The organism is Aeromonas sp. L_1B5_3 (assembly GCF_963866575.1).
GTDB classification, from domain to species: Bacteria; Pseudomonadota; Gammaproteobacteria; order Enterobacterales; family Aeromonadaceae; genus Aeromonas; species Aeromonas jandaei.
The window spans coordinates 1-57,098 of record NZ_CAWMDN010000172.1 but is presented as its reverse complement, the minus strand read 5'-3'; the positions used below and the strand labels follow the sequence as shown (position 1 = coordinate 57,098).

Annotated in this window: 55 protein-coding genes (1 of these 55 running past the window's edge); 32 read left to right on the top strand and 23 right to left on the bottom strand. The window is 60.6% G+C overall.

The features are described from left to right. On the top strand, positions 1–712 hold the final stretch of the coding sequence (locus tag AACR93_RS22730) for a glycoside hydrolase (RefSeq protein WP_043849869.1). The gene continues 1,490 nt to the left of window position 1, outside the view; 712 of the gene's 2,202 nt are visible here — the last part of the coding sequence; its start codon lies beyond the left edge, outside the window; the stop codon is at positions 710–712. Positions 713–807: 95 nt separating this feature from the next. Beyond that, positions 808–1,338: a GNAT family N-acetyltransferase gene (locus AACR93_RS22725; protein ID WP_043849868.1), complete on the top strand. Its 531-nt coding sequence runs from the start codon at positions 808–810 to the stop codon at positions 1,336–1,338. Between the two features lie 88 nt (positions 1,339–1,426). Here the strand turns inward: AACR93_RS22725 and glnE are convergent, their stop codons facing one another. From glnE to AACR93_RS22710, 3 genes are all read right to left on the bottom strand, one after another. After that, a complete protein-coding gene (glnE, locus tag AACR93_RS22720) occupies positions 1,427–4,300 on the bottom strand; it encodes a bifunctional [glutamate--ammonia ligase]-adenylyl-L-tyrosine phosphorylase/[glutamate--ammonia-ligase] adenylyltransferase (protein WP_043849867.1) in 2,874 nt (957 codons plus the stop codon). Between the two features lie 130 nt (positions 4,301–4,430). Beyond that, positions 4,431–4,877, bottom strand: coding sequence for a GNAT family N-acetyltransferase (locus AACR93_RS22715; RefSeq protein ID WP_043849866.1), 447 nt, complete (start codon positions 4,875–4,877; stop codon positions 4,431–4,433). Positions 4,878–4,956: 79 nt separating this feature from the next. Further along, positions 4,957–6,207 carry a methyl-accepting chemotaxis protein gene (locus AACR93_RS22710; RefSeq protein WP_043849865.1) on the bottom strand — a complete coding sequence of 417 codons (1,251 nt, stop codon included), beginning with the start codon at positions 6,205–6,207 and terminating at the stop codon, positions 4,957–4,959. Positions 6,208–6,239: 32 nt separating this feature from the next. Between AACR93_RS22710 and AACR93_RS22705 the strand changes: the two genes are divergently transcribed. The 11 genes from AACR93_RS22705 (at position 6,240) to AACR93_RS22655 (ending at position 20,383) form a co-directional block, all read left to right on the top strand. Then, a complete protein-coding gene (locus AACR93_RS22705) occupies positions 6,240–7,058 on the top strand; it encodes a potassium channel family protein (protein ID WP_043849864.1) in 819 nt (272 codons plus the stop codon). Positions 7,059–7,210: 152 nt separating this feature from the next. Further along, entirely contained in the window at positions 7,211–7,816 is a 606-nt protein-coding gene (locus AACR93_RS22700) for a TIGR04211 family SH3 domain-containing protein (RefSeq protein ID WP_042029683.1), read from the top strand. Between the two features lie 329 nt (positions 7,817–8,145). After that, on the top strand, positions 8,146–11,310 hold the full coding sequence (putA, locus tag AACR93_RS22695; protein ID WP_043849863.1) for a bifunctional proline dehydrogenase/L-glutamate gamma-semialdehyde dehydrogenase PutA: 3,165 nt from the start codon (positions 8,146–8,148) through the stop codon (positions 11,308–11,310). A 244-nt stretch (positions 11,311–11,554) separates the two neighbouring features. Continuing rightward, positions 11,555–12,334: an NAD(+) diphosphatase gene (nudC, locus tag AACR93_RS22690; RefSeq protein WP_043849862.1), complete on the top strand. Its 780-nt coding sequence runs from the start codon at positions 11,555–11,557 to the stop codon at positions 12,332–12,334. Positions 12,335–12,514: 180 nt separating this feature from the next. Next, the gene (hemE, locus tag AACR93_RS22685; RefSeq protein ID WP_005335440.1) at positions 12,515–13,582 is read left to right on the top strand and encodes a uroporphyrinogen decarboxylase; all 1,068 of its coding nucleotides are present in this window, start codon (positions 12,515–12,517) and stop codon (positions 13,580–13,582) included. A 112-nt stretch (positions 13,583–13,694) separates the two neighbouring features. Then, a complete protein-coding gene (locus AACR93_RS22680) occupies positions 13,695–14,624 on the top strand; it encodes an ROK family protein (RefSeq protein ID WP_043849861.1) in 930 nt (309 codons plus the stop codon). 80 nt (positions 14,625–14,704) lie between these two features. After that, entirely contained in the window at positions 14,705–15,715 is a 1,011-nt protein-coding gene (gene epd / locus AACR93_RS22675) for an erythrose-4-phosphate dehydrogenase (RefSeq protein WP_042029692.1), read from the top strand. 61 nt (positions 15,716–15,776) lie between these two features. Next, entirely contained in the window at positions 15,777–16,940 is a 1,164-nt protein-coding gene (locus tag AACR93_RS22670; RefSeq protein ID WP_043849860.1) for a phosphoglycerate kinase, read from the top strand. Positions 16,941–17,055: 115 nt separating this feature from the next. After that, a complete protein-coding gene (fbaA, locus tag AACR93_RS22665; protein WP_042029694.1) occupies positions 17,056–18,135 on the top strand; it encodes a class II fructose-bisphosphate aldolase in 1,080 nt (359 codons plus the stop codon). Between the two features lie 158 nt (positions 18,136–18,293). Further along, on the top strand, positions 18,294–19,598 hold the full coding sequence (locus AACR93_RS22660; RefSeq protein WP_156152884.1) for an NAD(P)/FAD-dependent oxidoreductase: 1,305 nt from the start codon (positions 18,294–18,296) through the stop codon (positions 19,596–19,598). 194 nt (positions 19,599–19,792) lie between these two features. Next, entirely contained in the window at positions 19,793–20,383 is a 591-nt protein-coding gene (locus AACR93_RS22655) for a hypothetical protein (RefSeq protein WP_043849858.1), read from the top strand. Positions 20,384–20,446: 63 nt separating this feature from the next. On the opposite strand, the gene AACR93_RS22650 is transcribed toward AACR93_RS22655, so the two are convergent. From AACR93_RS22650 to cutA, 4 genes are all read right to left on the bottom strand, one after another. After that, positions 20,447–20,860: a hypothetical protein gene (locus tag AACR93_RS22650; protein WP_042029699.1), complete on the bottom strand. Its 414-nt coding sequence runs from the start codon at positions 20,858–20,860 to the stop codon at positions 20,447–20,449. A 79-nt stretch (positions 20,861–20,939) separates the two neighbouring features. Further along, a complete protein-coding gene (locus tag AACR93_RS22645) occupies positions 20,940–21,431 on the bottom strand; it encodes a GNAT family N-acetyltransferase (RefSeq protein ID WP_043849857.1) in 492 nt (163 codons plus the stop codon). After that, the gene (locus AACR93_RS22640; protein ID WP_043849856.1) at positions 21,421–23,205 is read right to left on the bottom strand and encodes a protein-disulfide reductase DsbD; all 1,785 of its coding nucleotides are present in this window, start codon (positions 23,203–23,205) and stop codon (positions 21,421–21,423) included. Before AACR93_RS22640 ends, AACR93_RS22645 begins: the two co-directional genes overlap by 11 nt. Continuing rightward, positions 23,202–23,519 (bottom strand): divalent-cation tolerance protein CutA, encoded by a 318-nt coding sequence (cutA, locus tag AACR93_RS22635; protein WP_042029703.1) that lies wholly within the window; start codon positions 23,517–23,519, stop codon positions 23,202–23,204. The genes AACR93_RS22640 and cutA overlap by 4 nt, the downstream gene beginning before the upstream one ends. Positions 23,520–23,737: 218 nt before the next feature. Between cutA and AACR93_RS22630 the strand changes: the two genes are divergently transcribed. Next, entirely contained in the window at positions 23,738–24,088 is a 351-nt protein-coding gene (locus tag AACR93_RS22630) for a hypothetical protein (protein ID WP_041210630.1), read from the top strand. A 106-nt stretch (positions 24,089–24,194) separates the two neighbouring features. Here AACR93_RS22630 and AACR93_RS22625 read toward each other — a convergent pair whose 3' ends face one another. Continuing rightward, positions 24,195–24,644 carry a PACE efflux transporter gene (locus tag AACR93_RS22625; RefSeq protein WP_043849855.1) on the bottom strand — a complete coding sequence of 150 codons (450 nt, stop codon included), beginning with the start codon at positions 24,642–24,644 and terminating at the stop codon, positions 24,195–24,197. 134 nt (positions 24,645–24,778) lie between these two features. Here AACR93_RS22625 and AACR93_RS22620 point away from each other — a divergent pair, with 134 nt between their 5' ends. Further along, complete coding sequence (locus tag AACR93_RS22620) at positions 24,779–25,660, top strand: LysR family transcriptional regulator (RefSeq protein WP_033112784.1); 882 nt, start codon at positions 24,779–24,781, stop codon at positions 25,658–25,660. A 6-nt stretch (positions 25,661–25,666) separates the two neighbouring features. On the opposite strand, the gene ygfZ is transcribed toward AACR93_RS22620, so the two are convergent. Continuing rightward, a complete protein-coding gene (gene ygfZ / locus AACR93_RS22615) occupies positions 25,667–26,575 on the bottom strand; it encodes a tRNA-modifying protein YgfZ (protein WP_043849854.1) in 909 nt (302 codons plus the stop codon). Positions 26,576–26,686: 111 nt separating this feature from the next. On the opposite strand from ygfZ, the gene AACR93_RS22610 reads away from it, so the two are divergent. Further along, a complete protein-coding gene (locus AACR93_RS22610; protein WP_033112786.1) occupies positions 26,687–26,956 on the top strand; it encodes an FAD assembly factor SdhE in 270 nt (89 codons plus the stop codon). Positions 26,957–26,969: 13 nt separating this feature from the next. Continuing rightward, positions 26,970–27,353, top strand: a complete 384-nt coding sequence (locus AACR93_RS22605; protein WP_442853465.1) for a protein YgfX — start codon at positions 26,970–26,972, stop codon at positions 27,351–27,353. A gap of 123 nt (positions 27,354–27,476) precedes the next feature. Here the strand turns inward: AACR93_RS22605 and nadB are convergent, their stop codons facing one another. Beyond that, on the bottom strand, positions 27,477–29,084 hold the full coding sequence (gene nadB, locus AACR93_RS22600; protein WP_041210626.1) for an L-aspartate oxidase: 1,608 nt from the start codon (positions 29,082–29,084) through the stop codon (positions 27,477–27,479). 182 nt (positions 29,085–29,266) lie between these two features. On the opposite strand from nadB, the gene rpoE reads away from it, so the two are divergent. From rpoE to pdxJ, 10 genes are all read left to right on the top strand, one after another. Beyond that, positions 29,267–29,848 carry an RNA polymerase sigma factor RpoE gene (gene rpoE / locus AACR93_RS22595; protein WP_033112788.1) on the top strand — a complete coding sequence of 194 codons (582 nt, stop codon included), beginning with the start codon at positions 29,267–29,269 and terminating at the stop codon, positions 29,846–29,848. Positions 29,849–29,870: 22 nt separating this feature from the next. Next, positions 29,871–30,473: an RseA family anti-sigma factor gene (locus AACR93_RS22590; RefSeq protein ID WP_033112789.1), complete on the top strand. Its 603-nt coding sequence runs from the start codon at positions 29,871–29,873 to the stop codon at positions 30,471–30,473. Between the two features lie 21 nt (positions 30,474–30,494). Further along, positions 30,495–31,475 carry a MucB/RseB C-terminal domain-containing protein gene (locus AACR93_RS22585; RefSeq protein ID WP_043849853.1) on the top strand — a complete coding sequence of 327 codons (981 nt, stop codon included), beginning with the start codon at positions 30,495–30,497 and terminating at the stop codon, positions 31,473–31,475. Between the two features lie 100 nt (positions 31,476–31,575). Beyond that, positions 31,576–32,037 (top strand): SoxR reducing system RseC family protein, encoded by a 462-nt coding sequence (locus AACR93_RS22580; protein ID WP_043849852.1) that lies wholly within the window; start codon positions 31,576–31,578, stop codon positions 32,035–32,037. A 117-nt stretch (positions 32,038–32,154) separates the two neighbouring features. Further along, positions 32,155–33,948 carry a translation elongation factor 4 gene (lepA, locus tag AACR93_RS22575; RefSeq protein WP_033112792.1) on the top strand — a complete coding sequence of 598 codons (1,794 nt, stop codon included), beginning with the start codon at positions 32,155–32,157 and terminating at the stop codon, positions 33,946–33,948. A gap of 3 nt (positions 33,949–33,951) precedes the next feature. Then, entirely contained in the window at positions 33,952–34,875 is a 924-nt protein-coding gene (lepB, locus tag AACR93_RS22570) for a signal peptidase I (protein ID WP_033112793.1), read from the top strand. Then, positions 34,876–35,547: a ribonuclease III gene (rnc, locus tag AACR93_RS22565; RefSeq protein ID WP_033112794.1), complete on the top strand. Its 672-nt coding sequence runs from the start codon at positions 34,876–34,878 to the stop codon at positions 35,545–35,547. Beyond that, complete coding sequence (gene era / locus AACR93_RS22560) at positions 35,544–36,443, top strand: GTPase Era (protein WP_033112795.1); 900 nt, start codon at positions 35,544–35,546, stop codon at positions 36,441–36,443. The genes rnc and era overlap by 4 nt, the downstream gene beginning before the upstream one ends. Positions 36,444–36,601: 158 nt before the next feature. Next, positions 36,602–37,312, top strand: a complete 711-nt coding sequence (gene recO / locus AACR93_RS22555) for a DNA repair protein RecO (RefSeq protein WP_043849851.1) — start codon at positions 36,602–36,604, stop codon at positions 37,310–37,312. An 84-nt stretch (positions 37,313–37,396) separates the two neighbouring features. Then, a complete protein-coding gene (pdxJ, locus tag AACR93_RS22550) occupies positions 37,397–38,134 on the top strand; it encodes a pyridoxine 5'-phosphate synthase (RefSeq protein ID WP_005340919.1) in 738 nt (245 codons plus the stop codon). Positions 38,135–38,231: 97 nt separating this feature from the next. Here the strand turns inward: pdxJ and AACR93_RS22545 are convergent, their stop codons facing one another. The 10 genes from AACR93_RS22545 to kbaZ form a co-directional block, all read right to left on the bottom strand. Continuing rightward, positions 38,232–39,476, bottom strand: coding sequence for a MalY/PatB family protein (locus tag AACR93_RS22545; protein WP_082044048.1), 1,245 nt, complete (start codon positions 39,474–39,476; stop codon positions 38,232–38,234). Next, on the bottom strand, positions 39,463–40,932 hold the full coding sequence (gene malX, locus AACR93_RS22540; RefSeq protein WP_231556890.1) for a maltose/glucose-specific PTS transporter subunit IIBC: 1,470 nt from the start codon (positions 40,930–40,932) through the stop codon (positions 39,463–39,465). Before malX ends, AACR93_RS22545 begins: the two co-directional genes overlap by 14 nt. Positions 40,933–41,036: 104 nt before the next feature. Continuing rightward, on the bottom strand, positions 41,037–41,891 hold the full coding sequence (locus AACR93_RS22535; protein ID WP_043849849.1) for a tagatose bisphosphate family class II aldolase: 855 nt from the start codon (positions 41,889–41,891) through the stop codon (positions 41,037–41,039). Continuing rightward, positions 41,882–43,081: an N-acetylglucosamine-6-phosphate deacetylase gene (gene nagA / locus AACR93_RS22530; protein WP_043849848.1), complete on the bottom strand. Its 1,200-nt coding sequence runs from the start codon at positions 43,079–43,081 to the stop codon at positions 41,882–41,884. The genes AACR93_RS22535 and nagA overlap by 10 nt, the downstream gene beginning before the upstream one ends. Next, positions 43,081–43,521, bottom strand: coding sequence for a PTS galactosamine/N-acetylgalactosamine transporter subunit IIA (agaF, locus tag AACR93_RS22525; protein WP_043849847.1), 441 nt, complete (start codon positions 43,519–43,521; stop codon positions 43,081–43,083). Before agaF ends, nagA begins: the two co-directional genes overlap by 1 nt. 48 nt (positions 43,522–43,569) lie before the next feature. Beyond that, a complete protein-coding gene (gene agaE, locus AACR93_RS22520; RefSeq protein WP_005354370.1) occupies positions 43,570–44,448 on the bottom strand; it encodes a PTS N-acetylgalactosamine transporter subunit IID in 879 nt (292 codons plus the stop codon). Continuing rightward, complete coding sequence (gene agaW, locus AACR93_RS22515) at positions 44,438–45,211, bottom strand: PTS N-acetylgalactosamine transporter subunit IIC (RefSeq protein WP_005354369.1); 774 nt, start codon at positions 45,209–45,211, stop codon at positions 44,438–44,440. Before agaW ends, agaE begins: the two co-directional genes overlap by 11 nt. Positions 45,212–45,226: 15 nt before the next feature. After that, positions 45,227–45,700 carry a PTS N-acetylgalactosamine transporter subunit IIB gene (gene agaV, locus AACR93_RS22510; protein WP_005335358.1) on the bottom strand — a complete coding sequence of 158 codons (474 nt, stop codon included), beginning with the start codon at positions 45,698–45,700 and terminating at the stop codon, positions 45,227–45,229. After that, positions 45,700–46,869 carry an SIS domain-containing protein gene (locus AACR93_RS22505; RefSeq protein WP_043849846.1) on the bottom strand — a complete coding sequence of 390 codons (1,170 nt, stop codon included), beginning with the start codon at positions 46,867–46,869 and terminating at the stop codon, positions 45,700–45,702. Before AACR93_RS22505 ends, agaV begins: the two co-directional genes overlap by 1 nt. A gap of 12 nt (positions 46,870–46,881) precedes the next feature. After that, complete coding sequence (gene kbaZ / locus AACR93_RS22500; RefSeq protein ID WP_043849845.1) at positions 46,882–48,195, bottom strand: tagatose-bisphosphate aldolase subunit KbaZ; 1,314 nt, start codon at positions 48,193–48,195, stop codon at positions 46,882–46,884. A 274-nt stretch (positions 48,196–48,469) separates the two neighbouring features. On the opposite strand from kbaZ, the gene AACR93_RS22495 reads away from it, so the two are divergent. Together AACR93_RS22495 and cysQ are read left to right on the top strand one after the other, a co-directional pair. Then, positions 48,470–49,330: a DeoR family transcriptional regulator gene (locus tag AACR93_RS22495; protein WP_043849844.1), complete on the top strand. Its 861-nt coding sequence runs from the start codon at positions 48,470–48,472 to the stop codon at positions 49,328–49,330. Between the two features lie 47 nt (positions 49,331–49,377). Further along, a complete protein-coding gene (cysQ, locus tag AACR93_RS22490) occupies positions 49,378–50,133 on the top strand; it encodes a 3'(2'),5'-bisphosphate nucleotidase CysQ (RefSeq protein ID WP_043849843.1) in 756 nt (251 codons plus the stop codon). A gap of 87 nt (positions 50,134–50,220) precedes the next feature. Here the strand turns inward: cysQ and AACR93_RS22485 are convergent, their stop codons facing one another. The 3 genes from AACR93_RS22485 to AACR93_RS22475 form a co-directional block, all read right to left on the bottom strand. Continuing rightward, the gene (locus tag AACR93_RS22485; RefSeq protein WP_033112808.1) at positions 50,221–50,517 is read right to left on the bottom strand and encodes a YciI family protein; all 297 of its coding nucleotides are present in this window, start codon (positions 50,515–50,517) and stop codon (positions 50,221–50,223) included. Positions 50,518–50,541: 24 nt separating this feature from the next. Further along, positions 50,542–51,093, bottom strand: coding sequence for a septation protein A (locus AACR93_RS22480; RefSeq protein ID WP_043849842.1), 552 nt, complete (start codon positions 51,091–51,093; stop codon positions 50,542–50,544). 90 nt (positions 51,094–51,183) lie between these two features. After that, positions 51,184–52,707: an aminotransferase class V-fold PLP-dependent enzyme gene (locus AACR93_RS22475; protein ID WP_043849841.1), complete on the bottom strand. Its 1,524-nt coding sequence runs from the start codon at positions 52,705–52,707 to the stop codon at positions 51,184–51,186. Between the two features lie 174 nt (positions 52,708–52,881). Here AACR93_RS22475 and trhA point away from each other — a divergent pair, with 174 nt between their 5' ends. From trhA to AACR93_RS22460, 3 genes are all read left to right on the top strand, one after another. Beyond that, positions 52,882–53,517, top strand: coding sequence for a PAQR family membrane homeostasis protein TrhA (gene trhA / locus AACR93_RS22470; protein ID WP_033112811.1), 636 nt, complete (start codon positions 52,882–52,884; stop codon positions 53,515–53,517). Between the two features lie 118 nt (positions 53,518–53,635). Next, a complete protein-coding gene (locus AACR93_RS22465) occupies positions 53,636–55,297 on the top strand; it encodes a putative transporter (RefSeq protein WP_043849840.1) in 1,662 nt (553 codons plus the stop codon). Between the two features lie 232 nt (positions 55,298–55,529). Beyond that, positions 55,530–57,098 (top strand): retention module-containing protein (locus AACR93_RS22460; RefSeq protein WP_043849839.1); only part of this gene is annotated, 1,569 nt, incomplete at its 3' end.

Genomic DNA, 57,098 nt, shown 5'->3' with positions numbered 1-57,098 from the left:
GGCGCAGGATGCGCAAAACCGGATGGCCGGGATGGCGTGGATTGCCAAGAGTCAGGGTGTGCTGGTGGGCTCCGAGGAGGGCGGCGCGGTTGCCAACCGCACCGCGGCTTTTGCCCACGGCCCCCAGACCAGCGGCTTTGGCTGGCAGGATCCCGATATGCGCCGCAACAAGCGCTCTCCCTACTATCTGGGAGCCTGGTATCCCGATTATCAGCCCGCGTTCTTCTTTCGCCAGAGCCATCTAAAACCTGAGTATCAGGGGCTTTACTTCGATCCGGCGCTGCGGTTGCCGCTGTTCCAGAGCGTCTTTCACGACAGCATAGTGACCACCCACCACTGGACGATGGATAGCCTCAAGTTCAGGGAGAGCCGTCAGGTCACCGAACTGTTGCAGCAGCTCTACAACGTGCCGCCGCTGCTCAACCTCAGTCTGGATAGTGCCAGCGCGCGCATTCCCTATCTCAAGGGGCTCGATGCCTTCTTCCGCCCGCTGCATGAGCGGCTCTACAACCAGCCCCTCACCGGTTTTCGCTGGCTCGATAAAAGAGGAGTTGTGCAACAGAGCGAGTTTGCCGATGGCACTCGACTGATTGCCAACTTCGGTTCGGCCACCGAGCTGGCAGGGATAAAACTGGCCGCTCAAAGTGTGCTGGCGCTGCTGCCCGATGGCAGCCAGCAGCAGTTTGTCTCGCAACCGGATGGCGCCCGCTAATCGGGCGTTCTGGCTTCTATTTTATCAGAGGATGATGTGGCAGAACTTTTCATGTATAGATGAACGTTCTGCAAAATAAACGAGAGGCAGTTCTGATGATTGAGAGTGAAGTGATTAGAGAGGTAAACCATCCGGCGTGGCCGCTGGTCTGGCAGATCTATGGCGAGAGTTTTCCCCGCTACGAGCAGCGCCAGTCACAGCATCAGCCACAGAAGATGCGGGATCCTCGCTATCACTGCCAAATCTTTTATCAGGACGGCCTGTTGCTCGGTTTCATCTTCTGGTGGGCGTGCGGTGAGCAGATCTATATCGAACATCTGGCCATCAATCCGGCGCTGCGCGGCCGCAACTACGGCAGCCGCCTGCTGGCCGAATTTTGCGAGCGGGCAGGCAAAACCGTCATTCTCGAGATCGATCCGCCAGAGGATGAGATTGCCATTCGCCGTCTGCGCTTCTATCAGGGGCTGGGCTTTTGTCTCAACGATTATGCCCATCTCCACCCACCCTATCATCCTGACTACAAGGGTCATGAACTACGGGTGTTGAGCTATCCGGGGCTTCTTGAGGAAGAGGCCTATCAGCGTTTCAACAGCATGCTGGTGGAGACGGTGATGGATCACGGCTGAGCAGCCGTAAGAATGCTGTTTTACCGATAAGAGCTGGGCCCGCCTGAAGCAATTCAGGCGGGCCCTTTTTCATTGCCGCTGGCGGGAATTACTCCCCCAGCAGGGGGTGCCAGACGGCGAGCACATGGCTGCGCTCACTCTGCAGCTGATCGTCGCTCACCTTGCGGGAGATCTCCGAGAGGTTGAGGCGATGGCCGAGGTTGCGGATCTCCAGATAGGCCTGCTTCAGCCCCTCCGCCTGCTCCAGCGTCAGCACCCCCGCCATCACGCACTCGTCGAAGATGCGCACGTTATCGGACCAGCGGGTGAGGGCATCGGGCTCGCTGCAGGCGTGGGCCAGCACCAGATACTGGGCGATAAACTCGATATCTACCATGCCGCCGGGTGACTGCTTGAGGTCGAACTCGCCGGCACCCGCCTTGAGCAGGTGATCCCGCATCTTGTGGCGCATCTCGCGCACCTCGCGGGCCAGAGTCGGCAGATCCCGCTCCCTGGCCAGCACATCGCGGCGGATGCGGCCAAACTCGGCAACGATGGTGTCATCGCCATAGATGGGGCGGGCCCGCACCAGCGCCTGATGCTCCCAGGTCCACGCTTCGTTTTGCTGATACTGCTCGTAGGCCGACAGCGACGAGACCAGCAGGCCGGAGTCGCCGGAGGGGCGCAGCCGCATGTCGATCTCGTAGAGGATGCCGGATGGGGTGCGGGTGCTGAACAGGTGCAGGATCCGCTGGGCGAGGCGCAGGTAGAACTGGCGGCTGTCGATGGGTTTGCGCCCGTCGGTGTAGCTGTTGGGGTCGCCGCCGTGCAGGAACACCAGATCGAGATCCGAGCCGTAACCGAGCTCGATGCCACCCAGCTTGCCGTAGGCCACTACCGCAAAGCCGCGCTGGCCGCTCAGCGCCACCTCGGGCGGCACCCCGTAGCGCTCGCTCATCTGGGCCCATGCCTGATTGACCACCTCCTCTGTGATCGCCTCCGCCAGCCAGGTGAGGTGGTCGCTCACCTTCATCAGCGGCAGGGCGCCGGCGATGTCGGCAGCCACGATGCGCAGCAGCTGCACCTGCTTGAACTGGCGCAGCGCCTCCATCTGCTGCTCCACGTCCTCTTCGGGGATGCGCAGCAGGAACTGGCGCAGCTGGGGCTTGTACTGATCGAGCGGGGTGGGGTGGTAGAGGTGCTGAGGATCGAGCAGTTCGTCCAGCAAAATGGGGTAGCGGGCCAGCTGCTCGCTCACCAGATGGCTGGCGTCGCACAGCCGCACCAACTGGCGCAGGGCGCCCGGGTTTTCCGCCAGCAGTTGCAGATAGGCGCTGCGGGTGAAGATGCGGGTCAGCAACTCGCACACCCGCTCGAACAGGCGGGCGGGTTGCTCACTGGCGACCACCAGCCGCAGCAGCTCCGGCATCAGCCAGTCCAGCGCGATGCGCCCCTGCGGCCCCACCTGACGGCGTTTGTACTCCTCCTTGAAGCGCAGCAGAGCGGCGCAGAGCGGGGCGGGTTCGGCCACCCCCTGCGCGGTCAGCAGTTTTTCCAGCTCGGCGGCGTCGAGCTCGGTGCGCCACAGATCGAGCCAGAGCTGCTCCAGATGGGCGGGGGCCTCTTTCTCTTCCCCCACCACGGCGGCGAATTCCTGATGGACGGCGGCCATCTCCTCATCGAGATGAGCCATAAAGGCGCCCCAGTCAGCAAAGCCGAGGGCAGCGATCAGCCGCTGGCGATCCCGCTCTTCGGTGGGCAGGGTTTGGGTCTGCTGATCGCCGATCTCCTGCAATATGTTCTCGACCCGGCGCAGGAAGCGATAGGCCTCCAGCAAGCGATCGCAATGGGCAGATTCGAGGGCGCCACATTGGTCGATGGCGGCCAGCGCTTCGGGCAGGTGGCGCACCCGCAGCGCCGGTTCACGACCGCCGCGAATAAGCTGCAGCGCCTGGGCGATAAACTCCACTTCACGGATGCCGCCAGCCCCCAGCTTGATGTTGCCCTCCAGCCCCTTGCGGCGCACCTCGGCGGCGATCATCGCCTTCATCTGGCGCAGACCGTCGATAACGCCGAAGTCGATATAGCGGCGAAACACAAAGGGGCGCAGCATTTCGGCGAGCTCCACGGCGTGCTCGCATTGGGGGCCCAGCACCCGCGCCTTGACCATGGCGTAGCGCTCCCAGTTGCGGCCGTGATGCTGGTAATAATCCTCCATGGCGGCAAAGGAGATGGCCAGTGGCCCCGCATCGCCAAAGGGGCGCAGCCGCATGTCGACCCGGAACACCTGACCATCCTGGGTGGGCTGGTGGAGGGCGTTGATGATGCGCTGGCCCAGCTTGATAAAGAACTGCTGGTTGGCGAGTTCGCGCCGCCCGCCGACCGTGTAGCCGTTCTCGGGGAAGGTGAAGATAAGGTCGATATCCGAGGAGAAGTTGAGCTCGCCGCCCCCGAGCTTGCCCATGCCGAGAATGAGCAGCGGCTGCGGGTTGCCGTTGCCGTCCATCGGGGTGCCCAGCTCGCCGCACTGTTTGGCGTAGAGCCAGTCGCGAGCGGAGCAGATGAGGGCATCCGCCAGCTTGGTGAGGTGGATAAAGCTCTCTTCCACTTCGGCATGGCCCAGCAGCTCGCGCCAGGCGATCACCAGCATGCGGCTGCGGCGGAACTGGCGCAGGATACGCTTGAGGGCCTCTTCATCACTCACCTCGGCGAGCAGGGAGGTGAGGTCACTCTGGTAGGCGGGCCAGCGTTCGACCCGCTCCAGATCCCCGGAGGTGAGCAGCTCGGTCAGCAACTCCGGCTGTTTGAAGAGAGAGTCGGCGACAAAATCGGAGAGGCCGAGCAGGGTCAGCAGGGTCTGGCGCACCGGCTCGGGCTGGTTGCCATAGTCGGGGGCCAGTTCAGTCAGCCGTTGCCACTGGCGTTGGGCCAGATCCTGCAGCAGGGGGGAGAAGGCGGAGAAAGAGGGAGAGTGCTGGGCCACGGTTGCCGTCCTTGTGATTAACGAAACTGCCGGATAAAAAGCTGGCTGCCAATCTAGCACTGTCAGGCCCCCGCGTCACAGCGCAGGGGCGAGAAGCATGATCCGGCGGGAATTATCGGCAGCCAGTCATTCAGGTGCGCTGGTAAATGGCGGGATCGTAGATCTCCATCAGGCTGCCCGGGTTGGTCGGTGGGGCAAAGCCGAAACTGGCGTAGAGGCCGTGGGCATCGGAGGTGGCGAGGGAGAGGCGACGCAACCCCTGCAACTCGGGATGCTCGACAATGGCGGCCACCAGCGCCTTGCTGTAACCGCGGCCGCGATACTCAGGCAGCACGAAGACATCGGCCAGATAGCCAAAGGTAGCCTTGTCGGTGATGATCCGGGCAAAGGCAACCTGCTGACCATCGACATAGCCGCCAACGCAGAGGGAGTGGTTGATGGCCCGCACCACAGTGCTGTGGGGAATACCGCGACACCAGTAGGCTTCTTCAGACAAGAAGCGGTGGATAAGCGGCAGATCGAGCCGCCCCTTGTCGTCACTGATCTCGATGGGTGAGTGCGTCTTGCTCTGCTGCATGTTGGCTCCTTGCCGTGGGTCAGAAATGAGAAAGGCCCCTCGCGGGGCCTTCCAGTCTAACCGGATTGGAACGGGAAAGTCAGGCGAGCTTGAAGGACTGGATCTGGCCATCCAGCTCCTGGCTGTGCTGCTCCACCAGTACCGAGGCCTCCTGCAGTTCGCGCAGCACCACCACGGAGCCTTCGGCGATCTGCTTGACCTGCTCCAGATTGCCGCGCATCTCCTCGGCCACCGAGCTCTGCTGATCGGAAGCGGCTGCGATGTGGCGGTTCATGTCGGCCACGCCCTGTACCCGCTCCACTATGGTGGCAAGCTGATCGCCCGCCTGGGTCACCTGGGCAACCCCCTTGTCGGCCTGCTGCACGCTCTGGGCCATCAGCTCGCCAGCCTGACGGGCATTGCCCTGCAACTGCTCGATCATCTTCTGGATCTCGACAGTGGCGGCCTGAGCGCGGTTAGCCAGCTCGCGCACTTCGGAAGCCACCACGGCAAAGCCGCGGCCCGCTTCACCGGCGCGGGCGGCCTCGATGGCGGCGTTGAGCGCCAGCAGATTGGTCTGTTCCGAGATGCCACGAATGGTGTCGACTACCGAGCCAATCCGCTCGACCCCGTGCTCCACCTCGTTGACCACGTTGGCGGAGCGCTGGATGTTGCCGGAGAGGGTGTCGATGGTGTTGACGGTCTCGGCCACGCAGCGGCTCCCCTCTTCGGCCAGCTGGCTGGTCTCGGCAGTGGCCCGGGAGGCCTGATCGGCGTGAGAAGCCACTTCGCGAATGGCGCCTACCATCTGGCTCATGGCGCTGGCCAGCTGCTCAATCTGGGCGAACTCTTCGCTGATCGCCTCGTTGGCCTCCTCCATACAGAGGGTCACCTGGGAGGCGATGTCGTTGAGCTCCTTGCAGGCGGCGCGCTGGCTGCCAAACACCTCTTTGAGGTTCTCCTGCGAGTGGGAGACTGCCTTGGCGATGTCACCGAACTCGTCGCGGGAGCGGAGCAGTACCTTGTGGCTGAGGTCCCGCTTGGCGAAACGCTCCAGCAGATCCACCAGATAGTGCACCTGCTTGACCATCAGACGGGAGCCGGTCATCAGCAGGATCACGAACAGCAGCCCCATGATGGTGGTCTCCATCAGGCCGCTCCAGAGCAGGCGGTCGGCAATGGCGTTGGCTTTCTCCGGATCCAGCCCCTCGGTGAGCAGGGTGGCCTCCAGATTGTTGGCATCAAACCAGAGTTTGGTCAGTAGCAAAATGGTACTGATCACCATCAGCAACACCACTTTCGGCACCAGCCGAATGTTGCTCATCCGCTTCTCCAGCAGGTTCAACTGCATCGTAAAATCTCCTTTGAAAATCGCTTTTTCCTTTGCCCTCAAGGCTATCGGCATTATCTTCTCTTTTATTAATTTGCACCGTGTTTAAAGTTGGAAAATGTATGCGGCATCACTTAACTCACTTGCGGGCGATGGATTTGCTGATGGCATTTCTGTCGATAGTCTCGGTGTTACTGGTAACAGCCCGCTGGTGGGGCCATCAGACACTGACCCCCCAGACCCTGCAGCTCTTCTATGACCTCGACAGCCTGATCTGCTACTTCTTCATCGCCCACTTTGCCTATGGCTGGCTCAGGGCCCCCGATCGCAAAGCATTCTTCAAGGCCAACTGGATCTATCTGCCGGGCAGTCTGCCGATGGTGGAGCAGCTGCGCTGGGCCCGTCTGCTCCAGCTGTGGCGGGTCTATCAACTGTTCAAGGAGCACCCGGATCTCTGGGCCATGTTCCGCCGCGAGCGCAACGAGACCACTCTCTCCGGCATTCTGTTCCTCTTCTTCCTGCTGCTGGGGGTGGGCTCCGGCGTCATGTACTGGATTGAGTCGGGCCAGCCCGGCAGCCAGATTGAGACTCCCTACGATGCGTTCTGGTGGACGCTGGTGACCCTCTCCACCGTGGGCTATGGCGATCTGGTACCCAAAACCGAGGAGGGGCGCTTTGTCGCCAGCCTGTTGATCCTGTTCGGGGTTGGCCTGTTTGGTGCCATCAGTGGTTTCATGGCCAGCATCTTTTTGCAGCCGGCCAAGGAGAGCGAAACCGAGAAGTGGCGCCACCACTACAACAACCAGCAGGAGCAGCTGCTGCGCGAGTTGCGGGCGCTGCGCGACGAGGTGCGCGAGCTCAAGAAGAAGTAAGGTTGTCGCACGGGAGCGCAAGTTGCGAGCCAGCTCCCAGCTATCGGTTGTGGCAGAGCGGGGGAGGTGCTTTTTCTTTGCTTGTCCTTTAACCTGCTGGCGGCTTAACATTCAACCTCTTGTCCAAACCTGAAAAAGAGAATCGATCAACCATGCGCGCCCTTCTCGGGATTCTTATCTGCTTGTGTGCCCAACAGGCATTGGCCGATACCCGTTATGTTTCAGACAACATCTTTACCTTTATCCACAATGGTCCGGGTACCCAGTACCGGATCCTCGGTAGCGTCAAGGCTGGTGAACCGCTGGAGGTGAAGGCGGTGAACGGCGAGGCCGGTTTCACTCAGGTGGTGGACGGTCGCGGCCGTGATGGATGGATCAAAAGCAGCGAACTGCAGAGCCAGATCAGCCTGCGCGAGCAGCTGCCGCAGGTAGAAAAGGAGCGTGACGAGCTCAAGGCCCGCCTGCAAAACCTCAACGGCGACAACGAGAAACGCTTCGCCGAGAAGGATGGCCAGATCGCTGCCCAGAGCAAGGAGATTGCCGCCCTCAAGGCCCAGCTGGCCAGCCAGGGTGAAGAGATGAACAATCTCAAAGAGCAGAACGATGCCCTGACCCAGAGCTACGACAACCAGGAGCACGACATGCAGATGGACTGGTTCATCCGTGGTGGTGCCATGGTTGGTGCCGGTATCCTGCTTGGCATCCTGTTGCCCATGTTGCCCCGCCGTCGCAGCCGTGGCGATCGCTGGATGAACTGACAGCCTCTGGCTGACTGAATTGATGAGAAGGGTCGCCGTGGCGGCCCTTCTTTTTTTGGGCACATTGGGGACATCCGCTATTGGGCGGAATGCGTGGCTGCTTTGCGACAGGGTGGAGGCAGATCGTATACAAAATGAAGTCAGATGACCCTCATGTTTACTGGCAGGCTGGCTTCAAAAGGGAATGAATAGGGTGAATTAGCGATCTTTGTTAAAGAGTGGCAACAAATTCATTTCATATAGGGGAGGATATTGTATACATTGTCGGCGTTTCGGCGGCGCGACCGCCTTTGTCGATATCAGCCTTAGGGCGTACAGGAAGACCCCATATGTTCAAAGCTACTCAAGTGCTTGCCGCTGACTATATCCCCTCTGATCTGGCCGCCCTGCGCGAAGCCATCACCCAGAACTACGTGGTGGATGAAAATGCCTATCTGGCCGAGCTGTCGGCCATGCTGCCGGGGGATGGCGCCTCGCTGGAGCAGGTGACCCAGCGTGCCCGTACTCTGGTGACCAAGGTGCGCAAGGAGAGCGGCTCCGGTGACGGTATCGACGCCTTCCTGCAGGAGTACAGCCTGGATACCCAGGAGGGGATCATCCTGATGTGTCTGGCCGAGGCGCTGCTGCGCATTCCCGATGCCGAGACCGCCGACGCCCTGATCAAGGACAAGCTCTCCGGCGCCAACTGGTCATCCCATTTCCGCAAGAGTGATTCCACCCTGGTCAACGCCTCCACCTGGGGGCTGATGCTGACCGGCAAGATCATCAAGCTCGATAAAAAGCTCGACGGCAACCCGGCCAACCTGCTGGGGCGCATGGTCAACAAGCTGGGGGAGCCGGTGGTGCGCTCCGCCATGTATGCCGCCATGAAGATCATGGGCAAGCAGTTCGTGCTGGGGCGCGACATGAAAGAGGCGCTCAAGGCGAGCCGCAAATCCCGCGAGCTGGGCTACACCCACACCTATGACATGCTGGGTGAATCGGCGCTGACCATGCAGGATGCCGACAAGTATCTGACCGATTATCGCAACGCCATCGAGGCGGTGAGCAATGAGCGGATCAGCGACGGCGGCCCGGCCCCCTCCATCTCCATCAAGCTCTCGGCGCTCCATCCGCGCTATGACGTGGCCAACCGCGAACGGGTGCTCGGCGAGATGTGCGAGCGGCTGGTGGGGCTGGTGCGTCTGGCCCGCGACAAGGATGTGGCCATCAGCATCGATGCCGAGGAGATGGACAGACTCGAGCTGTCGCTGGACTTGTTCGAACAGCTCTACCGCTCCGACGCCAACCGTGGCTGGGGCAAGCTCGGCATGGTGGTGCAGGCTTACTCCAAGCGCGCGCTGCCGGTACTTTGCTGGCTCACCGCACTGGCCCGCGAGCAGGGTGACCTAATTCCGGTGCGACTGGTAAAAGGCGCCTACTGGGACAGCGAACTGAAATATGCCCAGCAGGCGGGCCTGCCCGGCTATCCGCTCTTTACCCGCAAGGCGGGCACCGATATCTCCTACCTCGCCTGCGCCCGCTACCTGCTGAGCGAGCCGACTCGTGGCTTTATCGCCCCCCAGTTCGCCACCCACAATGCCAATACCGTGGTCAGCATTCTGGAGATGGCCGGTGATCGCCAGTTTGAATTCCAGCGTCTGCACGGCATGGGCGAGGAGCTGCACAACGCCGTGCTGAGCGACAATCCCGGTCTGCACTGCCGCATCTACGCGCCAGTCGGCGCCCACAAGGACTTGCTGCCCTATCTGGTGCGCCGCCTGCTGGAGAACGGGGCGAACACCTCCTTCGTTCACAAGCTGGTGGATCCCAATACCCCGGTGGACTCGCTGGCCGAGCACCCGCTGCGCACCCTCAAGCGCTACTCCGGCTTTGCCAACGACCGGATTCCGCAGCCGGTGAACCTCTTCACCGACCGCAAGAACTCCAGCGGCGTCAACATGAACATCCTCTCCATCCAGCGCCCCTTCTTCGCCCGCTTGAAAGAGCTGGAGAGCAAGCAGTGGCTGGCGGGCCCCATCGTCGATGGCGAGACCCTCAAGCGCAGCGAGGCACGTACCGTGCTGAGCCCGCAGGATGTGAGCCTCACCGTCGGCAAGATCCACTGGGCCGACGAGCAGGCGGTGGAGCAGGCCTTGGCATCTGCCCACGCCGCCTTCCCGCGCTGGCGCGAAACCCCGGTGAGCGAGCGTGCCGCCGCGCTGGAGAAGCTGGCGGATCTGCTGGAAGCGAACCGCGAGCAGTTCGTCTCCCTCTGTACCCGCGAGGCGGGCAAGCTGCTGCAAGATGGCATCGACGAGGTGCGTGAAGCGGTCGATTTCTGCCGCTACTACGCGGTGCAGGCGCGCGGCCTGATGGGGCAGGCGACCCTGCTGCCCGGTTACACCGGCGAGCAGAACGAGCTGTTCCTGCAGGGGCGCGGTGTCTTTGTCTGCATCAGCCCGTGGAATTTCCCGCTGGCGATTTTCCTGGGGCAAGTTGCCGCTGCGCTGGCCACCGGCAACACCGTCATCGCCAAGCCTGCCGAGCAGACCGGCCTTATCGCCCATCTGGCGGTGACGCTAGCCCATCAGGCTGGTATTCCGGGTGACGTGTTGCAACTGCTGCCCGGTGACGGCGCCACCGTCGGCGCCAAGCTGACGGCGGATCCGCGCATCGGCGGCGTCTGCTTCACCGGCTCCACCGAGACCGCCAAGCTCATCAACATGACCCTGGCCCAGCGCGATGGCGCCATCCTGCCGCTTATCGCCGAGACTGGTGGCCAAAACGCCATGATCGTCGACTCCACCGCCCTGCCGGAGCAGGTGGTGCGCGACGTGGTGAGCGCCGCCTTCCAGAGCGCCGGTCAGCGCTGCTCGGCCCTGCGGGTGCTCTACCTGCAGGAGGAGATCGCCGAGCGGGTGCTGGAGATCCTCACCGGTGCCATGCAGGAGCTGAAAGTGGGCAACCCGGCTGAGCACAACACCGATGTCGGCCCGGTCATCGATGCCGATGCCAAGGCCGGTCTCGATGCGCACCTCGCCTACATGATGCAGCGCGCTCGCCTGATTGCGCAGGCGCCGATGCCGGCCGCGACCATGGAAGGGCACTTCGTCCAGCCGACTGCGCTGGAGATCGGCTCCATCCGCGAGCTGGTCAAGGAGCAGTTCGGCCCCATCCTGCATGTGGTGCGCTACGCCACCCGGGATCTGGACAAGGTGATCTGCGACATCAACGGCACCGGCTACGGCCTGACGCTGGGGATCCACAGCCGCAACGAATCCCACGCAGAGGAGCTGGCGAGCCGCATCAACGTGGGCAACGTCTACATCAACCGCAACCAGATCGGCGCCATGGTCGGGGTGCAGCCGTTCGGCGGGCAGGGGCTATCCGGCACAGGTCCCAAGGCGGGCGGCCCCCACTATCTCGGGCGGTTTGTTACCGAGAAGACCCGCACCATCAACACCACTGCTGTGGGCGGCAACGCCTCCCTGCTGGCGATGGGCGATGCCTGATCGGCGCAGCGAGAGAACGATTGACAGCAGGCCGCCTTCGGGCGGCCTCTTTGTTGATGTGCTCCTCTTGCTCGCCGGTTTTGGCCCCGGCGGGGCGAAGATCAGAGGCGATTTTGTTGTGGCGGCGGGTCGTCAGTGGCGCTTGCCAGTCGTAAGATGGGGCCCATTCGCGCTATTTTGCCCCTGCTGCAGCCTGCTGTGACCGTGGCGTTGTTTAATCTGACTTAACGAGAGTGTTTATCCGATGTCATTAACTGAACAAGCCCGCTGGTTTGTCGTGGCGGGTGACCATCAAATCCTGCTCGATGAGGCGGGTCAGGTGCCCAAAGGCGTGAAGGCGTGCCTGCCCGCAGCGCTGGCCGGTGCCCGTTTCGAGCGTTTTGATGAGTGGCAGGGGCAGCCCTGCTATCTGCTGGATCTGGGGGCTGAGGCCGACACGACTATGATGGCCCCTCTGCGCCAGTTGATGGTGGCGGGGGACGAAGAGGGCTTTCGTCTCGCGGGCCGCGCCTGGCAGCTCGTTACCTTCCGCCGCACCCACCGTTTCTGCGGCGAGTGCGGCGCCCCCATGACCCCGAAGGCGGGGGAGTGGGCGCAGGTGTGCCAACAGGGGCACAGCGTCTATCCGCGCATCTCCCCCTGCATCATAGTGGCGGTGCGCAAGGGGCCGGAGATCCTCTTGGCAGCCCATCGCCGTCACTATCAGGCGGACGATCCCATGTATACCGTGCTGGCCGGCTTTGTGGAGGCGGGGGAGAACCTCGAGCAGTGCGTGGCTCGGGAGGTGTTCGAGGAGAGCGGCATCCGGGTGCGCAATGTGCACTATGTGGCGAGCCAGCCCTGGCCCTTCCCTCACAGCCTGATGATGGGTTTTACCGCCGACTACGAGAGCGGCGAGATCAAGGTGCAGGCTGACGAACTGGTCGCCGCCGCTTTCTTTGCCGCCGACCGGCTGCCGCGCTTGCCGCCCCACGGCACCATTGCCCGGCGGCTGATCGAGTTGTCACTGGCTGGCGAGGGGTAACGGCGCTTATCTTTTCGCCAACCTTTTTGCACTTCTTTTTAAAAACGGGGCGCTCTGGTTTGCGCCCCTTCACATCTTTGCAACCGATCATCTATTTGCCACGTTTTGGGCAGTCCGCTTGACTGGGCAAAGTGGTATTATGACCGCCATTTTATGCGTGATATGAATTCAGGAACTGGGATGAAAGAGCTGAAGAACGATCGATACCTGCGCGCTTTGCTGCGTCAGGATGTAGACATGACGCCGGTATGGATGATGCGCCAGGCAGGGCGCTATCTGCCGGAATACAAGGCGACTCGCGCCCAGGCGGGGGATTTCATGTCCCTGTGCCGCAATGCCGAGCTGGCCTGTGAAGTCACCCTGCAGCCGCTGCGCCGCTACCCGCTCGATGCCGCCATCCTCTTCTCCGACATCCTGACCGTGCCCGATGCCATGGGGCTGGGTCTCTACTTCGAGCAGGGTGAAGGCCCGCGCTTCGAGCGCCCGATCACCTCCATGGCCGACGTGCAGGCGCTGCCCATTCCGGATCCGGAAGATGAGCTGGGCTACGTGATGAACGCGGTGCGCACCATCCGCCGCGAGCTGAAGGGCGAAGTGCCGCTCATCGGCTTCTCCGGCAGCCCATGGACTCTGGCCACCTACATGGTGGAGGGGGGCAGCTCCAAGGCGTTCACCAAGATCAAGCAGATGATGTACGCAGAGCCGCAAACCCTGCACCTGCTGCTCGACAAGCTGGCCGACAGCGTGATTGCCTACCTCAACGCCCAGATCAAGGCGGGTGCGCAGGCGGTCATGGTGTTCGACACCTGGGGCGGCGTGCTCACCCCGCGCGATTACCGCGACTTCTCCCTGCAGTACATGCACAAGATTGTCGATGGCCTGATCCGCGAGCACGACGGTCGCCGCGTGCCGGTCACCCTGTTTACCAAGAACGGTGGCCAGTGGCTGGAGCAGATCGCCGCCACTGGTTGCGATGCGCTGGGTCTGGACTGGACCACCGACATCGCCGACGCCAAGCGTCGGGTCGGCGACAAGGTGGCGCTGCAGGGCAACATGGATCCCTCCATGCTCTACGCCACTCCGGCTCGCATCCGTGAAGAGGTCGCCTCCATTCTGGCCGGTTTCGGCCACGGCAACGGCCACGTATTCAACCTCGGCCACGGCATCCATCAGGATGTGAACCCGGAACACGCTGGTGTGTTCGTCAACGCGGTACACGAGCTCTCCGCCCAGTACCACGGCCGCTAAGGCCGGGGCGAGAGAAGAAGAGTTTGTTTGATATCCGGGGCCGTCAGGCCCCGTTTTACATTAAAAAATGGCGCTGCGACGACGAGCGCGTGGCGGCCGTGCAGGAGGCAAGATGAGCAGCAAGTCACTGGATTGGGGTATCGATCTTGGCGGTACCAAGTGTGAATGCGTGGTGCTGGATGGCGACGAGGTGCTGCTGCGCCACCGCATCCCCACCGAGCGGGCGGGCGGTTATGACCATATGATCGGCCAGATCGCCAAGCTGGTAGCTGAGTGCGCCGAGAAGATTGGCCAGCGCCCAGCCGTGATCGGCATGGGCACGCCGGGGGCGCGGGATCCACAGACCGGCCTGATGAAAAACTGCAACACCACCGAGCTCAACGGCAAGCCGTTCAAGGAGGATCTGGAGCGCCGGCTCGGCGTGCCGGTGCTGATCGCCAACGATGCCAACTGCTTCGCGCTGGCAGAAACTCATCTTGGTGCGGTGCGCCAGCACCATCCCGATGCGAAAGTGGTGTTCGGCATCATCATGGGCACCGGGGTCGGCTCCGGCATCGTCATCAACGGCCGCATTCTCAACGGTCATCACGGCATCGCCGGCGAGTGGGGGCACAATGTGCTCTCCCCCGATGGCCCCGAGTGCTACTGCGGCAAGCACGGCTGCGTCGAGACCCTGATCAGCGGCCCGGCGCTGGAGGCGTGGTACGAGGCTAAGGCCAAGCGTCGCCTCTCGCTGGCGCAAATCGCGGCTGCCACCGCCCATGATCATGTGGCCAGGCTCACTATCGACCGGCTGCATCTGCTGTTTGGTCAGGCGCTGGCCAACGTGGTCAACATTCTCGACCCGGATGTTATTGTCATCGGCGGCGGGGTCGGCAACGTGCAGAGCCTCTACAGCGTGGGACGGCAGACTATTTTGCCCTTCCTCTTTAATCCCCGTTTCAGTGCCCCCATTATTGCTCCAGCCCTTGGTGACAGTGCCGGGGTGTTCGGGGCGGCCCTGCTGGCCCGTGGTGAATTCAAGGATGCCCTGCTGTCGTGAGTCGGGCCCGGGCAGTCGGTCGGCTGCTCTTTTCTCTAGCCCATGCGCTAGCAAATCTGTGGTAAGGAACTGGCTGCCAGATGATCAAGATTGCCATCAACGGTTACGGACGGATCGGCCGCAATGTACTGCGAGCCCTCTACGAGAGCGGGCGCGACAAGACCATCAAGATCGTCGCCATCAACGAGCTGGCGGCTCCCGAAGCCATGGTGCACCTGACCCGCTTCGATACCAGCCACGGCCGTTTTCACTATCCGGTGCAGCTGGCTGGCAACAGCATGCTGGTGGGGGAGGATCTCATCTCCCTGTTTGCCGAGCGGGATCCGTCGAACTTGCCGTGGCGGGCGCTGGGGGTGGATGTGGTGCTCGACTGCACCGGGGTATTTGGCTCGCGGGCCGATGCCGAGCTGCATCTGGCGGCGGGGGCGGGCAAGGTTTTGTTCTCTCATCCGGCCGAAGCGGATGTGGACGCAACCATCGTCTACGGGGTCAATCATCAGGTGCTGACGGGGCGCGAGCGGATCGTCTCCAACGCCTCCTGTACCACCAACTGCGTGGTGCCGGTGATTGAAACATTGCATCGAGAATTCGAGATAAATTGTGGTACTATTACGACAATTCATTCGGCCATGCATGATCAGCAAGTCATCGATGCCTACCACAGTGACTTGCGCCGAACCCGCGCTGCCAGTCAGTCCATCATCCCGGTGGATACCAAGCTGGCAAAGGGGCTGGAGCGCATCCTGCCCCACTTCGCCGGCAAGTTCGAGGCGATCGCGGTGCGGGTGCCGACCATCAATGTAACAGCGATGGATCTGAGTATTACTGTTCGTAAAAAAGTGACAGTTAGTGACGTAAATCAAGCCCTGCAACGGGCATCCAGAGGTACATTACACGGTATTCTGGATTACACGGAAGAACCGCTGGTCTCCGTAGACTTCAATCATGATGCGCACTCATGCATCATTGATGGTACCCAGACCCGAGTGAGCGATGCCAACCTCGTCAAGATGTTGATGTGGTGCGATAACGAATGGGGCTTCGCAAACCGGATGCTGGATACCACCCGGGCCATGATGGTTGCAGGCTGAGCCTGCCCCGGGCGAAAGGTTACTGTTTTTAACATTACCTGGAAAATATAGAGGACTGAATATGTCTGTTATCAAGATGACTGACCTGGATCTGGCGGGCAAACGCGTTCTGATCCGTGCTGACCTGAACGTGCCGGTAAAAGACGGCAAGGTCACCTCCGATGCACGTATCGTCGCTACCCTGCCTACCATCAAGCTGGCTCTGGAAAAGGGCGCCAAGCTGATGATCACCTCCCACCTGGGTCGTCCGACCGAAGGCGAGTACAACGAAGAGTTCTCTCTGCTGCCGGTTGTCAACTATCTGAAAGACGCTCTGTCCTGCCCGGTTCGCCTGGCCAAGGATTACCTGGATGGCGTAGAAGTCGCTGCCGGTGAGCTGGTTGTGCTGGAAAACTGCCGCTTCAACAAAGGCGAGAAGAAGAACACCGAAGAGCTGGCCAAAAAATACGCCGCCCTGTGTGACGTCTTTGTAATGGACGCGTTCGGTACTGCTCACCGCGCCGAAGGCTCCACCTACGGTGTTGCCCAGTTCGCTCCGGTCGCTTGTGCCGGCCCGCTGCTGGCTGGTGAACTGGAAGCGCTGGGCAAAGCCATGCTGAAGCCCGAGCGCCCGATGGTTGCCATCGTTGGCGGCTCCAAGGTCTCCACCAAGCTGACCGTTCTGGAATCCCTCTCCAAAATCGCTGACCAGCTGGTTGTCGGTGGTGGCATCGCCAACACCTTCATCGCTGCTGCCGGTCACAACGTCGGCAAGTCCCTGTGCGAGCACGACCTGATCGACACCGCCAAGAAACTGGCTGCCGAGACCTCCATCCCGGCTACTACCGACGTAGTGGTTGGTAAAGAGTTCTCCGAGTCCACTCCGGCGACCACCAAGTCTGTTGCCGACGTAGCTGACGACGACATGATCTTCGACATCGGCCCGGATTCTGCCAAGGCTCTGGCTGACATCATCATGAACGCCAAGACCATCCTGTGGAACGGCCCGGTTGGTGTGTTCGAGTTCGACCAGTTCGCTGAAGGCACCAAGATCATCGCCGAAGCCATCGCTGCTTCTCCGGCCTTCTCCATCGCTGGCGGTGGTGACACCCTGGCTGCCATCGACAAGTTCGGCATCGCTGACAAAGTCTCCTACATCTCCACCGGCGGCGGCGCCTTCCTGGAGTTCGTAGAAGGCAAGGTTCTGCCGGCTGTTGAGATTCTGGAACAGCGCGCCAAAGCCTAATTGACCCGGAACGGGGGGCAAAAGCCTCCCGTTTCGTTTATCATGTGCCCGCTGTGCCGGTTCATGATGAACCCCCCATTTTTTATTAACGGCATACGAGACAGGACGATTAAACATGTCTAAGAAAATTTTCGACTTCGTAAAACCCGGCGTGATCACTGGTGATGACGTTCAGAAAGTGTTCGCCATCGCTAAAGAGAACGGCTTCGCTCTGCCGGCCGTAAACTGCGTTGGTACCGACTCCGTGAACGCCGTACTGGAAGCTGCCGCCAAGGTTAAAGCGCCGGTTATCGTTCAGTTCTCCAACGGTGGTGCCGTGTTCACCGCCGGTAAGGGTCTGAAGCTGGAAGGTCAGAAAGCTGCCATCCTGGGCGCCATCTCCGGTGCCAAGCACGTTCACGCTGTTGCCGAAGCTTACGGCGTGCCGGTAATCCTGCACACCGACCACGCTGCCAAGAAGCTGCTGCCGTGGATCGACGGTCTGCTGGAAGCGGGCGAGAAGCACTTCGCTGAAACCGGCAAGCCGCTGTTCTCCTCCCACATGCTGGATCTGTCCGAAGAGTCTCTGGAAGAGAACATCGACATCTGCTGCGAGTACCTGACCCGCATGGCCAAGATGAACATGACTCTGGAGCTGGAACTGGGTTGCACCGGTGGCGAAGAAGACGGCGTCGACAACAGCCACATGGATCAGTCCGCTCTGTACACCCAGCCGGAAGATGTTGCCTACGCTTACGAGCGTCTGTCCAAGATCAGCCCGCGTTTCACCATCGCTGCTTCCTTCGGCAACGTACACGGTGTATACAAGCCGGGTAACGTCAAACTGACCCCGTCCATCCTGGACGCTTCCCAGAAGTACGTTTCCGAGAAGTTCGGCATCCCGGCCAAGTCTCTGGACTTCGTATTCCACGGTGGTTCAGGTTCCACTCTGGAAGAGATCCGCGAGTCCATCTCCTACGGCGTAGTGAAGATGAACATCGACACCGACACCCAGTGGGCTACCTGGGAAGGTCTGCTGCACTTCTACAAGAAGAACGAAGCTTACCTGCAAGGTCAGCTGGGCAACCCGGAAGGTGCCGACAAGCCGAACAAGAAGTACTACGACCCGCGTGTATGGCTGCGTGAAGGTCAGACTTCCATGATCAAGCGTCTGGAACAGGCTTTCTCTGACCTGAACGCCATCGACGTACTGTAATTCGTTACAGCACCTTGATTGCATGAAAAGGCGCCCTTCGGGGCGCCTTTTGCATTTCTGTGATCCGTGGTAGCTGGTTTGCCGTGCCGTAGCTGGGTATTATCGAAACAAGTTTGCTTATTTTATTAAACAATTTGCAACAAGGCAGGATGCTGAACATGCAGGCAGGAAAGCACATCGGATATCAGGAGCACGCGGCCTCCTACTACGCCGCGACCCGCAACGATCTGCAGCAGTGGCCGGAACTCGAGGCCGAGCTGAAAGCGGATGTCTGCATCATCGGCGGCGGTTTTACCGGTCTCAACACCGCCATCAACCTGGCTGATGCAGGCTACAAGGTGGTGCTGTTGGAGGCCAACCGCATCGGCTGGGGCGCCTCCGGGCGTAACGGCGGCCAGCTTATTCGCGGTATCGGCCACGATACCAGCCAGTTCGCCCGCTGGATTGGTGAGGAAGGGGTACGCGAGCTCGACCTGATGGGGCTGGAGGCGGTGCAGCTGGTACGCGAGCGGGTTGAGCGTTTCAATATCGAGTGTGACCTCACCTGGGGTTACTGCGATCTGGCCACCCGTCAGCGCCATCTGGCCGGCTTCGAGGAAGATCTCGACTATCTGGCGAGTCTGGGCTATGAGCACGAACTCAAGCTGGTTCCGCGCGCAGATATCCATAGCGTGGTGGGGTCGGATCGCTATATCGGCGGCCTTATCGACATGGGCTCCGGCCATCTCCATCCCCTCAATCTGGCGCTCGGCGAGGCGCGCGCTGCAGCCAGCCTCGGGGTTTCCCTGTTTGAACACTCCAGAGTGACTCATATCGATTACGGCAAGCAGGTAGAGGTGACCACCGCACATGGCCGGGTCACTGCCGACTATCTGGTGATCGGCTGCAACGCCTATCTCAATGACCTCAATCCGGAGCTGGGAGGGCGGGTGCTGCCGGCCGGCTCCTATATCCTCGCTACCGAGGTGCTGGATCGCCGCTTGCGCCAGCGTTTGCTGCCGCAAAATATGGCGGTGTGCGATCAGAACGTGGCGCTCGACTACTACCGCCTCTCCGCCGACGGTCGCCTGCTGTTTGGCGGGGCCTGCAACTACTCGGGAAGGGATCCCCGCGACATCAAGGCCTTCATGTTGCCCAAGATGCTGCGGGTCTTCCCCGAGTTGGCTGGCACCGCCATCGAGTTTCAGTGGGGCGGGATGATCGGGATTGGCGCCAACCGGCTGCCGCAGATTGGCCGCTTGAAGGCTCACCCCAACGTGCTCTATGCCCAGGCCTACTCGGGTCATGGCCTCAATGCCACCCATATGGCGGGCAAGCTGGTAGCCGAGGCGATCCGCGGCGAGAGCCGGGGTTTCGATCTCTTCGCCAGCGTGCCCCATATCACTTTCCCGGGTGGCCCGGCGCTGCGCTCTCCGCTGCTGGCGCTGGGGATGCTGTGGCACCGTTTCAAGGATATCTTCTGAGTCACTGGCGGGGCACTGTACCCCGCCAGCCCTTGTTTATAGCGGCACTGCACTAGCGCATAGCCTGATAGACCAAAAAATGCGTTAGCGCCAATCCCTTCCGGTTGACGCTATCTTTTAGGTGTGAGAGTGATGCCGGGTCAGGTGAACAAGAGCGGGTTAGCTGGCCGAAAAAGATGTGAAGGAGGGCCGAGATGGAGATGAATGTGGTCGCGTCAGGCGGGCCCATCCCGCTGGTGCAACGGCAGGGATCTTCTACCGCGCAGCCATTGGCGAGGACGACGCTGTCGTCATCAACTGGCAGTGACAGCCGGATGGTGCGCGATCTTGGCTTTGTGCTGGACAGTCTCGGACTGCCGTCGAAAGGAGAAGGGGGCGGCGGCAGCCATATGTCAATCAAGGACTCACTGGAGGCGTTCATCAATACCATGATGGGAGCCCTGCAACAGCAGCAGGAGCAACAGCTGGCGTTGCAGCAACAACAGCGGCAAGAACAGGAACAACGAAAGATTGCGCTCGCCGACAACAGCGAGAGCCCGCTGAAACGGGATCTGGCGCGTCTGCTGGAGACGCTGGATCAACAGGGCGGGCAGGGCAAAGAGAACAGCCAATGGGGGCAGAACGATGCGATTGACCCCTTGCAGAGCCAGCTGACCAAGCTGCTGGAGAGCAGCGGTGCGGCAGATAGCGGGATCACCCTCAAGGATGTGTTGTCGGGGTTGGCCAGCAAGCTGCCGGGTGAACCCGCAGACCAAAAAGGGTATCGGGTCGATACCCAGGTCTGAGCTGGTCAACCACGGCAGAGCTGCCGTTGCCGAGCTTGCAGAGAGTAAGGGGTGGGCAGCCCTTTATTGCGCCGGTTCAGCCAGTCGCCACCCCTGTTCGCCCTTCATCATCCACACCTCTGCCTCTTGCGGCAGAACCTGACCCGCTTCGAACTCGCCATATTTGCGCTCGAGCTCCATCAGTCCCATCTCCTGCTGGAAGGGGCCGACACGGTCATAAATCAGATCTTCGTCGTGCAGCACCTGCAGCTGATCCAGTCCCTGCTTGAAGTGGAGCTGGTAGCTTACCTTGACCAGATAGACCCCTTCCATCCGCTCCTCCTTGCCAAGGATGGTGAAGTCGCTGATATCGAACAGGTTGGCATCCGTTTCGGCCAGCAACTTGGCGGTAACCTGCTGGCGGATAACATCTTCTCCGGGCCCTGCACTACAACCAAACAGCCAGAGGGCCAGCAGGGGGATGAACCACTTTTTCATCAAAACTCCGAACAGGTGCAAAAAGAGCAAAACGGGAGGGCAGATTGTGCCACGCGAACGGGCGGTGGCAAACCTCGGTTCACGGTTCCAGTGCGCGTTCCAGCACGATGGCCTCGGCCCGATAGCCGGCCAGCTCGCGACGATAGCACTCGGTGAACCCTCTGCGCTGCCAAAAAGAGAGTGCGGGTTCATTGCTGGCAATGACCGACAGGCGAAGTCGGGTGGCTCCCCATGAACGCGCCAGCGAGCAGGCGTGGCGATAGAGCGACTGACCACGACCAGCCCCTTGCCAGGGTTCCCCTACCAGCAACAGCCCCAGATAGGCGGTGGTCGGGTCGGGATAACCGCGCAGCAGATCCACCACCGCGGTCAGCTCCCCCTCTTCCCAGCGACCGATTAGATGCTTGGCAGAGAGCGGCAGGCCGGGTGGGCAGGCTACCAGCTCCTCTTCTGCGGCGTGTGTGGATAGGGGCTCATCGCTCACTGCCGCCTGATAGGCAGGGGCCAGTTCCAGCAGACGCTGCAAGGCCGGCGCATCGCTTGCCTGCAATCGGCGCAGCTCACTTGGCATGGCTGACCCTGTCGAGGTGATCGAGGAACTCCGCCGGCCCCATAAAGCCGGTGACCCGCTGGCCTGTCAGCTCCTTGCCCTCACGGTCGAAGAAGATGAGGGTCGGCAGCCCCAGCACATTGAGGGTGTTGAGCAGCTCGACATCGGCATCGTCGTTGGCGGTGACATCCGCCTGCAGCAGCACCATCTGGCCGAAACGCTCGCGCACTGCGGCGTCGCTGAAGGTCTTGTGTTCGAACTCCTTGCAGGCGACGCACCAGTCGGCATAGAGGTCGAGCAGCACCGGCTTGCCGCGGGCGGCAGCCAGCTGCACCTTGAGGTCAGCCAGGGTCTTGATGCGGACAAACTGCGGGGCACTCTGGTTTGTGCCCGTCGTGACCGCGCCGGTAGCGGGCGGTTGCAGCAGATCCTTGCCCACCACCACAGCGCTGATCATCGCCAGCAGCAGCACGAAGCCGCGCAGGCTCTTGGCCACCGAGTGGGGCTGGTGCTGGTTGTGGTGATAGAGGTAGCCGCATAGCAGCAGTCCCCAGCCAAGCCAGGCGAGGGTGGTGAGCTGATCACTCCAGAGCCGTGACAGCAGCAGGATCGGCACCGCCAGCAGGGTGAAGCCAAACAGCTGCTTGATCACATCCATCCAGGCGCCCGCCTTGGGCAGCAGCTTGCCGCCCGAGGTGCCGAGCAGCAGCAGCGGCAGCCCCATTCCGAGCGAGAGGGCATAGAGCGCCGCAGCGCCGAGCCAGAGATCGCCGCTCTGGGCCACGTAGATCAGCGCCCCCGAGAGCGGCGCCGTGGTGCAGGGAGAGCAGACCAGCCCGGAGATCATTCCCATGATGGCGACCCCGGCCACCGAGCCGCCCTGCTGGCGGTTGGAGAGGCCGGAGAGCCGGGTTTGCAAACTGCTCGGCAACTGCAGGGTGTAGAGCCCGAACATGGAGAGAGCGAGCAGCACGAACATCAGCGAGAGGCCGATCAGTACATAGGGGTGTTGCAGCGCAGCCTGGAACTTCAGCCCTGCCGAGGCGACCACCAGTCCGAGCAGGGTGTAGGTGACCGCCATCCCCTGCACATAGACAAAGGAGAGCAGGAAGGCGCGACCGGTGGAGAGGCGATGACCGGCACCGGCGATGATGCCGGTCAGAATGGGGTACATGGGGAAGACGCAAGGGGTAAAGGCGAGCCCCAGCCCCAGTGCGAAGAAGGCGGCGACACTGAGCCAGAAGCCCTGGCTGCCGAGGGCGGCGGCCAGCTGATCTTGTTGGCTGAGCGACGGATTGGCCGCCTGCGGGTTATCCGTGCCAGATACGACGAGCGGGGCAACCTCGATCAGCTTGTCGGTCGGCGGGTAGCAGAGACCATCGGTACAGCCCTGATAGGTGAGGCGCAGGGTGGCGTGCTCGCCCACCTCTCGCAGCGGCACGGCTATGGTCACTTGTTGGTAGTAGACCCGGGTCTTGCCGAAGAAGTCATCCTCATGCTCGCTCCCCTCCGGCAGCGCCGGGTCGCTGAAGCTGAGGTTGGTTCCCTTGAAGCGCAGGCTGTGGCGATAGAGGTAGTAGTCGTCAGCAATGTTGAGGGTCAGCAGCAGCTGATCACCCCGCTGTTCGCTCTCGAGGCGAAACGCCTCATCCACCTTGAGGAACATCGGTTTGGCGTTCGCCGCAAGGCCGAGGGAGCCGAGAATATCGGTGCCGCTGGCCCGGGCCGGCGCGAGTCCGGCCGTGGCCAGCGTCAGCAGCACCAGCAGGAGGGTGAACAGGTGACTGCGCATCATGGCGTCTCCTCCTTGAGCCAGTCGAGGTAGGCGGGCAGGCCGGCGCTCACCGGCAGCGCCAGCAGCTCGGGCACCTCATAGGGGTGATGGGCCAGAATGCACGCCTGCAGTTCGGCAAAGAGCGGCTGACGGGATTTGATGACGAGCTGGATCTCGGTCGCCCGCTCCACTTTGCCTTGCCAGCGGTAGACGGAGGTGACCCCCGGCAGCTGATTGATGCAGGCGGCCAGCTGGCGGTTCAGCAGCTGTTCGCAGAGGAGGTCGGCACTGGTTTGGTCGGGGCAGGTGCAGAGCACCACAATGGCATCGGTCATAACGGAGAAGTTCGCCTCGATGAATAAGCTGGCGGGACACCCTTTTGCTGCAGAAATATCCCGAAAATCAGCGGCTACTATACCCCAGAGCCGGAGCAAATAGCATCTGGCGCCATTTGTGAGCGAGCGCCGAAAATTAGTGGGGGGCATGAGATAGACGCTGTCTCGGGGACAGGGCAGAATGAGCGGGATTGTTCCCTATCGACGTAAGGAAATGTATGACCCAACAGAATGAGCAGCAGAGAAACCGCATGTTGAGCCTGCTGCGCGAAGGTGAGCGCCGCATGTTGGTTCAATTGGCCGGGCTGCTGCGCACGACCGCCGATGAAATCAATGCCGAGCTGGAGAAAGAGGAGTTGATGGGAACCCTTGAGCAGCCCATCACGGTGGAGTATCTCAACGGCGTGGTGCAGCACCATCTGTTCGAGCGCAAGCACAAGGGTGACATGGCCGTGGCCCAGCAGATCCTGAGCGACTACCAGAACGAACTGGAAGCCCTGCAGGCCGCCCAGGCCCAACAGGAGAGCGAAGAGGCCGAGAGCAGCGAAGCCGCCAAGGCTCAAGCCTGAACTCCTGCCGCTGACCGCCCGGTCAGCGCGTCCCGACCTCCTCTCCGGCACCATCATTACGTTTCATGATGGTGCCCTGTTTTTACCGTTTGTTGCCGGTCTCTCTTCAACCCAGTGCATTCTGCTGCAGGTGCGGCATCGACTCGCCCGGGATCGGGAATACCTTGTCGTAAACCCAGTTGTAGACGAAGGCGTAGACCAGATAGAAGGCAACGAAGCCCAGATCCAGCACCAGCGCCTCCAGCATGCTGACGTTGAGCCACCAGGCCATGGCCGGCAGGGCCACGGTCAGGAGACCCCCTTCGAAGCCGATGGCGTGCACCACCCGCTGCCAGACATTCTTGTAGGTGTGGCCCTGATATTTGAGCAGCAGCTTATCGACGCCGATGTTGTAGACGTAGTTCCAGAGGGTCGCCATCACCGAGAAGAAGAGCGCCAGCGGCCCCATGTGGCTGAGGTGAATGCCGGTCGCCCAGCTGGCCAGCGGGGCGGCAATGAACAGGCCAATCACTTCAAAGCCGATGGCTTGGCGGATGCGGTCGTTACGGGTACGCATAAATCACTCTCTTGAACAGTCACGTTGAAAACATGGGGGCAATCTATCGCTAAATTGCGATGGTTTCATGTTGGTATCTATCGCTAAAATAGATAGATGACAGACCTATCGGGGCTAAAAAGAGGAGCCGAAGGGTGAATCCATCGCTGGAACAACTGAAAATCTTGCTGGCCGCCGCCGAGAGCGGCTCCTTCTCCGCCGCTGCCCGCAAGCTGGGCAAGGCGCAGTCGGTGGTGAGCAGCGCCATCGCCAATCTGGAGATCGATCTGGGGCTGACCCTGTTTGACCGCAGCGGTCGTTATCCGCAGTTGACGGAGGCGGGGGCGCGCATGGTGCAGGAGGCGGGGATCCTGCTGGCCCAGAGCGAGCGGTTGCAGTCCATCGCCGGCGAACTGGCGGCCGGGGTAGAGTCACGCCTCACTCTGGCCATCGATGATGACTCTCACCTCCCCTGGCTCGGCACCCTGCTGGAGGAGTTTGCCACCCGCTATCCGACCGTGGAGCTGGAGCTGCTCTTCCCGCTGATGGAGGATGTGACCGAGATGCTGGTGACTGGCCGGGCCCAGCTCGGCATCAGTTATCAAAAGGTGCATCCACAGCGGGAGATCGTTGCCCGTTCGCTGGGGGAGGTGACCATGCCGCTGGTGGTGTCGCCGGATCATCCGCTTGCTCGCAAGCAGCCGTTGCGGGAGGTCGATCTGCAGGGGGCACGCCAGCTGATGGTGACCGGCAGACGGGAAGGGAGTGAGCGCCAGCGTTTTCGCATCTCGGCTCAGGTGTGGTGGGTCGAGGGGGATCTCGGGGTGCTGGAGCTGGTCAAGCGGGGCCTTGGCTGGTCCGCGATTCCGGAATTTCTGCTACATCAGCCGCTGAAGCGGGGCGAGGTGGTGGTGCTGGAGCCCGACTTTATCGCCAGCCATGCGCTGGCGCTGGAGCTGCAGTGGCATCGCGCCCGCCCGCTGGGGCAGGCGGGGCGCTGGCTGAAGGAGGCCCTGCTGGCGCGGGTGCCTCGCTAGCCGACTTTACTCGGTCAGTTCGTAGGGGAGGGGTTGCAGGGTGAGCTGGGAGCTCTCCTCCTGCTTGAGGCGAAAACGGGCGTCAGCCTCGGTGTCTTTCGGCAGTACGGCGGTGAGCCACACCTGACCCTGATGTTGCCAGGCGTTGAGCACCATGCCGCTGCGACGCCAGTTGTCACCGAGCTGGATCTCCAGGGTATCGCCCGCATTGACCGGCTCACTGGCACCGCCCGCCAGCAGGAACAGGGCGCGGTTGTTGGCGCCGCGATATTTGGCGCGAGCCACCGTCTCCTGCCCCATGTAGCAACCCTTGTTGAAGCAGATGCCATCGAGCGCCTGCAGGTTGAGCATCTGCGGGATGAATTCGCCCTGATGCACCGCCTCCATGTGCGGCAGGCCGGCCTTGATCTCGAGCCCCCACCAGAGGGATTCGTCACCCGCCGGCAGCGCATCGGCTTGCTCACTGCTTACCAGCAGCCAGCGATCCTGTTCGATCTTCACTGCCATGCCGCCAGCGATAAGGCCGCTCTGCTCCAGACCAAACTGCGCGGCGAGCCACGCATCTGTGCCCTTGCCTGCCAGACCGGTGGCGTGGCGTTCGTCGGCGGCAATCTCCACCTTGGAGAAGACGGCAAATTTTTTCAGCTCCGGCAGCTGGCGCTCCAGCACCGAAGGGGTAGTCAGCAGCAGCAGGCTCTCTTCAAGGCAGAGCAGGCGAAAATCGCTCCACAGCTTACCCTTGGGATCACAGTGACCACCCAGCGTGCTCTGCCCCGGTTGCAGGGCGTTGACGTCGCAGGTGACCTGACCTTGCAGATATTTGACGCGATCCTGACCACTCAGTCGGGTGATGGCTATCTTGGTCAGGGCGAAGCGGGTCGGCTCGGCAGGAAAAACAGGGGGTTGCAGGCTCACGATGGTATTCCAGAGAGAAAGTATGTGACCTGCATGGTAAAGACGTAACTAATGTTTGTCAGCCGGAAAATCCAGCTGGTACCATCCCCGGGTCTTTGTAAGGAGAGTTCCATGTTGAGCCCAGTTGAAAAATCCCGCCTGAAGTGGGCCTGCCGCCGTGGCATGCTCGAGCTGGATGTTGTTTTTATGCCCTTTTTCGAACACGAGTTCGACTCCCTGAGCGAAGCCGATCAGCAGACCTTTATCCGCCTGCTGGAGAGCGATGATCCGGACCTGTTCCGCTGGACCATGGGGCACGCTGTGCCGGCCGATCCCGCCTTCAGCGCCATGATCAAGATGATCCTGGAGCGCAATCAGGCCCGTCACGACCGTCAGGCCTGATGCCGTGGAGCGGGTGATCATCCCTGTTCACCCCTCCCGCCATCAGCGCTACTTGCTGGTGGCCCTCGCTCTGTTGCTGCTCTGGCCGGTCAGCGCCCTCGTAACCGGCGGGCAGTGGGCGCTGTTTGTTCCCGTCTGGTTGCTGGCGTTTGCCCTGAGCTGGTGGGCGTTGCCCCGTACTCCGTTCGAGCTGGAGTGGGATGGCCAGTGGCTGCGCTGGCAGAACGTATCCTATCGGCTCGGCAACAAGAGCCGCATTCTACCCGGCGTGCTGCGCCTTGAGCTGCATCCGGAGCAGGGGCGCCCTTGCATGTTCTGGCTTTTCGCCGATGCTCTCGCTCCCGATCACTACCGCCTGCTGGCCCGGGCAATCAACTTTCCCGCCGACCGGCGCTGAACGATTTCATCTATTCCCTAGTTACCTCTTTGCATGAGCAAGGAACTGAGCCGCGCTTTGTCCGGATTGCCCTAAAAAAATGACCCCGCCGAGGCGGGGTCATTGGTATGGCAGGAGCGGGGTTCAATCCCGCTCCGGGGTCAGTACGGTCGGTTTCGAGTCCGGCAGCATCTCCGGATAATCGAGGTTGTAGTGCAGGCCGCGCGACTCCTTGCGCTGCAGGGCGCAGTTGACGATAAGCTCGGCCACCTGCAACAGGTTGCGCAGCTCCAGCAGGTTGTTGGAAACCCGGAAATGGGCGTAGTACTCCTGCACCTCCTGCTTGAGCAGATCGATGCGGCGCTTGGCGCGGGCGAGGCGCTTGTTGGTGCGCACTATGCCCACGTAGTCCCACATCATCAGCCGCAGCTCGTGCCAGTTGTGCTGGATCACCACCAGTTCGTCAGAATCCTCCACCTGGCTCTCGTCCCAGGCAGGCAGGCGCGGCGGCTCGGCGCTCATCGGCAGCTTGGCCAGAATGTCGGCCCCCGCCTGATGGGCGTAGACCACACATTCCAGCAGGGAGTTGGAGGCCATCCGGTTGGCCCCGTGCAGACCGGTGTAGGTCACTTCGCCGATGGCGTAGAGGCCGGGGATGTCGGTCTGGCCGTTGTTGTCGATCATCACGCCGCCACAGGTGTAGTGGGCGGCCGGGACGATGGGCATCGCCTCCCTGGTGATGTCGATGCCGACCGCGAGGCAGCGCTCATAAATGGTCGGGAAGTGCTTGATGATGAAATCGGCCGGTTTGTGGCTGATGTCCAGATACATGCAATCCGCCCCGAGTCGCTTCATCTCGTGGTCGATGGCGCGGGCGACGATATCGCGCGGCGCCAGCTCGGCCCGCTCGTCAAACTCCGGCATAAAGCGGCTGCCGTCCGGGCGGCGCAGATAGGCCCCCTCGCCACGCAGCGCTTCGGTCAGCAGGAAGTTGGGATCGTCCGGGTGGAACAGGCTGGTGGGGTGGAACTGGTTGAACTCCAGATTCGCCACCCGGCAACCAGCGCGCCACGCCATGGCGATGCCATCGCCAGAGCTCACATCGGGGTTGGAGGTGTACTGGTAGACCTTGGAGGCGCCGCCGGTGGCCAGTGCCACGAAGCGGGCGCGAACGACCTCGACCTGTTCGGCATTGCGGTTCCAGACATAGGCGCCCAGTACCTTGTTGCCTGGCAGACCGAGTTTGCGGGTGGTGATGAGGTCGACCGCGTTGAAGCGCTCCATCAGCTGGATGTTGGGGTGAGCGCGCACCTGATCAATCAGGGTGAGTTGCACCGCCTTGCCGGTGGCATCCGCCGCGTGGAAGATGCGGCGATGGCTGTGGCCCCCTTCGCGGGTCAGGTGGTACTGGGATTCGCCGTCGGCGTTCTCCTCCTGATCGAAGGGAACCCCCTGCTGGATGAGCCACTGGATGGACTCGCGGGCGTGGCGGGCGGTGAACTCGACCACGGCAGGGTCACACAACCCGGCCCCGGCGTTGAGCGTGTCGCTCACGTGGGATTCGATGCTGTCGGTCTCGTCGAACACGGCAGCGATGCCTCCTTGCGCATAGAAAGTGGCCCCTTCACTGATGGGCCCCTTGCTCAGAACCAGGACTTTGGCCTGGTCTGCCAATCGCAATGCGAGAGTCAGACCAGCGGCACCGCTGCCAATGATCAGTACGTCGCAAAGGTATTCAACACTTGCTTTCATAAGTATCATTGGCCTGGATTAAGAACTGGCACCATGGTAGCCCAAGCGGGGGCGAGGATGCAGCCTGCATCACATTTTTTTAAACAGATTCGAACTTTCTCTGATTCTCCCTGTCTGAACTTGTGCGCTTAGGAAGGGCCGGAAAAGAAGAACGATAACCTGATGGGGGTTTTACGGCTCTGATGAGCGACCAGAATCTACTGGACGAACAGCTGGTTGAACGGGTCCAGCGCGGCGACAAAGCAGCTTTCAACCTGTTGGTAAAAAAATACCAGCATAAGGTGGTCAACCTGATTGCCCGGTATGTCAACAACCCCGGCGACGTGCCCGATGTGGCGCAAGAGGCGTTTATCAAAGCCTACCGGGCATTGCCGACATTCCGTGGCGAGAGTGCTTTTTACACCTGGTTGTACCGAATTGCCGTGAATACGGCGAAGAACTATCTGACCTCCCAGGGGCGCAGGCCCCCGAGCAGTGATGTGGAGGCTGACGAAGCGGAGTCTTATGGCGGCGGTGAAGCCTTGCAAGAGGTCTCAACCCCGGAAAACCTGGCGCTGACTGACGAGATCAAACGCACCGTGTTTTCAGCCATTGAGGCATTGCCGGAAGACCTGAGGACAGCGATCACCCTTCGCGAACTGGAAGGGCTGAGCTATGAAGAGATTGCCGAAATCATGGATTGCCCAGTGGGTACGGTCAGATCCCGTATCTTCCGGGCGAGGGAAGCAATCGACAAAAAGCTGCAACCTCTGATCGAGAATTAACTGGGGAAAGACGGGTTAACTTATGGCAAACAAAGAGCAAATCTCTGCCCTGATGGATGGTGAGCTGAGTGACGCAGAGGTACTGAACGAGCTGGAGATGGACTCCGGCTTGCAAGATACCTGGGGTCGTTACCACCTGATTGGCGATGCCATGCGGGGTGACCTGCCGGTCAATCTGCAACTGGATCTCAGTGACAGCATCATGGCTGCGCTGGAGGATGAGCCGACCATACTGGCACCCAAGCCGGTCGAGGCCGCTCCGGTGGCGCAACCGGTCGTTGCACCGGTCAAGACAGATTCGAATGTGGTGCCCCTGTTTCGTCGGGTTGGCCAGCAGCTTGGGCAATATGCCATTGCTGCGTCTGTGGCCGCCGCCGTCATCTTCGGGGTGCAGCAGTATCAGGGTCAGGACGGCGTGCCGAACAACCCTGTGCTCAATACCATTCCCATCGGTGGTAGTGCTGCGCCAGTGAGCGTCCACTATCCGCAAGAGGGCAACCGCGTTCGGCCGCAACAGGGAATGACCGAACAGCAGATGCAGGAGCAGCGCGAACGCATCAACGCCTTCCTGCGTGATCACCAGTTACAGCAGCGCCTGTTGCAAGACAGACAGATCCAACAATAACGAGTTGTCAGGGATACAAACGTGCGCCAGTCCAGCCGTATTTTGCTGGCCTCTCTCCTGCTAATCAGTGCCAAGGCCTCGGCCGACGACAAGTCGGCCGAGGCCTTGTTGCAGCAGATGCAGAGTGCCGTGCATCAACAGAATTTCGAGTTGTCCATGGTCAAGGCCCGTCAGGGGCGTCTTGAACCGATCCGCATCAGCCACGCCGTGATCAATGGCAAAGAAGTGGCTCATCTCAGCTACCTCGACGGCAAGGCGATCGAGTATCTGCAGCGCGAGAATGAATACACCTTCTTTGAAAACAGCCATGACCCCTACACCCTGAAGGATGCCCGCTTCCCGGGTATCTGGTCGAGTCTGGTCAGCATGCCGCTCTCCCGGGTATTGCAGAGCTATGATCCCGTGCTGGCCGGCCGCAGCCGCGTCGCGGGTGTGGTCGCTCAGGTGGTGAGGTTGGTGCCCAAGGAGGCCGACAAGTACGGCTTCATGCTCTGGGTTGACGAGCAGAGCCATCTGCTGCTGCGTGTCGATATGGTGGAGCGGGAAGGCAATCTGGTCGAGCAGCTGCTGGGGGTGGATCTGGAGCTGCAGAACAAGCCTGCCCCCTGGCTGGTGACCCTGGCCAACAGCAAGTTGCCCCCGGCGCTGGCGCTGGAAGATGCCTATCCGGCACCGCAGCAGCAGCTGAACTGGCAGGTGACCTGGCTGCCCGATGGCTTCAAGGTGTTGTCGCAGGACAGGCACCAGTTGGTGACCACCAGTATGCCGGTGGATTACATGATGCTCTCTGACGGGCTGGTGGATCTCTCGATCTACGTCTCCCGGGTCGATCCCAAGCAGGCGGTGCGCCAGCAGCTGATCCGCCAGGGCGCCACCTCGCTGGTTAGCTTCGTCAACGAGGTGGGCGTCGAGATCACCGTGGTCGGGGAAGTGCCTGCCGAGACCGCCAAACGGATTGCCGAGTCGGTGCAGCCGCTGGCTCGCAACGAGGCCGTGCAGTGAGTCCATGCTCTGGGCTCACAGTGGTGCTCTGCTTGCCGTTGGTTGTGAGTCGTGTTCAGATCCTGCCATTGCATGAGCACGAGGTGTTGCCGTGAACGAGATGAGTGAAGAGCTGGCGACCGTGGTTGCCATCGAAGGAGATCATGCCTGGGTGGAGTGTGAACGGCGCTCTGCCTGCAACGGCTGCCAGCAGCAATCCGGTTGCGGTACCGGCACCGTGGCCAAGGCGTTTCCCCTGAAAGCTCCCCGATTGCGGGTTCGCCTTACCGCCGAGGTGAACGTTGGCCAGCAGATTCGGCTTGGCATCCCGCAGGAGAGCCTGCTGCGCGGCGCCGCGCTGGTCTATGTGCTGCCGCTGTTCTGCCTGCTGGCGAGTGCTCTGCTGGGGCAACTCTGGCTGGCACCGCTGCTTTCGGGGGGGGAGGGGATTACCATTCTGGCCTCTTTGCTGGGGGGCTCTGGCGGCTTTTTACTGGTTCGTTACTTTTCCGGCCGGCTCGATGAGGGGCGTTATGGCCCCCGCATGCTCGGCGTTGTAGTTCCCGTCCGTACCCTCTCCTGACTGAACAGGCGCTATTTCACTGGCGTTGGCGACTAAAGAATGGCCGTCAGCCGGGTTATCCAGTAAAATCGCGCCTCCATAACCGACCTTAAACCAATTTTGAGTGACTCTTGCTCGATGAAACACATTCGTAACTTTTCGATTATTGCGCACATCGACCACGGTAAATCGACCCTGTCGGACCGTCTGATCCAGACTTGCGGTGGCTTGTCCGACCGCGAGATGCAGGCTCAGGTGCTTGACTCCATGGATCTGGAGCGCGAGCGCGGCATTACCATCAAGGCGCAGAGTGTGACCCTGAACTACCAGGCACAAGACGGTAACACCTACCAGCTGAACTTTATCGACACCCCGGGCCACGTGGATTTCTCCTACGAGGTCTCCCGCTCTTTGGCGGCCTGTGAAGGGGCGCTGCTGGTGGTAGATGCCGGCCAGGGGGTTGAGGCACAGACTCTGGCCAACTGCTACACCGCCATGGAGATGGATCTGGAAGTGGTGCCGGTACTGAACAAGATCGACCTGCCGGCCGCAGAACCCGAGCGGGTTGCCGAGGAGATCGAAGACATCGTCGGTATCGACGCGGTCGATGCGGTGCGCTGCTCCGCCAAGACCGGCCTCGGTGTCGATCTGGTACTGGAAGAGATCGTGGCCAAGATCCCGGCGCCGGAAGGTGATCCGGACGCGCCGCTGCAGGCGCTGATCATCGACTCCTGGTTCGACTCCTATCTGGGCGTCGTCTCTCTGGTGCGGATCAAGAACGGTTCCCTGAAGAAGAACGACAAGATCAAGGTGATGAGCACCGGTCAGGTGTGGGGTGTCGATCGTATCGGTATCTTCACGCCCAAGCAGGTGGACACCGACGGGCTGGGTTGCGGCGAGGTAGGTTGGGTTGTCTGCGGTATCAAGGACATCCACGGCGCGCCGGTGGGCGATACCCTGACCCAGGCCAAGAACGGTGCCGACAAGGCGCTGGCCGGTTTCAAGAAGGTGAAGCCGCAGGTTTATGCGGGTCTGTTCCCCATCTCCAGCGATGACTACGAGTCGTTCCGTGACGCCCTCGACAAGCTCTCCCTGAACGATGCCTCTCTGTTCTTCGAACCGGAGAGCTCTACGGCACTGGGCTTCGGCTTCCGTTGCGGCTTCCTCGGTATGTTGCACATGGAGATCATTCAGGAGCGTCTGGAGCGTGAATACGATCTGGATCTGATCACCACAGCACCGACCGTAGTGTACGAGATCGAGCTGACCGACGGTTCCACCATCCACATCGACAGCCCGGCCCAGATGCCTGCCATCACCAGTATCAAGGAGATGCGCGAGCCGATCGCCGAGTGTCACATTCTGCTGCCGCAGGAGTACATGGGCAACGTGATCACCCTCTGTATCGAGAAGCGTGGCGTGCAGACCAACATGGTCTATCACGGCAAGCAGGTGGCGCTGACCTATGAAATCCCGATGGCGGAAGTGGTGCTCGACTTCTTCGACCGCCTGAAGTCAACCAGCCGCGGCTACGCCTCGCTGGACTACGGCTTCAAGCGTTTCGAAACCTCCGACATGGTGCGTCTGGACATTATGATCAACGGTGAGCGCGTCGACGCGCTGGCCATCATCACCCACAAGGACAACGCCCAGTATCGCGGTCGTCAGGTGGTGGAGAAGATGCGCGAGCTGATCCCGCGTCAGATGTTTGATATCGCGATTCAGGCGGCCATTGGCAACCAGATCATCGCTCGCAGCACCGTCAAGGCACTGCGCAAGGACGTAACCGCCAAGTGTTACGGTGGTGACGTGAGTCGTAAGAAGAAGCTGCTGAACAAGCAGAAAGAAGGTAAGAAGCGGATGAAGTCCCTCGGCCGTGTCGACGTGCCGCAGGAAGCCTTCCTCGCGATTCTCCACGTCGGAAAGGATTAATAGATGGCAAGCACGTTTTCCCTGATCCTGGTGGTGGTCTGCGCGATCACCGGTGTTATCTGGTGTCTGGACAAGATGATCTGGTCCAAACAGCGAGCCGCCAAAATTGCCGTGGCCCGTGCCCATGGCGGCGCTCATCTGGATGACAAAACCCTGGCCAAGGTGGCCCCCGTTCCGGTCTGGATTGAGCAGACCGCCGGGGTCTTCCCGGTCATCACCTTTGTGCTGATCCTGCGTTCGTTCATCTTTGAACCGTTCCAGATCCCGTCAGGCTCCATGATGCCCACTCTGCTGGTGGGCGATTTCATCCTGGTGGAGAAGTTTGCCTATGGTCTGCGGGACCCGGTGACCAACACCAAGTTCCTCGAGACCGGTGAGCCCAAGCGTGGCGATGTGGTGGTGTTCAAATACCCGCTCGAACCGCGGGTGGACTACATCAAGCGGGTGGTCGGCATGCCGGGGGATCGGGTCATCTATCGCAACAAGGAGCTGATGATCCGGCCCAAGTGCGAGGAGCAGGAGGGGAAAACGTGCCCGGGCTTCCAGAAGCTCGATGTCAAGTTTGAACAAAGAGGCGAATTTACCCAGATGGGGATCCCCCTTGACCGCTATACCGAGCAGCTGGGCGATGTCTCCCACGAGACCCTGCGCAACCCGCTGATGCCCGATATGGTTGGCCGTTACTATCGTCAACCCGGCACCTATCCTGATGAGTGGGTAGTACCGGAAGGGCAATATTTCGTGATGGGCGACAACCGTGACAACAGTACCGACAGCCGTTTCTGGGGCTTTGTGCCCGAGCAGAATCTGGTCGGCAAGGCGGTCGCTATCTGGATAAGTTTTGAATTCGAGCGCGAAGAGGGCTCCCTGCTGCCAAGCTGGGTACCGACAGGGGTGCGCTTCAACCGCATTGGCGGAATCAAGTAAATGAATATCAAGATGAACAGACTGCAGTCCCGTCTCGGACACGTCTTTCAGGATCTGGAACTGCTGACCCGGGCGCTGACTCACCGCAGCGCCGGCTCCCGTCACAACGAGCGACTGGAGTTTTTGGGTGACTCGATTTTGAGTCTGGTGATTGCCGACGATCTCTTCCACCGCTTCCCGCAAGCGGCGGAAGGGGATCTCAGCCGGATGCGCGCCACTCTGGTGCGCGAGAAGACCCTGGCCGAGCTGGGCCGCGAGTTTGACCTCGGGGATCACCTGATCCTGGGGCCGGGCGAGTTGAAAAGCGGCGGTTTTCGCCGTGAATCTATCTTGGCCGACACGGTCGAGGCGGTGATTGGTGCCGTCTATCTGGACAGTGATCTCGAGACCGTACGCACTCTGCTGCTGGGCTGGTACACCAGCCGTCTGGAGGAGATCAAACCGGGCATCGAGCAGAAGGATCCCAAGACCCGTCTGCAAGAAATTCTGCAGGGAAGCCGCAAATCCCTGCCGACCTATACAGTGACCAACGTCAAGGGCGAAGCCCACAACCAGGAGTTCACCGTCCAGTGTGACGTGGAAGGTCTGGATGGTCCGATCAAAGGGGTCGGCACCAGCCGCCGCAAGGCCGAACAGGCCGCGGCGCAGCAAGCATTGGAAAAACTGTCATGACAGATACAACCTACTGCGGCTTTGTCGCCATCGTGGGCCGCCCCAACGTGGGCAAGTCCACCCTGCTCAACAAGCTGCTTGGCCAGAAGGTCAGCATCACCTCGAAAAAACCCCAGACCACCCGTCACCGGATCCTGGGGATCGACACCGAGGATAACTACCAGACCATCTATGTCGATACCCCGGGTCTGCACATTGAAGAGAAACGGGCCATCAACCGCCTGATGAACCGCGCCGCCACCAGTTCGCTGGGGGACGTGGCCATGGTGGTATTCATGGTGGACGGCACTCACTGGACCAAAGATGACGAGATGGTGCTGGGCAAGTTGCGCAATCTCAAGTGCCCCGTGGTGCTGGCGGTCAACAAGATCGACAACGTCAAGGAGAAGGAGGAGCTGCTTCCCCACCTCGAGTGGCTGGGCCAGCAGATGAACTTCGCCCATATCCTGCCCATCAGTGCCCAGAAGGGTACCAACGTGGAGAAGATCCGCGAGTGGGCCAAGCCGTTGCTGCCGGAAAACGTCCACTTCTTCCCGGAAGATTACGTGACCGATCGCTCCTCCCGTTTCATGGCCTCCGAGATCATCCGCGAGAAGCTGATGCGCTTCACCGGTGAGGAGCTGCCCTACTCGGTGACGGTGGAGATCGAGCGCTTCAAGGTGGAAGAGAGCGGTATCTATCACATCCACGGCCTCATTCTGGTCGAGCGCGATGGCCAGAAGAAGATGGTCATCGGCAACAAGGGCGAGAAGATCAAGACCATCGGTACCGAAGCGCGCCTCGATATGGAACGGCTGTTCCAGAACAAGGTGCACCTCGAGCTGTGGGTCAAGGTCAAGTCAGGCTGGGCCGATGACGAGCGCGCCCTGCGTAGTCTTGGTTACGGCGATGATTAAGAACCTGTGCACGCGCTTACTGCGAGGCCATGATCAAGGCTCATGCGCTGCTCGGAATCCTCATGTATTCACATACACTCCGGTTCCTGCGCTGCTCTTTACCTTGCTGACGGCCTCTCGTGACAGTGCGTGGACAGGTTTTGAGAGGTAATGGCGGATTGCTGACCCCGGCTTTCGTCATCCATAGCCGGCCCTATCGTGAGACCAGCCAGCTGGTCGAGGTATTCACTCAGGATAGTGGCCGCTTTACCCTGGTGGCTCGCGGTTCTCGCGGGCCACGCTCCCCTCTCAAGGGGCTGCTGCAACCCTTTACCCTGCTCACCATCGCCTGGCGTGGCAAGGGGGATCTCAAGAACCTCACCCAGGTCGAATGCCCCGACCACTCTCTGCGTCTCGGTGGCGATCGCCTCTTCTACGGCCTCTATCTCAACGAGCTGGTCTACTACCTGCTGGAAGCGCACACCCCGTTCCCCGAGGTGTTCGATGCCTATGCCCGTGCCATCATGGCGCTGGCTGACGGCGAGACGCCGGAGCTGCCGCTGCGCCGCTTCGAGTTTCTGCTGCTGCAGGCGCTCGGCTATGCGGTCGATTTCGAATACACGGCGGACGACGAGTCGCCCATCGAACCGACCTTGCTCTATGGCTTTGAGCGTGAATTGGGCTTTGTTGCTTGCGAGCGGGCGCCGGATCCCCGTACCCTGTTTCTCGGTGCCCACCTGCTCGCCTTTTCCGAGGGACGTTTCGATACCCCTCCCTTGCTGCAGGCGGCCAAACGTTTCAGCCGATTGGCCTTGCAACCCTATCTGGGCAAGCGCCAGCTAAAGAGCCGGGAGCTGTTTTTAAAACGCAAAGCCAGCATCCAAGGCTGACACAGATTACAGACATACGGATATTGGCGCGGGGTGATTCGCTGACCGCGCAGTCAACAGATGAAGCCTTTCAAGGAGTTCTCAATGAGTGAAATCTATCTGGGTGTGAACATCGACCATATCGCCACCCTGCGCAACGCCCGTGGCACCCAGTATCCGGATCCGGTACAGGCCGCCTTCGTGGCCGAACAGGCCGGGGCCGATGGCATCACCGTGCATCTGCGAGAAGATCGCCGCCACATCACCGACCGCGATGTGGAGATCCTGCGCCAGACCATTCAGACCAGAATGAATTTGGAGATGGCGGTGACCGAAGAGATGATCGGCATCGCCTGCCGCATCAAGCCTCATTTCGTCTGTCTGGTGCCGGAGAAGCGCACCGAGGTGACCACCGAGGGCGGTTTGGATGTCGCCGGTCAGCTGGCCAAGGTGACTGATGCCGTTGCCCGTCTCTCCGCGGTGGGGGCGCAGGTTTCGCTCTTTATCGATGCCGATCCCATTCAGATCGATGCGGCCGCCGAGAGTGGTGCTCCCTTTATCGAGATCCACACCGGCCGTTACGCCGATGCCACCACAGATGCCGAACGCAACGCCGAGTTCAAGCGCATCGCCGCCGGTGCCTCCTATGCCGCTGGCAAGGGGCTCAAGGTCAATGCCGGCCACGGTCTGCACTACCACAACGTCAAGGCCATCGCCGCCATCCCCGAGCTCTATGAGCTCAACATCGGCCACGCCATTATCGGCCGCGCCGCCTTTGATGGTCTGGCCAAGGCGGTGAGCGATATGCGCCTACTGATGCAGGAAGCCCGTCAGGGGATCTGATGGTTCGGGCACTGGCAACGCACAGTGCCCATATGAAACAAAAGGGACGCCATGGCGTCCCTTTTGTTGTTTCTGCCGATGGGAATATCGACAGCCGTCAGACCTGCTGCTGTGCCCATCTTCCCAGACGCTGCAGCGCCTCACCGAGCAGCTGGCGGGAGGTGCCTATGTTGATCCGCACATACTCTTCGCCATCGCTGACGTAGTGGGAGCCATCTTCGATGATGACCCCCGCTTCGACTGCCCACCTGCGGGTCACCTCGCTTGCGCTCATTCCGCTCCCTTTGGTATTGACCCAGACCAGATAGGAGGCATCCATCGGCATGACTTGGAAGTCGGGCAGGTTCTCCCTGAAGTAGCGCGCCAGCAGGGTGTAGTTTTCTCTCAGATAGAGATTCAAGTCAGCCAGCCACTCATCGCACTCGTTATAGGCGGTGATAATTCCCCAGAGCCCGAATACGTTGGGAGAGGTGATGGAGTTCTGCTCAAGGCGAGCTCTGAACCGGCTTCTGATCTGCGGATTTGGAATGATGCTGTAGGAGGTTTTCAATCCGCCCAGATTGAATGCCTTGTTGGGCGAGCTCATCAGCATCATGTTGTTGCGGTAACGCTCCTCCAGTGCCAGAAAGGAGACGAACTCGCCATGGATGATGTGCTCGGCATGCACTTCATCGACCATCATCAACACCTGATGGCGCAGGCAGATGTCGGCAACGGCTTCCAGTTCGGCCTGACTCCAGATCCTGCCCGACGGGTTGTGGGGTGAGCAGAGAAAATAGATTTTGGGCTTGTGGCCAATGATCTGCTCCTCCAGCTTCGCCAGATCGATCCGGTATCGCCCTTTGCTCAGGGCTAACGGGTTGGCGACAACCTTGACCCCCTGCCTTTCGGCCGCCTTGGCAAAGGGATCATAGACAGGGGTGTTCATGATGATGCTGTCACCCGGCTGGCAGAATGCCTGCACCGTGTAGTGCAGGGTCGAGACGGTGCCATAGGAGAGGGTGATCCACTCCCGCTCCACTGTGACCTTGTGGTGGCGGGCCTGGAAGTTGATGACCGCTTCGTAGAAATCATCGATGCAGTGGGTGTAGCTGAAGGTGCCCCAGCTGATGATTTCGCTGAACTTGCGAGCCACAGCCGGCGGTGATTTGAAATCCATATCGGCAATCCACATGGGAATACTGTCGGTAGGAACGGGGCCAAAGCGGCTCTCGATCACTTTCATATCCCACTTGCGGCATTTGTCGCTGATGCGATCTGCCAGCTCGTCGAAACGGGAGGGTTGCAAGTCGGCAGAGGGGGTGGGGAGGCGCAGAGCCTCCCGATCTTTACAGGAGAGCATCGAGATTATCCTTCACGGTTTGAACCTGAGCGCCAATGATGACCTGCACGCTGTGCTCGTCGATCTTGACGACGGAGAGGGCGCCAGCCTGTTTCAGGATCTTCTCCTGCAGCTTGCCCATGTCGTGTACCACCAGTCTCAGCCGTGTGACGCAGTTGTCCAGGCTGACGATATTCTCCTTGCCACCGAGGGCACTCAGGATCACGGCCGGGTCGTGCTTCGCAATCTGGATATCATCGACCTCATCCCTGCCGGGGGTCTTGATGTCATATTTCTTGATGTACCAGTAGAAGACGGTGAAATAGATGGCAGACCAGATAAGGCCAATGGGAATTATCAGATACCACTTGGTTTGCCAGCCCTGCATGATGCCGAAAATAAGCAGGTCGAGTGCACTGCCATCGGTATTGCCGATGGTGACGCCACACATGGCCACCACAAAGAGCGCGGCGCCGGTCATAAAAACATGGAACAGATAGAGTACCGGTGCGACAAACAGAAACAGGAATTCGATGGGTTCGGAAATACCGGTCACGATAGAGACCAGTACCCCGGAGATAATCAGGCTCTTGATTCTGGTTCTATTGCCGGGCGTGGCTGCCATATACATGGCTAACGCAGCTGCAGGCAGACCGAATATAAAGGTCGGCATAAACCCTTGCGACAGGAAGGCGGTTGCTGCCGGGCTGATGGGGTCACCCGCTTTCAACTGGGCGAAGAAGATATTGAGAGCGCCGGAAATGGTTTCGCCATTGACCAGCTCGGTGCCGCCTGCCGGGGTGAAGCGCACCATGGCCAGCATGATGTGGTGCAGACCGAGCGGTTTGAGCAAGTTGATGGCCACCCCGTAGAGGAAGGCACCAAAAGAGCCGGCAGAGATGATCATGTTGCCGACCGCAGTAATGCCGAGCGCCACATAGTGCCAGAAGAGCGGCATGGCGAGACCTATCAGCGACATGACCAGCACAGTGATAATGGGCACGGAGCGCAGGCCGCTGAAGAACGAGAAGGCGTCGTGCAGTTTGAGGTTATAGAAACGGCGATGGATGAAGTAGGTCACGATCCCCGACACTATGCCACCCAGCACACCCATGGAGAGGGTCTGAACCCCCATCACCATGGCTTGCCCCGCCAGTTTGATATTTTCCGGCGAAGCCAGTTGATTGGTACTGGCGAGATAGAAGTTGATCCCGATATTCATCGCCATATAGCCGACGAAACCGGAATAGGCCGCGACACCCTTGTTCTTTTCGGTCAATCCCATCGGAATACCGATGGCAAACATGATGGGCAGATAGGTAAAGCCGAAGCTGCCTACGGTTGCCACCAGATTGAAGACGAGCTGGGTATATTCTCCACCAAGAAAAGGAAAATTATCTATGGTGGAGGGGCTGGTAATGGATGACCCCACCCCCAGCAGTAGTCCCATGAATGCCATCAGAGAGACGGGAAACATAAATGTTTTCCCCAAACTCTGGGCAAATTCCCATACCTTATTTCGCAAGGATGCGCGAGCCATCATTATTATCTCCCAGACCTGTTACCGTAATTTTATTGTTATCAAATCTTGTTATTACTCATGCACATACGGATTTTCGCCTCGACAACTTCCTCCATGGCGGCCATGGCGGGTACCAGATACTGGCGCGGGTCGCTGGCATCCGGATGAGAGCCAAGGAAGGCTTTCATTGCATCGGCGAAGGCTATCTTCAGTTCGGTCGCAACGTTGACCTTGCAGATCCCGAGTTCGATGCAGCGGCGCACATCGGCTTCCGGTACACCGGAGGCACCGTGCAGCACCAGCGGAATATCAACCTGCTCGCGAATGGCGGCGAGGCGGGCGAAGTCCAGACGGGGCTCCTCCTTGTAGAGGCCGTGTGCGGTACCGATGGCCACCGCCAGCGAGTCGATACCGGTACGGCGGACAAACTCGGCCGCCTTGAGCGGGTCGGTAAATTTGGCATGAGCGGCATCGACGATGAGGTCATCCTCCTGACCGCCCAGCTGACCCAGCTCCGCTTCGACGCTGGCGCCCATGCGGTGGCAGAAGGTCACCACGCTGCGCACCTTCTCGATGTTCTCTTCAAACGGAAAGTGCGAGGCATCGATCATGGCGGAGCGAATGCCCGCTTCGACCTTGTAGTGGATGTCTTGCTCGTCTTCGTGGTGATCCAGATGCAGCACCAGCGGGATGCGATATTCATGGGCGGCGGCCTGACAGATGGAGACCAGATACTCGACCCCTGCATGGCGATAGGTACCCGGGGTACCAGCCAGGATCACCGGAGAGCGCATGCGAGCGGCGGTGCGGGCCACCACCTGCACGGTTTCCAGGTTGTGGATGTTGAAAGCCGGTACGGCATAACCGCGGCGCTGGGCATCTTTGAGCATTTCATGGGAAGAGATCAGATACATAGTGACTCCTGAGCGTCCTGATTGACGCGAGATCCTGAGAAAAGGGAGGAGAGCTGGGTCGGGTTTATCTCCCGGCCAGCTACCCAGATGTGTTGTTGATTGAGTTCAGTGGTGAGGGCGAGCAGGTTGGCCTGTTTGCCAACCGCCAGCGAGCCGAGACGATTGGCAATACCGAGCATCTTTGCTGGTGCCAGCGAGGCCATTGCGATGGCTGCATCAAGCGGCACATCCGCCAGCTGCACCATGTTGCGTACGGAGCCAAGCAGGGTGAGGGTGCTGCCCGCCAGACCGCCGGTGTCGGTGCGTACCACGCCGTTTTTCATCTCGACCCGATAGTTGCCAAGCAGATAGTGACCGTCTGGCATACCGGCGGCGCGCATCGCATCGGTGACCAAGAGCAGGCGCTGGCCGGCGCAGCAGTGACAGAGCTTGAGCACGCTCGGGTGGAGATGATGGCCATCGGCGATCAGCTCCAGCCAGGCTGCGGGATGGACAAGACCCGCACCGACCATGCCGGGTTCGCGGTGGTGCAGGCCGCGCATGCCGTTGAAGCAGTGCACCAGCCCGGAGGCGCCCGCTGCCAGCGCCGCCATGGTGGTGTCGTGATCCGCCGCCGAGTGGCCCAGCATCACCCGCACGCCGTTTGCGGCAAGATGGTGAATGGCCGCGATGGCGTTGGGCTTTTCCGGTGCCAGCGCGACCACCTTCAGGCTGCCGCGCGCGAGCTGTTGCAGGTGGGTCAGTTCGGCAATATCCAGCTCCCGAAACAGCGCCTGATCGTGGGCGCCCTTGTTGTCCGGCGTGAAGTAGGGCCCTTCCAGATAGCAGCCGAGCAGCTCGGCGCCCGGCATGCCGCGGGCAACGCCATCGGCAATGCGGGCAAGGGCTTGCTCTATCTCGGGGAGTGGGGCGGTGACCGTGGTGGCAAGAAAAGCGCCGACCCCTTCTGCCGCCTTGGCCATCGACAAGGTAGCCAAGGCATTGTCCTCGCTATCCATGACATCGACACCGGCACCGCCGTGGACATGACCATCGATCAGCGCAGGCACCAGCAGCTCGACATCCCGCGCCGGCTTTCCATCCGTGATGGGAGCGATGGCGGTGATGATGCCCCCTTCATGGGTCAGCTCCTGATGTTCCAGCCAACCCTGTTCGGTCAGCAGGCGACGGGCACGGATCCGTGAGGCCATCAGATGCCCTCCTCGACGAGAGCGGCATCTGCCTGACGCTCTTTGCTCATCTCATCCGCCAGCGAGGTGAGACCCCGGTGGCCGCAATCAAGGGCCTGCTGGCGGAATTCACGGGCGCTGAGGTCATCGCGTTCCAGCGCCATCTCCAGCAGCAGTTGCAGGTTGGTACCGGTAATGACCTCCCGCTCTGGCTGGTGCAGTGAGAGGGTTGAGGCGACCCGAAACGGGGTGCCGCCGAGCAGGTCGGTCAGGAAGACCACGCCATCCCCCTTGTCGACCTCTGCCAGCGCCGCTTCGCACTGTGCCTGCAGCAGGGCGGTGGTGGAGCTCTCGGGAAAGTCGATGGCGATAACCGCGTCCTGTTCGCCGAGGATCTGCAGCATGGCGCGCTCCAGACCGCTGGCGAAACCGCCATGACCACAAATAATGATGCCCAACATAGTCTGTTCCTTTACTGCAAAGGGGGCCGGCTTGCTGCCGGCTCCGGATTAGAGGAAACCGGCGAACTTGCCGACGATACCGAGTACCACCGTGATGACGATAAGGCGCAGCGGGCTCCAGCCTTTGCGGATCAGGGCGTACATCGCCAGGGTGTAGAGCAGCGGCAGGAAGGCGGGCATCAGCTTGTCGAGCACGTCAGCTTGCAGTTTGACGACTGCATCACCGGCAGTGATCTCCAGCGTGGTGCCAAGACGCACATAGGTGGCGACCAGCGCGCCGATCACCGTCATACCGACGATGGATGCGGCATGGCCCACCTTGCGGGTATTGGCCTTGATGACCGGAATTGCCGCCACCCCCATGCGGTAGGCGTAGTGCGCCAGACCAAAACGCAGGCCGAAGTGGACCACGTTGAACAGCAGGAAGAAGACCACTGCACCCATGATGGAACCTTGCAGCGCCAGATCTGCCCCTATGCCGCCGCAGATGGGGAGCAGGGTGAGCCAGAACATGGCATCGCCAATCCCGCCGAGCGGTGCGCCTACGGCAATCTTGGTGCTCTGGATGCTGTTGACGTTCTGCTTGGAGCGCTCCATCGCCAGCACGATCCCCATCACGAAGGTGACCAGGAAGGGGTGGGTGTTGAAGAAGCCCATGTGCCCTTTCATGGCCCGGGAGAGATCCCGCGGATTGGTGTGGATCTTCTGCAGTGCCGGCAGCAATCCATAGAGCCAGCCGGAGGCCTGCATCCGTTCATAGTTGAAGGAGGCCTGCAGCAGCAGGGAGCGCCAGGCAAAGCGGTTGATATCCTGCTTGGTCAGCTCGGCGCCAAGCTGCTGATCTTCATAGGTGTCGTCGGATTGTGGCCGGGTATTGTGCGGTTCGGCGCTGGAGATGATCCGCGCAGCTGTGTTGTTAGATGCCATCTTCGGTTTCCTCCTGAACAGGACGAGCTTGCGGGGTGGTGGTGCGCATGAAATCGATCAGGGCCATGGCCAGCGCGGCGGCGGCGATGGCCAGTACCGGCAACTGGAGCCAGGCGGCGGCAACGAAACCGAGGATGAAGTACGGGATATAGACGTTCTTCATCATGATCTTGAGCAGCACGGCAAAACCGATGGCGGGCATGATGCCGCCAGCAACGCCGAGGCCGTCGATGAGGCGGGCAGGTAGCACGTCGATGGCCGCCTTGGCATGTTCGGCCCCGAAGTAGGTGGGCAGGAAGGCACAGAGGAAGTAGAAAGTGCCCAGAGCCAGCAGTGCCAGGTAGTTGACCCGCTCGATACCGCGCACGTCAGCCGCTTCGGCCATGCGATCGCAGCGGGACATCACCCCCGACATCACCGAGAAGAGGAAGGTGATCCCCATCTGCACGGCAACGGCGAAGGGAACGGCAACCCCTACCGCCACATCCGGCTTGACCCCGGTGGTGATGGCGAAGGTGGCGCCGACTATGGTGCCGATAATGACGTTGGGCGGTTGCGCCCCCGCCAGCGGGGCCAACCCCATCCAGACCAGCTCTAGGGTGCCGCCCACCAGAATACCGGTGGGCAGGTCGCCGAGGATGAGGCCAACCAGCGGCCCCAGTACCACGGGACGGTGGAAGTGGGTCAGACCGTTGAACAGGTCGAGTCCGGCGAAAAACGCCAGGATGCCAAGCAGCAGACCTTGTAACAAACTGATTTCCATCACAATTGTCCTTAATCAGAGCAAATTGAAAATGTCCTGTGCCGGTTCGGTCGGCACGCCTTGGACATAGCACTCGACACGGGCGTCCCGCAGGGCGCGAAATGCGGTGATGTCCTGTTCGTCCACGGATACGGTCTTGTGGATTTGACGCTTGCCGTCGGCGTAATGCATGTTGCCGACGTTGATCCGGGAGATGGGGACACCTCCCTGAACCAGGGTGTTGAAATCGGTCGGGTTTTTGCAGACCAGCAGGATCTTCTGGCGATCTGCCGCCTTGTGGATGTTGTCGATCACCTTCTGTAGCGGCCAGAACCGCACCGCAATGCCTTCGGCCAGCACCATCTCCATCAGGTTCTGCTGGATGGGGTCCTCTGCCACTTCGTCGTTGGCGACCAGCACCAGATTGGCACCGGCAAAGCCGACCCACTGGACACCGACCTGACCGTGGATCAGGCGCTCATCGATCCGGCTCAATACGATATTGGGCATCACAGCACTCCTTCTTGGTGGAACGGGTAGATATTGACCCCCTGTACGACCCGGTTGACCTGACCGGTGGGGCAGGGATTGTCCGGACTGATCCCCAGTCCCAGCGAGGTATGGAAGGCGTAGTACTGGGCATAGAGCAGGTAGCAGAAGGCGAGCTGGGCATCGTCGCCATGCAGGGTGTGGGGCAGGTAGATGTGCTCCCCCTCCTCGATGGCGGGATGGTGCTGGTCGGCGATGGCGACCACCCGGGCGGCCTTGCCATCGCTTCGCAGCTCGCGCAGCAGATCCAGATCGTATTGCCGGGTGTAAGGGTCGTTGGAGATGAGCAGCACGATGAGCGTCTGTTCGTTGACGACCGATTTCGGACCGTGGCGAAAACCGGTGGGGGAATCGAACATGGCGACCAGACGGCCGGCGGTCAGCTCCAGCAGTTTGAGTGCTGCCTCCTGCGCCACCCCTTGCAGACTGCCGCTGCCAAGATAGATGACCCGCTCGGGCAACGGCTCGTTCCAGGCCGGTACGCGCTGTACGACCTGCTCCAGAATGGCGTCACTGGTGGTGACCAGCTGCTCGCAGCGCTGGCGGTTGAACCGCTCTGGCAGAAAGAGAGCCAGACAGCTCAGCATCATGCTGGTCAGGCTGCTGGTCATGGCGAAGCTGCGATCATTGGTCTGGGGCGGCATCAGCAGGGCCAGAGAGTGGGCATCTTGCTGGCAGCGGCGATAGAGCGCCCCTTCACCGTTGCAGGTCAGTACCAGATGGTGGCAGTCGCTGAGCAGCTGGCTGGCCAGTTCGACCGCCGCCACGCTCTCGGGGCTGTTGCCGGAGCGGGCAAAGGAGATAAGCAGGGTCGGGCAATCTTCGGCCAGATACTCGGCCGGGTCGGTGACGATATCCGTGGTGGCGATCGCCTCGACCCGGGCATGCAGGTGGGCCGAGAGATAGGGGGCGAGCGCCCGACCGGCAAAGGCGGAGGTGCCAGCCCCGGTCAGGATAATGCGCAGCTCTTGTCGGGCGAGCAGGGGGGCCAGAAAACGGGTCAATGCTGGACGGCACTCCTCGACCATGGTGAGGGTCTCGCGCCAGGTGGCGGGTTGCTGGCGAATTTCACGGGCAGTCGCCAGGCCATTGGCACTGCGCAACATCTCTTCTGAATAACCAAGGATCATGTCTGCAACTCCTTATACAACGGGGTCGAGCTGGGAATGGCGGCGAGAGGCCGCAGTGCAGGCGCTGGCGTAGTGCCGCAGCACCTCCTGCACCTGATCGAGAATGAGGTCATGGGGATTGGCCGAGAGCGTGCCCTGACGCACCTTGCGATACTGCAGGGGCAGATGCTGGCTCAGCAGGGGGAGCGGGATTGGCTCCGCCGCCAGATTGGCCAGCAATCTGGCGTAGCACTCATCGACCCGGCTATCGGGCCAGTAGTAGCGAATGCGATCCGAATAGCTGTAGCCACGGGCCAGCCGGCACTCGTTGGCACTGCCCTGATAGTGGCTGCGCCAGAAGTCGGGTCGCTCCAGCATGGTCTCTTCCATCACCTTGCGCAGACCGGAACAGGCCTTGGCAACCACCAGTTCCTCCTCGATGGCGGCAAGGGCAAACAGCGCTTCGCGCAGGGCGAAGGTGAGGGCTGGGCCGACTTTGAGAATGGCAAAGTGGTCGCGTACCAGCTGGCGGTAAGCCTCGGGAGTCTGGTAATCGGTGGAGTGGGCCTCGAACACCATGTGGGGATAGGCTTCGATCATCCGGCTAAGGGGAGCCGCTTTTTCGGGCCGGTAATCGATGACGCGGGTATGGTCAAACTCGACGCCGGGTTGCACCACCAGACCGATCACCCTCGGCCAGATATGGGCCAGCCCCGCCTTGTTGAAGGCCTCTTGATGGGCCTCGAGGGTGTGGCGTGCCGCCTCCGGCGTGGTGACCGCCAGCTCGGCAAGATCTTCATGGGCACCGCCCGGCACCGGCACCTCGGTGCCAATCACATAGACCAGATCGCTCTCGCCAAAAGTGGCCAGACAGGTTTGCTCGGCGATCTGCGCCAGCCGTGCCGCCCTTTCAGCGACCAGCTCGTCGGTCAGGGGAACGGGATCGCCCTGACAGGACATGCTGCAGTCGAGGTGGATCTTCTTGAACCCGGCGGCGACATAGCTGGCGATGAGATCCCCGGCATGGGCCATGGCCTGCCCGGCCGGTTCCCCCTGCCAGCGGTTGGGGCCCAGATGGTCGCCCCCCAGAATGAGGCGCTGCGCCGGAAAGTGACACTGTGCCGCCAGCTCGTAGAGACGATCGCGAAAGTCGGCGGGGGTCATGCCGGTATAGCCGCCAAACTGATCCACCTGATTGGAGGTGGCCTCGACCAGCAGCAGCTCATCCCCTTCGGCGGCCAGCCTTAGCGCGGCCTCCAGCACCAGCGGGTGAGCGGAGCAGACGGCGTAGATCCCGGTCTGTTCTCCCTGTTTATGCCTTTCGACCAGTGCCAGCATGGATTTCATTTTGATGTCCCTTGGTTGCTGCGTATGGAAATGTTCTTTCGATTTCTTTTCTTTACGGTAGTGGGGAGGAAAAGAAAACGAAACAAAAGAGTCGTCAGATCTTGAAAGGGATCACAAAAAGAAAGGTATCGAAAGGATTTGAATAATGGGGAAAGATGATGAGAGTGGTGGTAAAGCGTAATGAAGGCTTGATTTGGCACCTTCGCTGAGCGTTAATATGCAAACGTAACGAAGTGAAAGCGATCTTTCACTACAGCATTCCGGCAGAAGAACTATGCAAACAAGCGAAAAAGGTGCGCTCGGAACCAGCGAGCGGCGGGAGCGGATTATTCAGCAGCTGCGCAGCAATGGCAGCGTTCAGGTCAACGAGTTGGCGACTCATTATCAGGTCTCTACCGTGACCATCCGCAACGATCTGGCCTTTCTGGAGAAGCAGGGGGTGGCCGTGCGCGCTTACGGCGGCGCCCTGCTGTGTGAACCGGGCCAGACGGTGCCGGAGCGCACCATTGCCGACAAGAGTGTGCTCAATACTCCCGTGAAACAGCGGATCGGCGCGCTGGCGGCGACCCTGGTGCCCTCAGGTTGTCGCCTTATCCTCGATTCGGGGACGACAACACTGGAGGTGGCGCGTCATCTGAAGGGACATCAGGAGATCCTGGTGATGACCAACGGTATGAATGTGGCGAATGAGCTGCTCGAAGCAGAAGGGGTGGCGCTGCTGATGACGGGCGGACATCTGCGCCGCAAGTCACTCTCCTTCTACGGTGCACAAGCGGAGCTGTCCCTGCAAAACTACCACTTTGACATGCTGTTTCTCGGGGTGGATGGCATCGATCTGGAGCGCGGCGTCAGCACCCATCATGAGGACGAAGCACGCCTCAACCGCTGCATGTGTCAGGTGGCCGAGCGGATTGTGGTGGTCACCGACTCCAGCAAGTTTGGCCGGCGCAGCCTGCACAAGATCATCGATACCCTGCGTATTCACACCCTGATCACCGACGATGCCGTGCCTGCCGATATCCTTTCCGGCCTGCGCAATGCCGGTATCGAAGTGCTGCTGGTACCGGCCGATGGCAGCAAGGGGCAGGAGAAGCAGGGGCAATATAATCCAGTGCAATCAGCTATAAGCGGTTGATGACAAACGCGATAGACTTGGTTTCTCACTCACTGATCGAGCCTGTTATGTACCACCCCGATATCACCGAACTTGAACCTGTCGCCCGAGCGGCGGGGGCGGCCATCATGGCCATCTACAGCCAGCCCTTCGCGGTGGAGTACAAGAGCGACGAGAGTCCGCTGACCGCGGCCGACAAGGGGGCTCATGAGGTGATCGTTCAGGCGTTGGCACGGCTGACTCCCGACATCCCTGTATTGTCCGAGGAGTCGGGGCCCGAGGTGATGGCGGCGCGCCACGGCTGGTCCCGCTACTGGCTGGTGGATCCCCTCGATGGCACCAAGGAGTTTGTCTCCTGCAACGGTGAGTTCACCGTCAATATTGCGCTGATTGAAGAGGGGGCGCCGCGCTGGGGGCTGGTCTATGCCCCTGTGCTGGACAAGCTCTGGTATGGCGGCAAAGGCGTAGGCGCCTGGCGCGTCGTCGATGGCAAGCGCGAGCCCATCCAGACTCGGCCCCATCCTGAAGGAGAAGCGTGGCGGGTGGTAGGCAGTCGTAACCACCTGTCGCAGGAGACCCTCGATTTCTTGGCTCCCTTTGGTGAAATCGAGCTGGTCTCCATGGGCAGTTCGCTGAAGTTCTGCATCATCGCCGAGGGGGACGCCGAGCTCTATCCGCGCCTCGCCCCCACCTGCGAGTGGGATACTGGCGCTGCACAGGCTGTGCTGGAGGGGGCGGGTGGCAGCGTCACTCAACTCGATGGTTCACCGCTGCGCTACAACAAGCCCGACATCCTTAACCCCTGGTTTGTCGCCAGGGCGTGACCTTGCCAGTACGCTGAGCATCGCCCAATAAAAAGAGGCCGGAGCGGGTTGCATACCCACTCCGGCCTCTTTGTGTTTGACGCAGTTTTAAAAGACCTTCTTGAACGGCTTGATGGTGACTTTGGCATAGACGCCAGCTGCCACATAGGGATCGGCATCGGCCCAGGCCTGGGCATCCGCTTGCGAGGCAAATTCGGCGATGACAGTGCTGCCGGTAAAGCCGGCATCGGCCGGATCCTCGGCATCGATGGCCGGGTTGGGGCCGGCTGTCAGCAGCCGACCCTCATCCTGCAGGGCTTGCAGGCGAGCCAGATGGGCGGGGCGAACCTGCTTGCGCAGCGGCAGGCTGCCCTGAACATCTTCGGAGTAGATGAGATACCACATGAGACAATCCTTTTCTGATGAGGGTTATTTTTTCAGCTGTTCTTTTTGATCAGCCGGAATATGGCGGTAGAGGTAGACACCGCTGAGCAGGGTAAAGACCAGCGTCATCCCCAGCAGGCCGAACACCTTGAAGTTGACCCACATCTCTTGCGGCAGGTTGAAGGCCACATAGAGATTGAGCAGGCCGCAGACGGCAAAGAAACCGGCCCAGCCGAGGTTGACCCGATCCCAGATAGCCTCGGGCGCCTGCAGCTCCTTGGCCAGCATCTGCTTGATCAGGTTCTTGCCAAAGCCATAGCGGCTGATGAGCAGACCCAACGCAAACAGGGCGTTGATGACGGTCACTTTCCACTTGATGAAGGTGTCATCGTGGAAGAACACGGTGAGACCGCCAAAGAAGCCGACCAGCAGGAAGGTAAAAAGCTGCATCTTCTCGACCTTGCGATAGCGGATCCAGCTATAGGCGAGCTGCAGACCGGTGACCACCACCAGGGCGCCAGTGGCCATGTAGATGTCGTAGAACTTGTAGACCGCAAAGAAAACGATAAGTGGAATAAATTCAATAAATTGCTTCATTTCTGACGCCTAGTCCTCAAAGATGGCCTGCAAATTTTGCCCAGTCTACCTGCACGGTGGACAACGGCAAATGAATAAGACCGCTCATTTTTACGCCGGTTCCGCGCTGTCGCCAAACAGTTGGCGAGCAATGGTGAGCCCCAGTCGCTGCTGATCGGCCAGCAGGTCGCGGATATGGCGCTCTTCAATCAGGGGGTTGAGCAGCACGGCGCGCAGCAGGGTGAGGGGTTGGGCACCGTAGCGTACCACGGCGCGCTGGGTACGGGAGACGAAGCTGTGCCCCTCGGCGCGCTGGGCTTTTTGCAGCGCTACGTTGAAGGCGTTGATCTGCTCGTTGGCCGCTTCATCCAGCACCTTACCCTGCAGATGGGGCGGGATGCAGCGATAGGAGAGCAGATTCATCACCGGAGCAGACATCAGCTCGAAGGCCGGATTGCTGGTGATGAGCTCGGCCATCAGTCGGGCCCGGTCGTAGTTGGCCTCGATGAGGTCGGCATAGCCTTGCTGGCCGAACAGCTGGAAGGCGGCATCCAGATAGAGGGCGTTGGCCGGGCGGGTGCCCTCCAGCGTAAAGCGCCCCTGATCAAACGAGGTGGCTCGGATGGCGTAGGGGGCCTCCCGCTTGACCGCCATCATCAGGTCCGGCTGGCGGCAGAGCAGCATGCCGGTACCTAGCGGCACCAGCAGCTGTTTGTGGCCATCCAGAGTGACGGTATCGGCGTGCTCGATCCCGGCTAGCAGGTTTTGATAGCGGGGGGAGAAGAGGGTCGGGCCACCCCAGGCGGCATCCACGTGGAAGTGGAGCTGCTCGCGCTCGGCGATGGCGGCCAGCTCCGGCAGGGGATCGATGGAGCCAAAGTCGGTGCTGCCCGCCACGCCTACCAGCGCCAGCACTTTCAATTTTTGCTCTTTGCACTGGAGCAGCGCCTGTTCCAGCGCCGCCAGACTGAGCCGGTTCTGCTCGTCGGTCTCGAGGCGCCAGACGTTGCGGGCGCCCAGTCCCAGCAGATCCATCCCCTTGTCGAAGGAGTAGTGCATCAGCCGGGAGCCGAGAATGACGGCGCCGCGATAGCCCTGCTCATAGAGGGCGAACAGGTTGTCGCCGCAGGCGCGGTTGCGGGCCAGCCAGAGGGCGGTGACGTTGGCGATGGTGCCGCCGCTGGTCATGACGCCGAGGGCTGCATCCTTGGCATGCATTTGTTCACCGTAGAAAGCATCGTACATGCCATAGATGAGGCGGTGCAGCTTGGCCAGCACCTCCCGCTCCAGAAAGCTGAGCAGACGGGAGGACTCCATCTTCATCGGATTCTGGTTGAGCATCACCACCAGACGGGATAGCTCGGCAGTGAAGGCCGGCAATGGTGCCGTCATATGACCCATGTAGCGTGGCGAGGTGAGGTGAGAGGCGCCGGGTACCAGAGTAGCCAGCCGGGCGAGATAGGCCTCGGTTGAGCAGCCGCTGGCGGGCATGCTGGACTGGTCGAGCTGATGGGTGAACAGGTCGCGCTGGTAGGGGGCCTGACTGTCGTCGGAGTGGTGGAAGGTCTCCAGCAAGGTGCTCATCGCCTCGCCAAAGGCGGGATCCGCTTGTGCAAACAGCTCAGTCAACTTCATCAGGTTCTCCAGACCAGGTCACCGGGGTAGGTGTCTATGCCGCTTCTGTCGGGCATCGGCGGCAGAGCATACACCAAAGGGGGGCGGGTGACAGCCACCCCATTTTTTAAGCGAACACTTGTACTCTGAAATGGCGCTGGGTAGAGTGTCGCCAATGATGACGGAGTGAATGTTATGAGTGGTGTGATGGATTACTCCCCCCGGGAAGAGCTGGCCAACCGGCTGAGCCACGGTGCGGGATTGTTGCTGGGTATTGCCGGGTTGGTGCTGCTGCTCATCAAGGGGTGGGGGCAGGGCACGCAAGCGCTGGTGAGCTACAGCCTCTATGGTGGCAGTCTGGTGCTGCTCTATCTCGCCTCGACCCTCTACCACAGCATGGCGGAGGGCAAGGCGCGACGCTGGTGCAAGGTGTTTGATCACTGCGCCATCTATCTGCTGATCGCCGGTACCTATACCCCCTTCCTGCTGGTGGCGCTTGATACGCCGCTGGCGCGCGGACTGATGGTGGTGATCTGGGGGCTGGCGCTGGCCGGGGTGGTGTTCAAGCTGATATTCATCAATCGCTTCAAGAAGTTGTCGCTGTTTACCTATCTGATGCTGGGCTGGCTGTCGCTGGTGGTTATCTATCAGCTCTATATCCATCTGGCTGGTGAAGGGCTGCTGCTGCTCGCGGCGGGCGGACTGGTCTACAGCCTCGGGGTGATCTTCTACGTGGCCAAGCGAATTCCCTACAACCACGCCATCTGGCATCTGTTTGTGCTGGGGGGCAGCATTTGTCACTTTATGGCCATTTACGGCTATGTCGTTTAATTAACCCTTAATTGGTATTTTTTGCCGCACCAAAGGATAAATTCGTGCGTTATCACACAGTTGGCGGCATCGTTTGCTGACAAGCTAGGGACAGTTCAATTCGCAAAGGATGCACACAATGAGTGATATCGCGCTTTCCATCAGCATGTTGTCGCTGGTGGCAGTGCTGGGGCTCTGGCTGGGGAACTGGCGAGTCTATGGCGTCGGGTTGGGGATAGGAGGAGTGCTGTTCGGCGGTATCATAGTCGGGCACTTTGCCGGCCTCTCCGGTCTCGCACTGGATGAACAAACCCTGCACTTCATTCAAGAGTTCGGTCTGATCCTGTTTGTCTACACCATCGGCATTCAGGTTGGTCCCGGCTTCTTCTCTTCTCTGCGCAGCTCCGGCCTCAAGCTCAACGGCTTTGCGGCCCTGCTGGTGCTGCTCGGTGGCGTGGTCGCTGCGGCCCTGCACCAGCTGTTCGATGTACCGCTGCCGGTGATCCTCGGGGTCTTCTCCGGTGCGGTCACCAATACTCCTTCGCTCGGTGCGGGCCAGCAGATCCTGGGTGAACTGGGTGCAGCTCCCGGCTCCACCGGTCTGATGGGGATGGGCTATGCGGTTGCCTACCCGTTCGGCATCTGTGGCATTTTGCTCACCATGTGGCTGATCAGGGTCTTCTTTCGCATCAAGGTTGAGGAGGAAGCCGCCCAGTTCGAGCTGCAAACCGGCAAGACCAAGGAGAGCCTGCAGACCATCAACATCGCGGTGCGCAACCCCAATATGCATGGCCTGATGCTGAGCGAGATCCCGAGTCTCGACGAAGCCGATGTCATCTGTTCACGGCTCAAGCGCGGCGATGAGCTGATGGTGCCGCGTCCCGATTCGCGCATCGAGTTGGGCGACCTGCTCCACCTGGTGGGTGAGCGCCATGCGCTGCACAAGGTGCTGCTGGTGCTGGGGGAGGAGGTGGAGACCTCGCTCTCGACTCGTGGCACCGACCTGCGCGTCGAGCGGGTGGTGGTGACCAATGAGCAGGTATTGGGCAAGAAGATCCGCGATCTCGACATCAAACAGCGTTATGACGTGGTGATCTCCCGCCTCAATCGGGCCGGTATCGAGCTGGTGCCGACCAGCCAGACCAGCCTGCAGTTTGGTGACATCCTCAACCTGGTGGGGCGCCTCGATGCCATCGAAGCGGTGACCAATGTGGTCGGCAACGTGCAGCAAAAGCTGCAGCAGGTGCAGATGCTGCCGGTCTTTATCGGGATCGGTCTTGGCGTGCTGCTTGGCTCCATCCCCTTCTATCTGCCGGGCTTCCCGGCCGCGCTCAAGCTCGGCCTGGCGGGCGGGCCGCTGGTGGTGGCGCTGATCCTGTCGCGGATCGGCAGCATCGGCAAGCTCTACTGGTTCATGCCGCCGAGTGCCAACCTGGCGCTGCGGGAGATCGGGATCGTGCTGTTTCTGGCGGTGGTGGGATTCAAGTCTGGTGCCGGCTTCGTCGATACCCTGATCCACGGCGATGGCCCCTCATGGATGCTCTACGGCGTCGCCATTACCCTTATTCCGTTGCTGGTGGTCGGGGTGCTGGCTCGCCTCTATGGCAAGATGAACTACCTCACCCTGTGTGGTTTGCTGGCCGGCTCCATGACCGATCCTCCCGCGCTGGCCTTTGCCAACGCCATGCATCCGACCAGCGGCGCCAGTGCTCTCTCATATGCCACTGTCTACCCGCTGGTGATGTTCCTGCGGATCATCTCGCCGCAGCTCCTGGCCATCATCCTCTGGGCTGGCGCATAACTCTCTGAAATGGCAGGTGCATGGTTTGTCATGCTCCTGCCATATTTCTGTAATGTATTGATAAAATTGATTTTGTTTTATATCCCTCCGTTAGCTCCGACCCTTCTGGCCGGCTGAACAGTTCAGCCCCAAATCAGTCTATTCTTTCGAATTTTCTCACTGGTTATTTCCACTGCCTGTGTGCAAAGTAGGCTGTGGCTTTTTGCATGCAAATCAGGATTCAGGAGAGAACATGATTACCAATGCCATTACCTTGGAACAGGGCGTAACCGTAACCCAACTCAAAGGAAAAATTTACCTGCTTGCCGCAGACGGCAGCCGGAAGCTGTTGGTTGAAGGGGATGTACTGCCAAAAGGGGCTGTGATTGTCTCTCCCGATGGTGGCAGTTTTATGGGCGGCAACCAGTCGTTCAATGTGCAGCCGGCCGGTCAGCCGAGCGAGTCGGCCGAAGAGGGTGATGCACCCCAGCTGGCACAAAACGGTGCACCCGGCACTCCGAGCGATATCAATGCACTGCAACAAGCCATTTTGGGTGGCGCTGACCCGACCAAGACTTTTGAAGCCTCTGCCGCGGGTGGCGCACCTGCCGCTGGCGGTGGCGGCGTCGGCGGTGTTGCTGGTGCCAGCGGCAACGGCGGCTTTGTCACCATCGACCGCGTAGGTGATGCCACCATCTCCCAGGCTGGGTTTGATACGACCAATCCCGTCGATACCGGCGTTATCGCCAATGCCTTGCCGGGGACCGACAATCAGCTGATCGACCTTGTGCCGCCGGTGATCACCGTATCTGCCCCTGATAACACCAATGACACCACCCCAACTCTGACCGGTACCACTGATGCTCCGGCTGGCAGTATCGTGACCCTGCTGGTCACCGATGCGAATGGTAATCAGCAAACCCTTACCGCGACAGTCAATCCAAACGGCACTTTCACTGTCGATGTAGTCACCCCCTTGGCTGAGGGCTCTTATACCGTCACGGCCAGTGTCACCGATCCTGCGGGGAATACCGGCAATGCAAGTGACTCCGGGAGTGTTGACAGCACTGCCCCTTCCGCTCCGCAAGTGGAAATTCAGGATGGTGCGGACAATGTCATTTCCGCCAATGAGCGCGAAAATGGGGTAAATGTCATTATCCGCTTGCCGGGAGATGCCAAAGTTGGTGATCGCCTCGATGTGGATTGGAATGGCGATGGGGTACCTGACTCCACTACTACTCTGACTGCCAGTGACATCGGCAAAACCCAGGTGATCCTGACTATTCCCACAACTGATCTGCCGGTGAATGGTCCCATCAGGGTTGATGCGACTCTGACCGATCCGGTGGGCAATACCTCACCCAAGGGGACCGACAACAGCGTTGTGAATGCTGCGCCCCTGCCTGGTGACGACCAGTTCACTGTGGAAGAGGACGGTACCGTCACCATCAATGTGCTTGGCAATGACACGGATGCGGATGGTGATCGTCTCACTATTAGTGCCATTAATGGCCAGGCCATTGCCGAAGGTGGCACTGTAGCGATCAGCAATGGTTCCGTCACTCTGAGCAATGGCCAGTTGATCTTTACACCGGCCCCTAATTTCAACGGTGATATCTCTTTTGAATACACCATTACCGATGGTGTGAACAGCTCGACAGCCGGTGTTACCGGAACTGTTACACCCGTCAATGATGCCGCCATCATCGCGGGTGACGACATTGGCGCTGTGACTGAAGATGCCAGCCCAGATGTATTAACTGATACCGGTGTCCTGACCGTGACCGACGTGGACGGTGAGGACGAGGTGGCGTTCAAGACC

Bases quoted from the DNA above. Each gene is read 5' to 3' on its own strand.
- AACR93_RS22535 (WP_043849849.1), bottom strand. From the start codon at position 41,891: ATGTATCTGATCTCTTCCCATGAAATGCTCAAAGATGCCCAGCGCCGC.
- putA (WP_043849863.1), top strand. From the start codon at position 8,146: ATGTTCAAAGCTACTCAAGTGCTTGCCGCTGACTATATCCCCTCTGAT.
- AACR93_RS22700 (WP_042029683.1), top strand. From the start codon at position 7,211: ATGCGCGCCCTTCTCGGGATTCTTATCTGCTTGTGTGCCCAACAGGCA.
- rpoE (WP_033112788.1), top strand. From the start codon at position 29,267: ATGAGCGACCAGAATCTACTGGACGAACAGCTGGTTGAACGGGTCCAG.
- AACR93_RS22725 (WP_043849868.1), top strand. From the start codon at position 808: ATGATTGAGAGTGAAGTGATTAGAGAGGTAAACCATCCGGCGTGGCCG.
- hemE (WP_005335440.1), top strand. From the start codon at position 12,515: ATGAAAGAGCTGAAGAACGATCGATACCTGCGCGCTTTGCTGCGTCAG.
- AACR93_RS22650 (WP_042029699.1), bottom strand. From the start codon at position 20,860: ATGAAAAAGTGGTTCATCCCCCTGCTGGCCCTCTGGCTGTTTGGTTGT.
- agaW (WP_005354369.1), bottom strand. From the start codon at position 45,211: ATGGAAATCAGTTTGTTACAAGGTCTGCTGCTTGGCATCCTGGCGTTT.
- pdxJ (WP_005340919.1), top strand. From the start codon at position 37,397: ATGAGTGAAATCTATCTGGGTGTGAACATCGACCATATCGCCACCCTG.
- AACR93_RS22580 (WP_043849852.1), top strand. From the start codon at position 31,576: ATGAGTGAAGAGCTGGCGACCGTGGTTGCCATCGAAGGAGATCATGCC.
- cutA (WP_042029703.1), bottom strand. From the start codon at position 23,519: ATGACCGATGCCATTGTGGTGCTCTGCACCTGCCCCGACCAAACCAGT.
- AACR93_RS22670 (WP_043849860.1), top strand. From the start codon at position 15,777: ATGTCTGTTATCAAGATGACTGACCTGGATCTGGCGGGCAAACGCGTT.
- trhA (WP_033112811.1), top strand. From the start codon at position 52,882: ATGAGTGGTGTGATGGATTACTCCCCCCGGGAAGAGCTGGCCAACCGG.
- AACR93_RS22640 (WP_043849856.1), bottom strand. From the start codon at position 23,205: ATGATGCGCAGTCACCTGTTCACCCTCCTGCTGGTGCTGCTGACGCTG.
- lepA (WP_033112792.1), top strand. From the start codon at position 32,155: ATGAAACACATTCGTAACTTTTCGATTATTGCGCACATCGACCACGGT.
- AACR93_RS22465 (WP_043849840.1), top strand. From the start codon at position 53,636: ATGAGTGATATCGCGCTTTCCATCAGCATGTTGTCGCTGGTGGCAGTG.
- epd (WP_042029692.1), top strand. From the start codon at position 14,705: ATGATCAAGATTGCCATCAACGGTTACGGACGGATCGGCCGCAATGTA.
- AACR93_RS22480 (WP_043849842.1), bottom strand. From the start codon at position 51,093: ATGAAGCAATTTATTGAATTTATTCCACTTATCGTTTTCTTTGCGGTC.
- AACR93_RS22590 (WP_033112789.1), top strand. From the start codon at position 29,871: ATGGCAAACAAAGAGCAAATCTCTGCCCTGATGGATGGTGAGCTGAGT.
- era (WP_033112795.1), top strand. From the start codon at position 35,544: ATGACAGATACAACCTACTGCGGCTTTGTCGCCATCGTGGGCCGCCCC.
- AACR93_RS22655 (WP_043849858.1), top strand. From the start codon at position 19,793: ATGGAGATGAATGTGGTCGCGTCAGGCGGGCCCATCCCGCTGGTGCAA.
- AACR93_RS22505 (WP_043849846.1), bottom strand. From the start codon at position 46,869: ATGATCCTTGGTTATTCAGAAGAGATGTTGCGCAGTGCCAATGGCCTG.
- nagA (WP_043849848.1), bottom strand. From the start codon at position 43,081: ATGGCCTCACGGATCCGTGCCCGTCGCCTGCTGACCGAACAGGGTTGG.
- AACR93_RS22610 (WP_033112786.1), top strand. From the start codon at position 26,687: ATGTTGAGCCCAGTTGAAAAATCCCGCCTGAAGTGGGCCTGCCGCCGT.
- kbaZ (WP_043849845.1), bottom strand. From the start codon at position 48,195: ATGAAATCCATGCTGGCACTGGTCGAAAGGCATAAACAGGGAGAACAG.
- AACR93_RS22680 (WP_043849861.1), top strand. From the start codon at position 13,695: ATGAGCAGCAAGTCACTGGATTGGGGTATCGATCTTGGCGGTACCAAG.
- agaF (WP_043849847.1), bottom strand. From the start codon at position 43,521: ATGTTGGGCATCATTATTTGTGGTCATGGCGGTTTCGCCAGCGGTCTG.
- cysQ (WP_043849843.1), top strand. From the start codon at position 49,378: ATGTACCACCCCGATATCACCGAACTTGAACCTGTCGCCCGAGCGGCG.
- AACR93_RS22625 (WP_043849855.1), bottom strand. From the start codon at position 24,644: ATGCGTACCCGTAACGACCGCATCCGCCAAGCCATCGGCTTTGAAGTG.
- agaV (WP_005335358.1), bottom strand. From the start codon at position 45,700: ATGCCCAATATCGTATTGAGCCGGATCGATGAGCGCCTGATCCACGGT.
- AACR93_RS22545 (WP_082044048.1), bottom strand. From the start codon at position 39,476: ATGCTCTCCTGTAAAGATCGGGAGGCTCTGCGCCTCCCCACCCCCTCT.
- AACR93_RS22715 (WP_043849866.1), bottom strand. From the start codon at position 4,877: ATGCAGCAGAGCAAGACGCACTCACCCATCGAGATCAGTGACGACAAG.
- AACR93_RS22660 (WP_156152884.1), top strand. From the start codon at position 18,294: ATGCAGGCAGGAAAGCACATCGGATATCAGGAGCACGCGGCCTCCTAC.
- nudC (WP_043849862.1), top strand. From the start codon at position 11,555: ATGTCATTAACTGAACAAGCCCGCTGGTTTGTCGTGGCGGGTGACCAT.
- AACR93_RS22710 (WP_043849865.1), bottom strand. From the start codon at position 6,207: ATGCAGTTGAACCTGCTGGAGAAGCGGATGAGCAACATTCGGCTGGTG.
- rnc (WP_033112794.1), top strand. From the start codon at position 34,876: ATGAATATCAAGATGAACAGACTGCAGTCCCGTCTCGGACACGTCTTT.
- lepB (WP_033112793.1), top strand. From the start codon at position 33,952: ATGGCAAGCACGTTTTCCCTGATCCTGGTGGTGGTCTGCGCGATCACC.
- malX (WP_231556890.1), bottom strand. From the start codon at position 40,932: ATGTTTCCCGTCTCTCTGATGGCATTCATGGGACTACTGCTGGGGGTG.
- AACR93_RS22475 (WP_043849841.1), bottom strand. From the start codon at position 52,707: ATGAAGTTGACTGAGCTGTTTGCACAAGCGGATCCCGCCTTTGGCGAG.
- nadB (WP_041210626.1), bottom strand. From the start codon at position 29,084: ATGAAAGCAAGTGTTGAATACCTTTGCGACGTACTGATCATTGGCAGC.
- AACR93_RS22495 (WP_043849844.1), top strand. From the start codon at position 48,470: ATGCAAACAAGCGAAAAAGGTGCGCTCGGAACCAGCGAGCGGCGGGAG.
- AACR93_RS22645 (WP_043849857.1), bottom strand. From the start codon at position 21,431: ATGCCAAGTGAGCTGCGCCGATTGCAGGCAAGCGATGCGCCGGCCTTG.
- fbaA (WP_042029694.1), top strand. From the start codon at position 17,056: ATGTCTAAGAAAATTTTCGACTTCGTAAAACCCGGCGTGATCACTGGT.
- agaE (WP_005354370.1), bottom strand. From the start codon at position 44,448: ATGGCATCTAACAACACAGCTGCGCGGATCATCTCCAGCGCCGAACCG.
- AACR93_RS22630 (WP_041210630.1), top strand. From the start codon at position 23,738: ATGACCCAACAGAATGAGCAGCAGAGAAACCGCATGTTGAGCCTGCTG.
- AACR93_RS22485 (WP_033112808.1), bottom strand. From the start codon at position 50,517: ATGTGGTATCTCATCTACTCCGAAGATGTTCAGGGCAGCCTGCCGCTG.